This window comes from Bradyrhizobium sp. Kon58 (assembly GCF_055807455.1).
Genome location: NZ_JBVVOT010000023.1, coordinates 1 through 57671, shown reverse-complemented (window position 1 = coordinate 57671; position 57671 = coordinate 1). Strand labels below are relative to the sequence as shown.

General features: G+C 58.8%; 46 protein-coding genes and 2 pseudogenes (1 of these 48 running past the window's edge). 25 read left to right on the top strand and 23 right to left on the bottom strand.

Annotated features, from left to right (window positions below; genetic code table 11):
• Positions 1 to 455, top strand: partial view of an acyltransferase family protein gene (locus AC0L20_RS29005; RefSeq protein WP_007606793.1) — the end only. Its footprint begins 670 nt before the window's first position; 455 of the gene's 1125 nt are visible here — the last part of the coding sequence; its start codon lies beyond the left edge, outside the window; it ends in the stop codon at positions 453 to 455.
• 25 nt (positions 456 to 480) lie between these two features.
• Here AC0L20_RS29005 and AC0L20_RS29000 read toward each other — a convergent pair whose 3' ends face one another.
• Both AC0L20_RS29000 and AC0L20_RS28995 read right to left on the bottom strand, forming a co-directional pair.
• Entirely contained in the window at positions 481 to 1842 is a 1362-nt protein-coding gene (locus AC0L20_RS29000) for a polysaccharide pyruvyl transferase family protein (RefSeq protein WP_007606792.1), read from the bottom strand.
• A 19-nt stretch (positions 1843 to 1861) separates the two neighbouring features.
• The gene (locus tag AC0L20_RS28995) at positions 1862 to 3319 is read right to left on the bottom strand and encodes a lipopolysaccharide biosynthesis protein (RefSeq protein WP_007606791.1); all 1458 of its coding nucleotides are present in this window, start codon (positions 3317 to 3319) and stop codon (positions 1862 to 1864) included.
• A 219-nt stretch (positions 3320 to 3538) separates the two neighbouring features.
• Here AC0L20_RS28995 and AC0L20_RS28990 point away from each other — a divergent pair, with 219 nt between their 5' ends.
• Complete coding sequence (locus AC0L20_RS28990) at positions 3539 to 4684, top strand: glycosyltransferase family 4 protein (protein WP_473294078.1); 1146 nt, start codon at positions 3539 to 3541, stop codon at positions 4682 to 4684.
• 21 nt (positions 4685 to 4705) lie between these two features.
• Here the strand turns inward: AC0L20_RS28990 and AC0L20_RS28985 are convergent, their stop codons facing one another.
• Genes AC0L20_RS28985 through AC0L20_RS28970 form a run of 4 tightly spaced genes read right to left on the bottom strand, consistent with a single transcriptional unit; the run spans position 4706 to position 9457 of the window.
• Complete coding sequence (locus AC0L20_RS28985; protein WP_007606789.1) at positions 4706 to 5797, bottom strand: acyltransferase family protein; 1092 nt, start codon at positions 5795 to 5797, stop codon at positions 4706 to 4708.
• Positions 5794 to 6903: an acyltransferase family protein gene (locus AC0L20_RS28980; RefSeq protein WP_007606788.1), complete on the bottom strand. Its 1110-nt coding sequence runs from the start codon at positions 6901 to 6903 to the stop codon at positions 5794 to 5796. The genes AC0L20_RS28985 and AC0L20_RS28980 overlap by 4 nt, the downstream gene beginning before the upstream one ends.
• Before the next feature lie 6 nt (positions 6904 to 6909).
• Positions 6910 to 8247, bottom strand: coding sequence for a hypothetical protein (locus AC0L20_RS28975; RefSeq protein WP_007606786.1), 1338 nt, complete (start codon positions 8245 to 8247; stop codon positions 6910 to 6912).
• 7 nt (positions 8248 to 8254) lie between these two features.
• Positions 8255 to 9457, bottom strand: coding sequence for an acyltransferase family protein (locus AC0L20_RS28970; RefSeq protein WP_456769695.1), 1203 nt, complete (start codon positions 9455 to 9457; stop codon positions 8255 to 8257).
• A 448-nt stretch (positions 9458 to 9905) separates the two neighbouring features.
• On the opposite strand from AC0L20_RS28970, the gene AC0L20_RS28965 reads away from it, so the two are divergent.
• From AC0L20_RS28965 to AC0L20_RS28950, 4 genes are all read left to right on the top strand, one after another.
• Entirely contained in the window at positions 9906 to 10643 is a 738-nt protein-coding gene (locus tag AC0L20_RS28965; RefSeq protein ID WP_231171083.1) for a hypothetical protein, read from the top strand.
• Positions 10644 to 10675: 32 nt separating this feature from the next.
• Positions 10676 to 12907, top strand: coding sequence for a Wzz/FepE/Etk N-terminal domain-containing protein (locus tag AC0L20_RS28960; RefSeq protein ID WP_473294077.1), 2232 nt, complete (start codon positions 10676 to 10678; stop codon positions 12905 to 12907).
• A 302-nt stretch (positions 12908 to 13209) separates the two neighbouring features.
• A protein-coding gene (locus AC0L20_RS28955) for an IS630 family transposase (protein ID WP_088930964.1) occupies positions 13210 to 14158 on the top strand; the annotation gives its coding sequence in 2 pieces (ribosomal slippage) (positions 13210 to 13545 and positions 13547 to 14158; 948 coding nt in all).
• A 289-nt stretch (positions 14159 to 14447) separates the two neighbouring features.
• Positions 14448 to 14735, top strand: a complete 288-nt coding sequence (locus AC0L20_RS28950) for a hypothetical protein (RefSeq protein WP_007606777.1) — start codon at positions 14448 to 14450, stop codon at positions 14733 to 14735.
• Positions 14736 to 14772: 37 nt separating this feature from the next.
• Here the strand turns inward: AC0L20_RS28950 and AC0L20_RS28945 are convergent, their stop codons facing one another.
• Positions 14773 to 16203, bottom strand: a complete 1431-nt coding sequence (locus tag AC0L20_RS28945) for an undecaprenyl-phosphate glucose phosphotransferase (protein ID WP_007606776.1) — start codon at positions 16201 to 16203, stop codon at positions 14773 to 14775.
• Positions 16204 to 16242: 39 nt separating this feature from the next.
• On the opposite strand from AC0L20_RS28945, the gene AC0L20_RS28940 reads away from it, so the two are divergent.
• The 3 genes from AC0L20_RS28940 to AC0L20_RS28930 all read left to right on the top strand — a co-directional run bounded on the left by AC0L20_RS28940 (position 16243) and on the right by AC0L20_RS28930 (position 17550).
• On the top strand, positions 16243 to 16431 hold the full coding sequence (locus tag AC0L20_RS28940; protein WP_157234064.1) for a hypothetical protein: 189 nt from the start codon (positions 16243 to 16245) through the stop codon (positions 16429 to 16431).
• Positions 16432 to 16544: 113 nt separating this feature from the next.
• Positions 16545 to 16697 carry a hypothetical protein gene (locus tag AC0L20_RS28935; RefSeq protein WP_473294076.1) on the top strand — a complete coding sequence of 51 codons (153 nt, stop codon included), beginning with the start codon at positions 16545 to 16547 and terminating at the stop codon, positions 16695 to 16697.
• A gap of 115 nt (positions 16698 to 16812) precedes the next feature.
• Positions 16813 to 17550 carry a metallophosphoesterase family protein gene (locus AC0L20_RS28930; RefSeq protein ID WP_473294075.1) on the top strand — a complete coding sequence of 246 codons (738 nt, stop codon included), beginning with the start codon at positions 16813 to 16815 and terminating at the stop codon, positions 17548 to 17550.
• Between the two features lie 39 nt (positions 17551 to 17589).
• Here AC0L20_RS28930 and AC0L20_RS28925 read toward each other — a convergent pair whose 3' ends face one another.
• The 5 genes from AC0L20_RS28925 to AC0L20_RS28905 form a co-directional block, all read right to left on the bottom strand.
• On the bottom strand, positions 17590 to 17880 hold the full coding sequence (locus AC0L20_RS28925) for a hypothetical protein (RefSeq protein WP_007606774.1): 291 nt from the start codon (positions 17878 to 17880) through the stop codon (positions 17590 to 17592).
• An 856-nt stretch (positions 17881 to 18736) separates the two neighbouring features.
• Positions 18737 to 19063 (bottom strand): hypothetical protein, encoded by a 327-nt coding sequence (locus AC0L20_RS28920; protein ID WP_007606772.1) that lies wholly within the window; start codon positions 19061 to 19063, stop codon positions 18737 to 18739.
• Between the two features lie 350 nt (positions 19064 to 19413).
• Complete coding sequence (locus tag AC0L20_RS28915; protein WP_007606770.1) at positions 19414 to 20364, bottom strand: GDP-L-fucose synthase family protein; 951 nt, start codon at positions 20362 to 20364, stop codon at positions 19414 to 19416.
• Positions 20345 to 21415, bottom strand: coding sequence for a GDP-mannose 4,6-dehydratase (gene gmd, locus AC0L20_RS28910; RefSeq protein WP_007606768.1), 1071 nt, complete (start codon positions 21413 to 21415; stop codon positions 20345 to 20347). The genes AC0L20_RS28915 and gmd overlap by 20 nt, the downstream gene beginning before the upstream one ends.
• Positions 21416 to 22644: 1229 nt before the next feature.
• Positions 22645 to 24027 carry a glycosyltransferase gene (locus tag AC0L20_RS28905; RefSeq protein WP_456765712.1) on the bottom strand — a complete coding sequence of 461 codons (1383 nt, stop codon included), beginning with the start codon at positions 24025 to 24027 and terminating at the stop codon, positions 22645 to 22647.
• A gap of 194 nt (positions 24028 to 24221) precedes the next feature.
• Here AC0L20_RS28905 and AC0L20_RS28900 point away from each other — a divergent pair, with 194 nt between their 5' ends.
• Genes AC0L20_RS28900 through AC0L20_RS28890 form a run of 3 tightly spaced genes read left to right on the top strand, consistent with a single transcriptional unit; the run spans position 24222 to position 29994 of the window.
• Entirely contained in the window at positions 24222 to 25112 is an 891-nt protein-coding gene (locus AC0L20_RS28900; RefSeq protein ID WP_007606762.1) for a hypothetical protein, read from the top strand.
• A gap of 56 nt (positions 25113 to 25168) precedes the next feature.
• The gene (locus AC0L20_RS28895) at positions 25169 to 27637 is read left to right on the top strand and encodes a glycosyltransferase (protein ID WP_473294074.1); all 2469 of its coding nucleotides are present in this window, start codon (positions 25169 to 25171) and stop codon (positions 27635 to 27637) included.
• Positions 27634 to 29994 carry a glycosyltransferase family 2 protein gene (locus tag AC0L20_RS28890; protein WP_473294073.1) on the top strand — a complete coding sequence of 787 codons (2361 nt, stop codon included), beginning with the start codon at positions 27634 to 27636 and terminating at the stop codon, positions 29992 to 29994. The genes AC0L20_RS28895 and AC0L20_RS28890 overlap by 4 nt, the downstream gene beginning before the upstream one ends.
• Before the next feature lie 13 nt (positions 29995 to 30007).
• On the opposite strand, the gene AC0L20_RS28885 is transcribed toward AC0L20_RS28890, so the two are convergent.
• Complete coding sequence (locus AC0L20_RS28885) at positions 30008 to 31126, bottom strand: UDP-N-acetylglucosamine pyrophosphorylase (RefSeq protein WP_456765715.1); 1119 nt, start codon at positions 31124 to 31126, stop codon at positions 30008 to 30010.
• 197 nt (positions 31127 to 31323) lie between these two features.
• Between AC0L20_RS28885 and AC0L20_RS28880 the strand changes: the two genes are divergently transcribed.
• Entirely contained in the window at positions 31324 to 32052 is a 729-nt protein-coding gene (locus tag AC0L20_RS28880; RefSeq protein WP_456765716.1) for a hypothetical protein, read from the top strand.
• 84 nt (positions 32053 to 32136) lie between these two features.
• On the opposite strand, the gene AC0L20_RS28875 is transcribed toward AC0L20_RS28880, so the two are convergent.
• Positions 32137 to 33288 carry a hypothetical protein gene (locus AC0L20_RS28875; RefSeq protein ID WP_456765717.1) on the bottom strand — a complete coding sequence of 384 codons (1152 nt, stop codon included), beginning with the start codon at positions 33286 to 33288 and terminating at the stop codon, positions 32137 to 32139.
• Between the two features lie 471 nt (positions 33289 to 33759).
• Here AC0L20_RS28875 and AC0L20_RS28870 point away from each other — a divergent pair, with 471 nt between their 5' ends.
• Positions 33760 to 34083, top strand: a complete 324-nt coding sequence (locus AC0L20_RS28870) for a hypothetical protein (protein WP_456765718.1) — start codon at positions 33760 to 33762, stop codon at positions 34081 to 34083.
• A gap of 333 nt (positions 34084 to 34416) precedes the next feature.
• Here AC0L20_RS28870 and AC0L20_RS28865 read toward each other — a convergent pair whose 3' ends face one another.
• Together AC0L20_RS28865 and AC0L20_RS28860 are read right to left on the bottom strand one after the other, a co-directional pair.
• Complete coding sequence (locus tag AC0L20_RS28865) at positions 34417 to 34734, bottom strand: H-NS histone family protein (protein ID WP_456765719.1); 318 nt, start codon at positions 34732 to 34734, stop codon at positions 34417 to 34419.
• A 696-nt stretch (positions 34735 to 35430) separates the two neighbouring features.
• Complete coding sequence (locus tag AC0L20_RS28860; RefSeq protein WP_456765720.1) at positions 35431 to 35664, bottom strand: DUF6894 family protein; 234 nt, start codon at positions 35662 to 35664, stop codon at positions 35431 to 35433.
• Between the two features lie 2633 nt (positions 35665 to 38297).
• Here AC0L20_RS28860 and AC0L20_RS28855 point away from each other — a divergent pair.
• Positions 38298 to 38564 (top strand): hypothetical protein, encoded by a 267-nt coding sequence (locus tag AC0L20_RS28855; RefSeq protein WP_456765721.1) that lies wholly within the window; start codon positions 38298 to 38300, stop codon positions 38562 to 38564.
• Positions 38565 to 39916: 1352 nt separating this feature from the next.
• On the opposite strand, the gene AC0L20_RS28850 is transcribed toward AC0L20_RS28855, so the two are convergent.
• From AC0L20_RS28850 to AC0L20_RS28840, 3 genes are all read right to left on the bottom strand, one after another.
• On the bottom strand, positions 39917 to 40246 hold the full coding sequence (locus AC0L20_RS28850; protein WP_456765722.1) for an H-NS histone family protein: 330 nt from the start codon (positions 40244 to 40246) through the stop codon (positions 39917 to 39919).
• A 1663-nt stretch (positions 40247 to 41909) separates the two neighbouring features.
• Entirely contained in the window at positions 41910 to 42068 is a 159-nt protein-coding gene (locus tag AC0L20_RS28845) for a hypothetical protein (protein WP_456765723.1), read from the bottom strand.
• 894 nt (positions 42069 to 42962) lie between these two features.
• The gene (locus AC0L20_RS28840; RefSeq protein ID WP_456765724.1) at positions 42963 to 43121 is read right to left on the bottom strand and encodes a hypothetical protein; all 159 of its coding nucleotides are present in this window, start codon (positions 43119 to 43121) and stop codon (positions 42963 to 42965) included.
• A gap of 231 nt (positions 43122 to 43352) precedes the next feature.
• Between AC0L20_RS28840 and AC0L20_RS28835 the strand changes: the two genes are divergently transcribed.
• The 5 genes and pseudogenes from AC0L20_RS28835 to AC0L20_RS28815 all read left to right on the top strand — a co-directional run bounded on the left by AC0L20_RS28835 (position 43353) and on the right by AC0L20_RS28815 (position 47179).
• The gene (locus AC0L20_RS28835) at positions 43353 to 43490 is read left to right on the top strand and encodes a hypothetical protein (protein ID WP_456765725.1); all 138 of its coding nucleotides are present in this window, start codon (positions 43353 to 43355) and stop codon (positions 43488 to 43490) included.
• Between the two features lie 141 nt (positions 43491 to 43631).
• A complete protein-coding gene (locus AC0L20_RS28830) occupies positions 43632 to 44039 on the top strand; it encodes a hypothetical protein (RefSeq protein WP_456765726.1) in 408 nt (135 codons plus the stop codon).
• A gap of 1114 nt (positions 44040 to 45153) precedes the next feature.
• Positions 45154 to 45387 carry a hypothetical protein gene (locus tag AC0L20_RS28825; RefSeq protein ID WP_473294072.1) on the top strand — a complete coding sequence of 78 codons (234 nt, stop codon included), beginning with the start codon at positions 45154 to 45156 and terminating at the stop codon, positions 45385 to 45387.
• Positions 45388 to 45819: 432 nt separating this feature from the next.
• Positions 45820 to 46563: pseudogene (locus tag AC0L20_RS28820) on the top strand (transposase family protein).
• Between the two features lie 139 nt (positions 46564 to 46702).
• The gene (locus AC0L20_RS28815) at positions 46703 to 47179 is read left to right on the top strand and encodes a hypothetical protein (protein ID WP_456765728.1); all 477 of its coding nucleotides are present in this window, start codon (positions 46703 to 46705) and stop codon (positions 47177 to 47179) included.
• Positions 47180 to 48195: 1016 nt separating this feature from the next.
• On the opposite strand, the gene AC0L20_RS28810 is transcribed toward AC0L20_RS28815, so the two are convergent.
• Genes AC0L20_RS28810 through AC0L20_RS28800 form a run of 3 tightly spaced genes read right to left on the bottom strand, consistent with a single transcriptional unit; the run spans position 48196 to position 49960 of the window.
• Positions 48196 to 48489 carry a hypothetical protein gene (locus AC0L20_RS28810; RefSeq protein ID WP_456765729.1) on the bottom strand — a complete coding sequence of 98 codons (294 nt, stop codon included), beginning with the start codon at positions 48487 to 48489 and terminating at the stop codon, positions 48196 to 48198.
• Complete coding sequence (gene tnpC / locus AC0L20_RS28805; protein ID WP_473294071.1) at positions 48489 to 49766, bottom strand: IS66 family transposase; 1278 nt, start codon at positions 49764 to 49766, stop codon at positions 48489 to 48491. Before tnpC ends, AC0L20_RS28810 begins: the two co-directional genes overlap by 1 nt.
• A complete protein-coding gene (locus tag AC0L20_RS28800) occupies positions 49763 to 49960 on the bottom strand; it encodes an IS66 family transposase (RefSeq protein ID WP_473294070.1) in 198 nt (65 codons plus the stop codon). The genes tnpC and AC0L20_RS28800 overlap by 4 nt, the downstream gene beginning before the upstream one ends.
• A gap of 592 nt (positions 49961 to 50552) precedes the next feature.
• Between AC0L20_RS28800 and AC0L20_RS28795 the strand changes: the two genes are divergently transcribed.
• From AC0L20_RS28795 to AC0L20_RS28775, 5 genes are all read left to right on the top strand, one after another.
• A complete protein-coding gene (locus tag AC0L20_RS28795) occupies positions 50553 to 51338 on the top strand; it encodes an FkbM family methyltransferase (protein WP_456765730.1) in 786 nt (261 codons plus the stop codon).
• A gap of 1048 nt (positions 51339 to 52386) precedes the next feature.
• The gene (locus tag AC0L20_RS28790; protein WP_456765731.1) at positions 52387 to 54495 is read left to right on the top strand and encodes a hypothetical protein; all 2109 of its coding nucleotides are present in this window, start codon (positions 52387 to 52389) and stop codon (positions 54493 to 54495) included.
• Between the two features lie 31 nt (positions 54496 to 54526).
• Positions 54527 to 55549, top strand: coding sequence for a TAXI family TRAP transporter solute-binding subunit (locus AC0L20_RS28785; RefSeq protein ID WP_456765732.1), 1023 nt, complete (start codon positions 54527 to 54529; stop codon positions 55547 to 55549).
• Complete coding sequence (locus AC0L20_RS28780) at positions 55546 to 56079, top strand: hypothetical protein (RefSeq protein ID WP_456765733.1); 534 nt, start codon at positions 55546 to 55548, stop codon at positions 56077 to 56079. Before AC0L20_RS28785 ends, AC0L20_RS28780 begins: the two co-directional genes overlap by 4 nt.
• A gap of 22 nt (positions 56080 to 56101) precedes the next feature.
• Complete coding sequence (locus tag AC0L20_RS28775) at positions 56102 to 56596, top strand: DsrE family protein (RefSeq protein WP_456765734.1); 495 nt, start codon at positions 56102 to 56104, stop codon at positions 56594 to 56596.
• A gap of 571 nt (positions 56597 to 57167) precedes the next feature.
• Here AC0L20_RS28775 and AC0L20_RS28770 read toward each other — a convergent pair.
• Positions 57168 to 57485 (bottom strand): annotated as a pseudogene (locus AC0L20_RS28770) (transposase domain-containing protein); the annotation flags it as partial.
• Positions 57486 to 57671 lie beyond the last annotated feature (186 nt).

The following is a 57671-nucleotide window of genomic DNA, read 5'->3' as shown; positions in this document are numbered from 1 at the left end:
GGATGATCTTCGCCGGCATCGGCACGTTCGGCCTCTCCGTGCTCGTCCTCAACGTCTTCGCCAAGCCGGATCTGGCCATTGTCCTGTTCTCCTGCGCGATCCTGCTCACTGCGGTCGGCGAAAGCGCCTTCAGGCAGTTTCCGGGTGCCCGCCTGCTTGGACGGCTCGGCAACACCTCATATGCGATCTACATGCTGCATGATGCGGTTCTCATTGCCGTGTTCAAGCCGTTGTGGACCTGGCTCGGACTGCGGCCTGATCAGTTCGCCCTGTTCGCCCTGGCGTGCTGTGTGGTCCTGACCGTCATCGCTGACCGCACCTACGCCTATTTCGAAAATCCGGCGCGGCGCTTCATCAACCGCTGGGCCGACATCGGGGCCGCATCCCCGCGCAAGGCGGCCGCAACCGACACCTCCGTCCGCTTTGACAACACCACCGAACGGGCGGTCAACTGACCGCCTGCCGATGACATGAGGCCGTTCAAGCGACCTTCCCGTCGGCCTCCGGCACAGCCCGCATCGCGCTCTCGCCCAGCAGCGGTGCGATGTTGGCGCGGGACAGTTCCATGACTTCGGGGAGCATCTGCCGCACCTTCCCGCCGGCGGCTTCGTGTGCGCCCAGGAAGTGCAGCACGAACTTCTCAAAGCTGTCGTCGACCAGGAACTGGGTCGGCGACAGCAACAGCGATTCGCTGACGCCAAAGTGTGCGAACAGGCCCTGGAACTTGTCCTGATAGGTGATCGCTGCGACAGGCGTGCCCTGCCCAAGCGCCGCAATCGCCAGATGCATGCGCCCGGTGATCACGCCGTCGACCCGACCAACCACGGCCTTGATCTCGCCCGCCGACAGCGCCTGATCGACATGGTGCACGTGATCGCCGAGCGTGGGCTTGAGGCGGTCGGCCAGCGGCCGCAGGCAATTGTCGTCGGCGATCTCGGGGCGGTAATCATGTGCGAGCAACAGCCAGCTTGCATTGTGCTCCCGAGCAAGCCGCTCAATGGCGACCGCCGCGAGCTCTATCATGTGCCGCAGCTTGGCCGGCTCCGGCTTCCTGAACAACATCGGATGGATGTTGAAGACGAAGACCTTGCGACCTTGCTCGCGTTGTCGCGCGATCGTCGCCGCGATCTGCTTCACTGCGGCCGTCTCCGCCCGCGGCGTCAGCATGAACGCCGCGTCGGCGACCAGATGGGCGCGTTTCCGGGCGAAATCGTCGAAACGCTGAAGGGATATCGCATCGCGCAGGTTCAGGACCACGCCCGGATCTAGCAGCCGGAACACCTCGCGCAGCGCCTTGGCCGGGCGGGAATTGAAACTGAATCCGAGCACGCTGACCTTGGCGCCGAATGCCGCCATCAGGTCCGCGACGAGCAGCATGCGCGCGGCATCGACCGGAGAATAGTAGCCGTCGAGCACATCGGCGCCGAGAACCAGCCCGAAATCCGGCCTCGTGAGCGACAGCTCCTGGGCGACCGTCTCGTACGAAAAGGGCTGCCGCCAGAGTTCGAGCGGCTTGAAACCCATCGCGCGCACGTCCGCGCTGGCCGCTGCGGTTGCGGTGACGATGTAGACCTCGAGATCCGGATAGGTCCGCCTCAACTCCCCCGTGGCCGCTTCGATCATGGCCTCATCGCCGCGCGACTGACGAACGCTCCAGGGATCGGAAGGGAGCACGACGAGCCGGCGCGGGTCGTTGCGCGGCGCGGCGTTGACGCCGACGTCCCTCCGGGCGTTCTGCCATCTGCGCAGCTCGAGCAAATCGAGCGCCAACGGCGTATTCTTGGCGCTGTTGAGCCAGCCTCGGAGTTGCCTGCGTACGGGCACCGGGATCAATTGCTTCACGACAGTCTCCTCGTCTTCATCAAGCGGTCGCACCGCGCTTCACGACGAAATCAATCAGGGAAAGGAGCTGCTTCCGCCAGAACAGCAGAAGGCCCGTCAGATAGGCCGCGCCAAAACAGGACGACAGCAGCCCGATCCGCAAATAGGGGTTCATGCCCAGCGTCGCCTCCCGGCACAGCACGACCGCGCCGTAGGCCAGAACGATGGCGCAAAGGCAGCCCGCGATGGGACGTAGAAACTGGCTCCAGTTCAAGCCAAGCAGCCGAAGCGCCAGCGCAAACGTGACGGGGGTCACCACGAGCTGCGAGAACGCGAAGATCGTGGCCAGTTGACCAATGTCGCGCGACGGAAGCAGGAACATGGCCGGCACGACCGTGCAGAATTTCAGGATGTTGAGCCCAAAGACATAGTTCGGCTTCCCCAGCGCGCCGAAATAGGCGCTGTTGACGAACTGCACCGTCTGGACCGCGCCGATCAGCATCAGCGGCCGCATCACGGCTTCGCTGCCGCCCCATTTCGCGCCAAACAGCAGCAGGGAGAACTCCGGCGCGATCGCCGCGAGCAGCACGAAGACGGGAGATCCGATCAGCGCGCCGAGACTGACGCTGCGCAGATAAGCGCCTGCGATGCGATCCCGCTCGTGCGCGATCCTGGACAAGGCGCTCAGCGCGACGTCCATGACCGCCTGGGTGAGAAGTTGCATCAGGATCAGGTAGACTCTCGCCCCGACCGTGTAGATGCCGAGCGCCGCGACGCCATAGAGCGACAGGATGATCATGTCGATGGTCCGCACGATGGCGAAATCCAGCAGCCGGTTCAGCATGACGTGGATGCTGTAGCCGGAGAGCTCGCGGAGGCTCTTCAGATCGTAGCCGCGCATCGGCAACCATCGCGGCTGGCTCCAGAGCCACAAGCCGCTGATCGCGCTCTGAACGACCACCTGGATCACGAGGCTGAGGGCGCCAAACCCGGCATAGGCACAGGCGATCCCAACGACGCCGGAGACGGCTGTCGCCACCATGGTCCTGACCGCGAGCACGCGAAAGTCCATCTGGCGCTTGTAGAGCGCCTCCTGGAACAGGGTCGCGGTACCGATCGGAAGCGAGAGACTGGCGGCCGTCAGCAGCGGCGCGAGCCCCTTCACGTCGAACCAACGCTCGATATGTGTCGCGAGGAGTGCAATCAGAACGGCCAGCAGCACCGAGGCTGCAAACGAGCAGAAGAACGGCAGCGTCACATCGGCGGGCTCGAGCGTCCGCCGCTGGATCAACGCATCGCCGAAGCCGAATTCAGCGATGGAGCTCAAAAGCAGCAGGACGAAGGCGACCAGCGCCGCGAGGCCGAAATCCGCGGGATCGAGCAGTCGAGCCAACACCAGGAACAGCACGAACGACAATGCGCGGCCGCCCCAATTCTGCGCGAGCGACCAAAACAGCGCCACGACGACCTGATGTTGCCTGCCTCGAGTGACGTTCATCAACAATTCGACCCAATTTCGATCCAGACGACGCGAAACGATGATGACGCGCCACCGCTTGTCGCCGCTCACAACGGCGACTGATTGCTCGCGACATTACGACGGAGTGATGGCAATCAGATGAGCGCCATCACGATTCCGATTTAGAGTGGAAGTGAGTTCAAATCGTGGACTACACTCCAATCGCTCTCTGCGATGTGATGCAAAATGGATGCCTTGATGAATTCGCCCGCCCCGCGTTCTATCCCCAATTCCAGACGCCTGCGTGTGGCGATCTACGCACCGCATTTTGCAGAATATTCCTACCGGCTCGCTGCGGGATTGGCTCACCATTGCGACGTCAGGCTCGTGCTCAACCGCAAGGATGCCAACCAGCAATGGGAACTGGCCGATATCGCGGTTGCGGCTCCCTTCGAAACCCGGATTCGCGATTTGAGCCTGCGCCGCGGCGGCGTGCTCGGGATCCCGGCCTCTTTCTTCGACATAATTTCGTTTCGTCCGGACGTCGTTCATTGTCACGAAGTTCCGGAGATCTACACGTCCCGGCTGATCCAGTTCCTTCGCCCACTCGGCATTCCCCTGGTGCTGACGGTTCACGATGCTATCCCGCATTCGGAGGGCGGCTCCGGCACCTCGCCACGCGAGGACGGCTGGCGCGGACGCATGCGCGCCGCAGCCTCGATCGTCACGACACATGGCGAGAGTTGCATTGCCGGTTTTCGTCGCGCCTCGCCCGACTTCAAGGGCGCAACGGTCTCCAGCATGCACGGCGTGCTCATGGTTCCACCGGCCCGAGGTACGGTCGCGGCGCCCGAAGCCGCACGCATCCTGTTCTTTGGACGGATGTGGGCCTACAAGGGCCTCGACGTCTTCATCGACGCCATCGACATACTGGCCAAGCGCGGCGTGGCGCATGAGGCGATCGTCGCCGGCCGCGGCCCGGAAATGACCCGGCTCGGGGCGCGGATGGAAGCGATGCCGACGGTCAAGACCATCAACGCCTACATTTCGCCCGCGGACACCGGACAGCTGTTTCAGTCGGCGACCGTGGTCGCCCTGCCCTACAAGGATGCAACGCAGAGCGGCGTGCTTGCCTCCGCTTACGGCAATGCTCGTCCCGTCGTTGCCAGCGCCACCGGCGGCATTCCCGACGTCGTCACCGACGGAGTCAACGGGCTGCTGGTTCCACCGGGCGACGCCACTGCATTGGCCGATGCACTCGAACGCGTGCTGACCTCGAAGCCGCTGGCCGCAACATTGACCGACGGCGCACGGCAAACCGCGGCGGGTATTTTGAACTGGGACCACATCGCCGAACAGCTGCTGGGGTCCTATCACAAGCTCGCCGGCCGTACCGTGAGCTGACCGCGACGGGCACGCGGCGGCTCAAACCGATTGCCCGACCTTCAACGGCCGAAAGACCATGCCGCGGATCACGCCGTCCAGCAGGCGCCTCAGCCTGACCTCGATCAGCTCATAACTGACCGCGCTTGCGACCAGCGACATCACGAGCCCGAGCACGATGAAGGCGGCCCACAGCAGCCAGCGATCGACGCCGGCTGCGACCAGCTTCAGGCCGATCACCTGCAACGGGAAGAGCACGAACGGGTGCACGAGATAGAGGCTGTAGCTAATCTTGCCGACATATTGCAGGGCCGGGACGCTCAGAGCCTTGCCGAGGCCCGACTCCGGGGCAAGCACCATGCCGAACAGCAGGAAGCCGGGAAGCAACGCCACGAAGGGGTGAAACAGCACCAGGCTTGCATACATGGCCGCTCCGCAAGCCAGGCCCACGGCCAAGCCGAGACGTCCCGGAATACGAATCCGAAAGCCGGTGGCGCTGTAGAGCATACCGACGCAGAAGAACGCTGTGATCGGCCAATGCAGCAGGCAAGCGATGCCCAGCAGGATCAGGGGGGCTGCCAGCATCTTGCCTCCGACGCGCAGCATCGAGAACGTCACTGCAAACCAGATGTAGAACGCCCACTCATAGGTCAGTGTCCAGGCATTCTGCTGGGCGATGGGCATACCAAGCGCGTCCTGCACGAAAAACAGATTGGCCGCGAAGATCCCGAGATAGCTCGTCAGGTCGATTCCACGGAAGAACTTGTAGCCGACGATCGGACCTATCGCGAACAGCGCAAGATGCAGGACGACGAACACCGGCATGATGCGCAGGACGCGATCGAAGAAGAAGCGCGACAGCGAGCCGTGCCGCACCAGACTCGCCGGGATCAGGAAGCCGCTGATCATGAAGAACAGCTCGACGCCATGCCCGCCGACATTGATCACCGATTGCAGCCAGAGCCAGAGTGGCGGGAGGAAGCCGGGATCCGGGATGTCGTACATGCCTCCCTTCGGCATGTCGTAGAAATGATCCATCAGCACGCTCAGCGCCGCAATGCCGCGCAGCCCCTGGACCGACGGAACGAACGATCCGTCGTAGGCGGCGCCCGGCTGGTGCGGCGCGTTACTCATTCTGCAGCACCCTGGGTACTGAGCGCAGGCTCGAGAACGACCTTCTTTCTGCGTGCCGAGCGAAACCTTTGTCCGAACGCGATACTGGGCTTCTCGACGTATGTAAACGTCATCCAGCTGACCAGGATCGACAACGCCAGGATCAGGGTCAAGAAGATCGCCCATCCGAGCGGCCCGTCGCCGAACCAGACGAGGCGATGGATGAAGACGATCACGAACGGCGACATCAGGTAGACCGAATAACTGATCACGCCGACGAACGCCATCGGGCGCCACGCCATTCTCTCACCGAACACGGCAAAGCCGATGAAGACGAGCGCCGCGCAAACATAGGCCGCTGCGATCGAATAACTGTAGAAGAAATTCTCGTGGTAGACGCCTCCGAACCGCCGATCGGCGAGGGCGATGGCGAAGATCGCATACAGGAGCGTGCAGACCGCCACGTGGGACCATCGCAGCTTTCCGCCGATGACGGTGTCGCGGATGATCTTGCCCAGGAACATCGCCGACAGGTTCAGCCCGACCTCCATCACCGAGGAAACGGCCCTGTTCTCAACCAGGAGCGCAGCTGTGGTTCCGACCAGCGCGGCCGCAATGACGATCGTCACCGCCGTAAAGCGCCGGTTCAGCAGCCCCATCGCAAACAGAATGGTGCATCCGACATAGAACAGCAGCTCGATCGCCAGCGTCCAATAGAACACCCAGAGGTTCGGGACGTTCACGAAGGTCTGCAACATCGTCACGTTCGCGGCGATCTGCCCGAACGGATAGATTTTCGAATCCAGCAGCTGCATCGTCACGAGCCCGACTATGAGCGAGGTCCAGTAAGCCGGGTAGAGCCGGAAGAAGCGGCTGATGGCAAAATCCCGCACAGGCGTGGCGCTGTCCGGGAAGCTGAACGGAATGACGAAGCCGCTGACGAAGAAGAACAACACCACGCCAAACCGGCCAAAGTTCATGTAGTAGCCGAACACATCGTGGATGGGCCAGTAATAGGCACCCGTCGGGTGCTTCTGGACGATCACCTCGAACACATGCTGGACCAGGACCGACAACACGGCAATGCCGCGCAGCGTGTCGATGAATGCGAGTCGCCTATGCATCATTCGTTCTCACCTGCTTCCGCTTGCCGCCGGCATATCCGGACGGAAGCCTTCCAATGACGGCATCGGCGGCCGCACTACGATTGGTATGGCATCGCCGGCCCGCGTGGAGGCAGCGCGGCGCGAAAACACCTCGCTGAAGCTCAATGCGATGATCAGGAGGCCGGATGCCGGGCCGTAGTTCAACACCGTGATCGTGAACAAATTGACGACGAAGATCAGCGTCAGCTTGTACACGTCGGTCGCGCCGAAGGTCGCCCTGAACACCATCACCATGAACGCGACGAACGGCAGACCGAACATCAGGTAGGTCCCGATATAGAAATTGTCGACGGGCACCCAAAACGCCGCGAGCGGCGAGAACAGCTGCTGCGGATAGTTGAAGCAGCCTGCACCGCAGCCGGTCACCAGGCCGATCGGCATGAGCTGCGTCATGTAGATGAACGGCTTTTGCCAGCTGTTATTGATGCGATCGAGGATGCTGAAAAGGGTCGAATGCGGCACCGCGGCGGTCCCGGAAGCAACCACGATCATGAAGAACGGCACGAAGATCGAGGCATACGACCACAGCGCGATGGTCCGGATCGCGGGAAAGCGCGACCTCTCCGGTAGCATCCGCACGAACACGAGCAGAAGCAGATAGAGTACGAGGACGATCATGGTCGTCTTGCTCGTGGTCAGCTTGATGGTATAGATCGCAATGGAACCGAATAGGAGGCACCAGGTGGTGCTCATGCGAATAGACGTGATCGCGAACGACACCAGGATGAAGAAGGCGGCCATGGTGTTGTCGGCCGCAAAACCCATCAGGCGCTGGTCGTCCCCGCCATAGGCCCACCACAGCCGGCCCGCCTCCCGAACCGCGCCGAAGGACTCGTATTTATACCCGACCCAGGGCATGAGATAGAATTTGGTCAGCAACACTCCGATGACGGAAAGATAGAACGTCAAGGCGATGACCGACAGCAGTTTCTTGTACGAGCCGAGGCTCGAATCGCAAAAGCAGAATCCGACGAACACCGGCAGCATCATCTTAAACGATGAGATTGCTGCGTTGACCGTACCCAGCATGAAATAGCCGAGCACGAGCGACAGCATGATCTGCACCAAGACCAGGAGCGCCAGGGTACTGCGATTGCGCAAGATGCAATGGACGAAGAACTGGATGAGGCACAGAAGCGCAATGGCGTCGGGCACATACCAGAGCGCGTTCATGTGATAGATGCTGGTGTAATAGCGAATCACGCCGCCGAAGGCGTCGCGGACCAGATAGGCCCCGAGCGCGACTGCCTCGATGTTGAGGCTGATCAACGTGATTTTCGGCCGATGCAGCGCGAGGATCGTCATATCGGGCTCAGTTCGTCAGCCGCGCCGATTGCGCGGGAGATCGCGCGAAATCCCGACGGCTTCCGAGCGCATTTCGCATGAGCTTGCCGCCGGGGATTTCGACGTAGAGATAAGTGAAGTGCGAGACCGCCAGCACGGCGGCCAGCGAGACCACGAGGTTCAACGTCGCCGGCAGGCCCGCCCAGACCGAATCCAGCGCGGCTATACGCCCTGCCCCGACGGCCCGCACGAAATATTCGGCAAGCAGCACCACGAGCGCGTGCACCATGTAGATCGAGTAGGACCGTTTTCCGAGCCAGACCAGCGGCTTGACCACCAGCATCCGCGGCACCAGCAGCGCGTCCGGAAAGGCCAGCAAGCTGCCGAGGAAGATCGCGAACGTCACCGGCGCAAGGAACGTTGCCGCAGGATTGGTCTCCGACAGGGACACCAGCACGATGCTGGCGATCATGGCGGCGAATTGCAGCGCGCCCTGCACGGCAGGACCCGGCTTGGCCGGCAGGCGGTCGACGAACCTCACCGTCAGCACACCCAGGAAGAAGCTCACGAAGCAGCGCAGGATGCCGAAATCGGTCTGAAGCCCGAGGCTCCTCTTGTCCAGTACGAAGATGATGACGACCAGACTGCAGATCGCAAGCGCCCCGCAGAGAACGTAGAACCAGAGCAGGGACCGCATGCGCTGGGCAAGCAGCACGATCAGGCCAAACACCAGATAAGTATAGAATTCGACGCTGATGCTCCAGCTTGGCGCATTCCAGCTGAGATAGTCGATGAACCCCATCGAGTGCAGCAGCAGGACGTTGAGACCGAAGGAATAGGCATTGTTCACTTCGAACGCCGCCGGCGCGGCCACCACGACGCCGGCCATGACCAAACCGATCCGCAGAAGTCGAAACAGAAGATTTGCGATCAGCATGACGATGTGCAGCGGATAGACCCGCGCCAGGCGCCGCACCATGAACTCGCGCAGCGAGAAGCGCCCGAAATCGCCCTCGACGTAGCTGAGCGACATGACGATCCCGCTGAGAACGAAGAACAGATCGACCAGTAGCCACGAGCTTCTGAAGAACGAGCAGTTGATCCACGCATTGTGCGGGAACGCCGCGAGGAAGGTCGGCATCAGCAGGAGATGGTGAATCACCACCGACGTCGCGGCGATCCCCCGAATGCTGTCGAGCGGCAGGACATGCGCCTTCTCACGATGAACCATCTCCGTCACATCAACATTCCCAGCTATTGCACCGCAGCAGTGTGTATCAGGTCTTGCGCGTGTTCAATCTCTGCGATCGCGGGCTCGCATTCGACGCATGAGGGTCGACGATAATTTCAAGGCTCGCAGATCATTCGGACATGCGATCGCCAAGTTCACGCCACTTTTTACGTGAGATCGACCTGCGCCGGCGCGCAAGTCACTTCGGACGTGATGATTGCGAGTATTTACGTGCAAAGTGTGCGCGAAATTCGACGCTGCTGCGATCAACGCGACCACAAAGAGTTTTGATCCTTTCGCATGCACGCTGCCCCGCATATCGCCTGATAATTTTTCGCAGCCGGGAACAATGACTCGCGTAACGACTTGTGTCGGTTTTGCGACGCATGCCCGAGGCACTTCGACATGCAACGCCTCAAATCAGTCTGCAACATTCCTAGGCGGAGGCATGCCGATCTCGCAGGCATTGCATATCTCCATTTTGCAACCGATCGGGAAAAGGCAATGCACGCGTTGTCTTAGAGCACATGCACTCAGCTTTTGCGTCGCACAAAAATTGACACAGTTAGCTGTCAGGTTTCGCGTGTTCTCCTATTGCAACAGGGAGGAAGGGACACGGATGGGTTGCGGACTAACACGTTGTCTTGCGAGATCGCGATGGCTACCAATCATCTTGGCAGGTTCAGCCTTGATGGTCGGGAGTATCGATGCTTGCCGCGCCCAGTGCGTCGAATTTTCCGATCGTGCCTCACAGCTCGAACTCGACACATTCGTAAAATCGCCCTCCTCGCTCCTGGAGCGGCTGCGCAATGACAAGGAGAAGCTGAGATATCGGCTCTCCAACTATATCGCCACAAGCCCGTCGGTGTTGCCGTCCGTTCAGACGCTCATCTCCACTTCGGCTTCAACCGATCGCTCGTCCATCGGCGCCGCGCTGAGGATTGCCGAAGGGCGATGCACGTCGAAGAAGCCGGACGCCGCACGCAAGATCAGAGATTTCGTGCAGCGGATCGGCGATCTCAGCGTGCAGGCAGGCTATGCCGCCGCGGGAGACGACGCCTCCGGCGCCCAGGCGCAATCGCAAGACAAGGGCCCGGCGCAACCGCCTCGAGGCGGGGCGCTGCTCGAAGGCGAGTGGAAGACCAAGCTGGCCAACCCGTTCAAGCCCGTCCCCCTTCCGAATTGATCAGCGATCGTCAAAAGGCAGCGAATTAGCAAATGTATCAGCCTAGAGAACATTTCCAGTCGGGACACCGATTCGGCATCGAATTCGGCGGGGCCGTCCTCAGCTTCGAGCGCGTGACCGACGTCCTGCGCCGGCAATGGCCGATCATCGCAGCCTGTACTGGTGCTTCGCTGGCCCTGGTGATCGTCTATCTGGTCACGGCGCAACCCATGTACACGGCGAATGCCCGCATCATGATGGATACGCGCCAGGCCCAGGTGCTGGACAAGGACAGCAACGCCAACAGCGCCCTGATCGACACAGGCTACGTCGACAGCCAGGTCGAGGTGATCAATTCGGACGACCTGATCCTTTCGGTCGTCCGTCGCCTGAAGTTGACTGAGGATCCGGAGTTCAACGGCTCCAAACCGGGCCTTCTGTCCATTGTCCTGGGCAAGGTCATGTCGCTGTTCAGTTCCGGCGAACCGGGGTCGCAGGAGCAGCTCGAACATGCCGTGGTCGAGGCGGTCCAGAAGAACCTGAGAACCGAGCGCGTCCTGACGACCTATGTCTTGTCGCTAAACTATCGCTCCCGCAGCCCCGACAAGGCCGCCAAGATCGTCAACACCATTGCCAATGCCTATCTGGTCGGCGCGCTGGAAGCCAAATATCAGTCCACCAAGCGGGCAACCGAATGGCTTCAGCAGCGCAGCATCGAGCTGAGTGAGCAGGCAACCACCAGCGACCGTGCCGTGCAGACCTTCAAGGCCGAGCACAACATCGTCGGAACCAGCCGCGGCCTGATGTCCGAACAGCAATTGTCTGACCTCAATACGCAGCTGGTTCAGGCGCGCGCGGCGACGGCCGAAGCCAAGGCCAAACTCGACCGGATCAACACGATTTCGGACCAGGATGTCGCACAATCCACCGTGACCGACGCTCTCAACAATTCGGTCATCACCCGCCTGCGCGCGCAATACCTCGATCTCGCAGCTCAGTATGCCGATTGGTCCAAGCGTTATGGCAAGGCCCATCTTGCCGCCGTCAATGTGGCCAATAAGATGGAGGAAATCCGCAAGAACATGGCGGACGAACTGCATCGGATCGGAGACGCTTATCGTAGCGACTACGAGATCGCCAAGAGCCGGGAGGCTTCTCTCGACAATAGCGTGAAGGATCTCGTCGCCCAGGCCGGCCACACCGGCCAGGCCGAGGTCCAGTTGCGCGACCTCGAAAGCGCGGCCGACACCTATCGCAATCTCTACAACAATTTCCTCGAGAAGCTGCAAAGCGCGACGCAGAATCAGAGCTTTCCGCTCAGCGAGTCGCGACTCATCAGCACTGCCAACAAGCCGGATCGCAAGAGCTCGCCGCGTACGGTTCTGGCGCTGGTTGGCGGCCTGGTGGGCGGCCTCTGCCTCGGCTTCGGCGTCGCATTCGGGCGTGAAATGCTGAGCGATGTCTTGCGGACGCCCGGAGAGGTCGAGGATGAGCTCGGCGTGAAGTGCCTCGGCGTCCTGCCCGACATTCGTCCACCGACCAAGACCGGCGCGTTGTTGTCGACGTCCGCGAAGACCGGTCCACCCAACCTGTCCCGCTACGTCGTCGATCATCCATTCTCGCGGTTTGCCGAGACGTTGCGCAACATCAAGGTGTCGATCGACGTTGCGCGCCTGACCCGCGAGATCAAGGTGATCGGCATCGTATCGTCTCTCCCCAAGGAGGGAAAAACGACGGTGGCGGCCAACTTCGCCCAGTTGGTCGCGCTCACCGGACATCGCACGGTCCTGATCGACGGCGACCTGCACACGCGCTCACTCACGCGCGAGCTCGCGCCGAACGCCACGACCGGACTGGTCGAGGCGCTCAACGATCCGGCCAGCCTGGGCTACCACGTGCAGCGAAGCAAGGAGACGGGGCTTGATTTCCTGCCGTCCGTGGTGGCCTCCCGCATGGTCAATTCGGCCGACGTCATTGGATCGAAGGCGATGGCCGAGCTGCTCAAGGTGCTGAAAGAGCACTATGAGTACATCGTGATCGACCTGGCGCCGGTGATGCCGGTGGCGGATGCAAAGGCCGTCAGCTTCCTGATCGACGCCATGGTCTACGTGATCGAATGGGGGCAGACGACACGAAGCGCTCTTCAGGAATCGATTTCGGGATCGGAAGTCCTGCAGAAGAAATTGCTCGGCGCCGTGCTCAACCGCGCCAACCCGAAGATGCTCAAGCGCATCGAGGCTTACAAGGGCAAGCACCACAACAGTTACTACGTCGAGCATGCCTAAAGCATGGTTCGGAAAAGTGCACGGCGGCTATCCGAAAAGATCTTGCTTAGACCACGACCCAAAGCGCGATGACGATTCATCCTGATCGCATCGCCTTTTTAGGAGGCGCGACGTCGCGCCGAACTGGAACGACCTCGGGCCCGCGGCCATTTGGCAGCGGGCCTTTTTGCGTTTCGTGGAACTGTCGCTTGAAGGCGATCGAGGGCTCCTAGAGCGTTCCATTGCTTAATTGAATCGGAGGGGATTCCGGTTTTTGGCGGTTTGTGATTCAAGATGCTGACTGGATTGGAGGCCAGCATCGGATGACCCGACCTCTTTCCCTGGATCTTCGCGAGCGTGTGGTGGCGTCTGTTTTGGCGGGCGAGAGCTGCCGGTCTGTGGCGGAAAGGTTTGGTGTTGCGGTCTCGTCGGTTGTGAAGTGGTCACAGCGGCAGCGGGCGACCGGCTCGGTTGCGCCCGGCAAGATGGGCGGTCACCGCAAGCCTGTGCTTGATCCGCACCGCGCCTTCATTGTCGAGCGGATTACTCAGACGCCGCACCTGACGCTACATGCTTTGAAAGCGGAACTGGCAGCCTGCGGGGTCAAGGTCTCCCACAATGCGGTCTGGCTGTTCCTGCGCCGGGAAGGGCTTCGGTTCAAAAAAAACACTGTTCGCCCTCGAACAGGCTCGCGCCGACGTCTCTCGTAGGCGCCGGCGCTGGCGATCCTGGCAGGCCGGGCTCGACCCGGGCCGGCTCGTCTTTATCGATGAGACCTGGATCAAGACCAACATGGCCCCTTTGCGGGGCTGGGGGCCCAAAGGCGCCCGCCTGCGCGGCTTCGCGCCGCACGGTCACTGGCGCACCCTCACGTTCCTCGGCGCGCTCCGCCATGACCAACTCACGGCCCCTTGCGTCTTTGACGGGCCGATCAACGGCGAATGTTTCCGCGCCTATGTCGAGCACCTTCTCCTGCCAACCCTGCGCGATGGCGACATCGTCATTCTCGACAATCTCGGTAGCCACAAGTCGAAAGCTGTCAGGCAGATCATCAAGGCTGCTGGCGCCAGGCTCTGGTACCTGCCGCCATACTCACCCGACCTCAATCCGATCGAACAGGCTTTCGCCAAGATCAAACACTGGATGCGGCAGGCTCAGAAGCGCACCATCGAGGAGACTTGGCGCCACATCGGTCACCTCGTCCAAGACATCCAGCCGCGCGAATGCGCAAACTTTTTCGCTAACGCTGGTTATGGTTCAGTCAAAATGTGAAACGCTCTAGGCGCACGAGACCGACGATTGCGCCGAGCCCACCGCGACAGCTGAGGCCCCCGTATTCGTCCGGAATCCACAAACTACGGTTGTTGGCATAGCCAAAAGCAAGGATTGGCGAGACAACGATGGTTAGGACAATGCGCCAATTGGCAACCCTTCATCGGCAAGACGAGGCAATCCGGGTCCTCGATGCGTCAAAATGCCGAAACTTTTTAGCATCTTTCTTTCTGGGTTCCGTGAGGCTAGTCTTAGCCTATATTTTTAGTTCTTTGCCGGTGGGCTCGGAATGCTGATTGTCCTGACAATTCTGATGATTTGGGTTATGCTCAACATCCTGTTTGTGTTGATCGTTGTTCCCCCGCGCAAACCGCGCCCGCAGGCGATGGCGACGACGCTCTCGCCCGAGCCCATCGACCGGAGCCAGCGGGAAATCGAGCAGGACGAACCCTTCTCGGCCCGCTATGTCATCGTTTCCGTTGCGATGGGGGCTTTCTTCGTGCTGGTGCCGCCATTGCTCGCCTTGCGCGATGCGATCATGCGGCTCTTCAGCAGGTCGTCGAGAGACGGAACCTGATTCTTCGATCCGGTTCCGGCAGTGAAGGGCTGAGCGGCTAGTAGGCTTCCTGGAACATCACGGCGGACGCTGTCCGGACCATGATCTTCAGGTCGAGCCAGATGCTCCAGTTGCTGACGTACCAGACATCATACTCGACCCGTTTCTCCATCAGATCGATCGTCGGCGTTTCCCCCCTGAAGCCGTTCACCTGGGCCCAGCCCGTCAGGCCCGGCTTCATGTGGTGGCGGTAAACGTACTTGCTGATGAGCTCGTCGTAGTAATTGTCATGAGCAAGTGCGTGCGGACGCGGCCCGACCAGCGACATGTCCCCGCGCATCACGTTCCAGAGCTGCGGCAATTCGTCGATGCTCGTCATACGGAGGAAGCGCCCGATCTTGGTGACGCGGGCATCCTGCTTGGTCGCCTGGGCAATCGCCTCGCCGTTCTCGCAAACGGTCATGCTGCGGAACTTCCAGATCTCGAACGGCCTGCCATTGAAGCCGCGGCGCGACTGGCGAAATATGACCGCCCCCGGGGAATCAAGCTTGATCAGCACGGCAACGGTGAGCAGCAGCGGCGTCAGGATCACGAGCGCGAACAGAGCCACGCCGACATCGAGACAGCGCTTCTGCAACCGCTCGAGAATGGTGAGCGGCGGCCGCTGGATTTCGACCGCTACGGTTCCACTAACCGGCAGGAAGGGACGAGCCACCAGGTCGGCGATCGGATCGTCCGGCAGCAGGCGTATCGGCTGCGGGACTGCGCGCAGATAGGGCCCGAGCTTGCGGAGCATCGGCAATTCGTCCCAGTCGATCGCAAGCAGGTATTCATCGACGTCGGCCGAGCGCGACTGACGGATCACATCGCGAATCTGCCGCTCCCAATGGCCGTCATCCCGCTCGTCGCCAAGCACGAAATGGCGCATGACGTCGAAGCCGTTTCTCCGCAGGTCCTTGAAGCGGCTGGAGGTGAAATCGAGCGGCTTGAGGCTGAGCAGGATCACCTTGCGATCGACCAGCCGGCTTCTCGCAAAGCTCGTACCGAACACCGCCTGCCAGACGAAGCGAAGGCTGACCAAGCCAAGTCCGCCGATCACGGCGAACACGATGACGGTGCCGCGGGACAGATTGTCGGTCGATTTCAGCAAGAAGGCAGCAACGGCAAGGATCGTTAGTGACGTAAGCCAGATAAACACCGCCTTTCGAAGCTGCCAGACGATATTGAGCAGCCGGTGCGTGGCATAAACGTCCCTGAAATAGGCGACCGCAACGAACACCACGCCGACGAATAATCCCGCTCCCACCGGAGCGCCGTCGGTGGGCGAAGCGACGGCCGCGCCGTACAGCGAAGCCCCGGCGGCATAGCTCAACAGGATCAGCAGAAAGTCAGCAGCCATGACGACAATCTGAAATGGCCTCTGAAGAGCGCCACCTCGCGTCGACGACAGCGCGTGAGCGTTTTCAGAACCGTAAGTTGCAACAGCCATTCGAACCTCTACCTATCGAGAGAGTGTCTGACGCTCATCGTGATGCTGAAGACTCGTCACTTCCCCGCGCAGAACGTGTTGCGTGATCGCAGCGACATTGTGGCGCTGCACGCAAAACTTTTGCGGCGCACGAATGATGTTGCCGTGTTGAAATGCGAAGCGAAACTTGACGCGCTGAAAATGTCGTCACAGTGCCGACATATGAGCGAACGCGCTGCCCCATTTTGAATCAAGTCCCGCGTCCGTCGCGATGCTTTGCCGTCGCGCGAGCACCTCTTCGCTCATCTTTCAGGCGATGCAATCCTTCGGCGGAGCACGATGAGTCATTTGCGAGAATTTCGATGATTTTCTATCTGGGCGTGCGATGCGGATTGCGTTCCGGCATGCATTTTGCCGCGCTCTCGCCTTCAGCGATGCAATTCTTACGGGCCGACCGTTCGCACCGCGATCGTATGACAAGGTGGGCAAAAGCTGCCGCCCTTCTTTTGGCGTGATCGAGCCGGACAACAAGGGCGCTCTCCACCGACTTCACGTTGTTCGTGTTAGATGGGAGCTCTCCGGTGCCGGCGACTTGGGGAAATTTTTCGACCACCCGATCGATTGAGCGCCATGATATCTCTCTCCCGACCACGCCCGCCTGTTCCCAAACCGCAATTGCCGGAGGGAGTCCGCATCTACGCGATCTCGGACATTCACGGATGCGCGCATCTGCTCCAGCCCATGTTGCGCGTGATCGACGCCGACGTTGCGTGCAGCCGGCCGCGCTACGCGATCGAGGTCTTCATGGGCGATTACATCGATCGCGGCCCGGATACGCGCGCCACCCTCGACGTCCTGATCGAACGAAACCGCCGGGGCAACGCGGTTTTCCTCAAAGGGAATCACGAGGCATTTCTGGTGAGGGTCTTCGATGACCCTTCATTGTTCGAGGATTGGATCGCCGTCGGCGGCACCCAGACATTGGTGTCCTACGGGCTCGCGCCGCCGGACCTGACCCGCGACAAACCGGCCTCGATCCTGCGCGACCTGATTCGCGCAATGCCGCCTGAGCATCTGGAATTCCTCGACAATCTGCGGCTGAGCTTCAGTTGTGGAGACTTTTTCTTCGTTCATGCCGGAGTTCGACCAGGGGTTCCGTTGGCCGAGCAAACCGAGCGTGACTTACTCTGGATTCGTGAAGAATTCCTGAGAAGCGACGAGCAGTTCGACAAATACATTGTACACGGTCATACGCCGGTCCGCAGCGCCGAGTTCCTCGCTAATCGCGTCAATATAGATACGGGAGCCTATGCAACTGGCAATCTCACTTTGATGAGCATTCAGGGAAGCAGCATGCTCGCGGTATAAACGATTGGACGGGAGCCTTGCTGATCCCGCCTTTGCCAGCTAATTGAGCACGTGTGGATGCAAGTGCGCCCGGCTCTCAGCAATCCAAACGCTCCAGGCGCGTTCATGTTTGCCGTAAAGCTCCAGCCAGCGTTGCGCGCTCGCGGTGCGCCCGGGGCAATGCTCCTCCAACCGCCCCTGGTCAGGCACGGCACCGGCCTCGAATTCGACTTGCGGGTTGTCCAACCGCTCGAATTCGATGGTTTCCGAGGTCGTGAGGCCCACGAGCACGCGCTGCCCAGCTCCGTTGACGATGTATCGCCGCGGAGCGTCCTTCCTCGCCTCGGTCATGCCTTTGTACCCCCTTCCGATGCTCAGTCTTGCGAAGGTTTCGCGCAAACGAACGAGGCTAGAACGCCCGTCGGGCATGTCCGAAGGTCGAGATCCGTAGCGAGCGAACGGACCGATGCGAAGAGCGAGCGGATGAAATCTCGATGTCCCGCTGGTTTCGCCAGGCGCGAAGAGCATAGCCTAAAAAGGCGCCGGCGCAGAAAATCGACACGGAGATTGAGGCAGACGCCATTGCAGAACCCTTGAGACCATCCCTGGAGAGTGCGACGCCCATGAAGAGCAACCAGTGTGTCGACATCATGGTTCTCGATCTTGACCAGTGCTGAAAGATTGTTCGTACCTGAGCCGAGACGCATGGCGTTGTTCTCTGGATTTCAATTCAATCCGGAGTGCCATCCCCCAAGAAGCGACGCGCAGCTTCTCACAAAGCTATTCCGATGTCTCTACGGAGCATCGCGATCACGACAATCGTCGGTCCCTCCATTCGCTGCCGGGCGCGATCCAATGGGAGCAAAAGCAGAAAGCTCTGATCTTCAGTTATCTTTGTCGGCATTCGGCAAGACTGGTCAACTAGCGAAAGTTCAGATCCGCGCGGCACGCCACCCGCGTTCGACCGCTCTCCGACCTTAGCCGAACATGGCGCGGAAAGCGGGCTTGAGCAGGCAGGCGATGCAACTGATCAATCGATGGCGCGTTTCGCGGCATCGAATCTTCTGAATTTCGCTCGATGCGATCCTGCTCAAGAATGTCGCGGCGACGACGCTCGGCAGCGGCGACTTCATTGTGTCGCCGCGCCCGCTTGGGGCCCAGGGCGGAACTGGACCCGTTGCCCGCCACGTCCTTCTGGACTGGCGTATCAGCCCGCGAACCTGGACGTCGAGCGATGCGGATCGGCGCTTCCATTCAATCGGGAAGGCTTGGTTTCACGCCCCTCGCTCGGCTCCTCGCCCCTGAAAAATGGCGCCGCAACGAGTGACGTACAGACATAGCCAAGCTGGAGCAGACAGGCAGTCGCGATCATCGAGAGTGCCGCATCTGACACACTTTCACCAGCGCCCATCGCGATCAGAGCTACGATGACGCACCCAGCGGCAATGGCTGGAAATAACACAACGAACCGGAAACGGATTCCAAGAACCATACCGACGAGCATCGCGCTCAGATAAAAGGTCGTCACGTTCATTGCTCCGCCAAATCACATCTTTTCTAGCGGCGATATTCTAATAATGGCTTAAATTGGGCATCGAGTTTTTCTTAGATTCTGCTCCGTGATGGAGAGGGAGATCACGCCCGAGACCCACTGTTCGTACTCACGAAGCCGACGAATGGCAGCACCGGTCGTCGATCGTCAGCGCCGGATCGGAGGTCTGCACCATCGGCTTCGCCTGCCGAACGAACTGGACCGTCTGCAGCTAACCCGGGCGGATTGCCAGAGGTGATGAACCTGCCGTGCGAAAATGGACGCGTAGAGCCGCCAGCCGATCGTAGGTGAATGTCTGGGAGCCCTGCGCCCTGAGCTAGTGTCCAACGTGGCTACGACGGAGCGGTAGTCGCCAGATAAGCAAAATAAGCCAGCCGAATACCGTCCTCGAGTGAGGTCTGGGCGCACCAACCGAGCGCGGCAAGACGGCTGACATCCAGCAGCTTGCGAGGCGTGCCGTCCGGCCGGGTCGGATCGAACGTGATCTCGCCGCGATAGCCGACTATCGCTGCGACAGTACGGGCAAACTCGGCAATAGTAATGTCCTCTCCGCTGCCAACATTGATAAGCTCGCCGGACGAATAGGTTTTCATAAGATGCACGCAGGCGTCTGCCATATCGTCAACGAAGAGGAACTCGCGCCGGGGCGTCCCGGTTCCCCAAACATCGACCGTTGCCGCGCCTGACAGCTTGGCCTCGTGAAACCGGCGGATCAGTGCCGCAACGACATGGCTGTATTTCGCGTCGTAGTTGTCACCGGGGCCATACAGATTGGTCGGCATGACGCTGATGAAATCGCGACCGTACTGGCTACGATAGGCTTCCGCCATCTTGATGCCGGCGATTTTGGCGATGGCATAAGGCTCGTTGGTCGGTTCGAGCGGTCCGGTCAGAACCGCGTCCTCGCGCAAGGGCTGAGCCGCAAGTTTTGGATATATGCAAGAGGAGCCGAGGAACATCAGCTTCTCGGCGTCGTTCAAGTGGGCCGCCTGAATCACGTTGGTAGCAATCGCGATATTTTCGTAGATGAACTCGGCCCGCAAGGTATTGTTGGCTACAATGCCACCCACCTTGGCCGCGGCCAAGAACACGACCTGGGGCCGGTTCACGGCGAACCACTGGAACACCGCAGACTGATTGCACAGGTCGACCACGCTTCGATCGACCGTCACGAGCCTGACGTCCTCCCGCGCGAGCCGGCGCACGAGCGCGCTACCAACCATACCGCGATGGCCGGCAACGTAAACGCTTTTGCCTCTCAGCTCAAACGCTGGCTTTGCCACCTGAGGCCTCCCGCATCGCCTCCTTGAGGTCGCTTGCCATCATCTCCTGCACGAGCCGCGGGAACGTGTATTTCGGCTTCCAGCCGAGCCGCTCGCGCGCCTTGCTGGCATCGCCGACGAGTAAATCGACTTCGGTGGGCCGAAAATAGGTCGGATCGATGCGGACGACAGTCTTGCCGCTCTTGGTTTCGACGCCAACCTCGTCAATCCCCTTGCCGCGCCATTCGATATTTAGGCCGACTTCTGAAAAAGCGAGCTCGACCATGTGCCGGACCGAATGCATCTCGCCTGTGGCAAGGACGAAGTCGTCGGGCTTATCCGCCTGGAGAATCAGATGCATGCCCTCGACGTAATCCTTGGCATGGCCCCAGTCTCGCCTTGCCTCGAGATTGCCGAGATACAGGACGTCCTCGATTCCCACTTCGATACGCGCCACACCTCGGGTAATCTTTCGAGTAACGAACGTCTCACCACGCAGTGGACTCTCGTGATTGAACAGGATCCCATTGCTCGCAAACATGCCATAGGCCTCGCGGTAGTTGACCGTGATCCAGTAGCCGTAGAGCTTGGCAACGCCATAGGGCGAGCGCGGATAGAATGGGGTCGTCTCCCTCTGCGGAATCTCCTGAACGAGACCATACAGCTCAGATGTCGACGCCTGGTAGAAACGGGTCTCCTTCTCCATACCAAGAATGCGGATCGCTTCCAGGAGCCGCAATACGCCCACGCCGTCGGCATTCGCCGTGTACTCGGGGCTTTCAAAGGAAACGCCAACATGGCTCTGTGCGGCAAGATTATAAATTTCGGCCGGCCTGATCTGTTGCACCAGCCGGATCAGGTTGGTCGAGTCAGTCATGTCGCCGTAGTGCATCACAAACGGCACGTCGCCGACATGCGGATCCTGATAGAGATGATCAACGCGCGCGGTGTTGAAGGACGACGCCCGCCGTTTGATGCCATGCACAATATAGCCGAGCGACAACAGATGCTCGGCGAGATAAGCGCCATCCTGACCCGTGACGCCGGTAATTAGAGCAACAGGTTTAGCCATTTCCGAAAAACTGCTCTCCAAAGAACGGAGGGCCATGAGCGAGCCAGCGCTAGGCTCCGAGGTCGACAATACCGCGCAACGTTGAGCCCTTCTTGGACATAAAGGCCTCCTGGGTCAACCCCCGGTGCGAGCCAGCGGCTCGGTCTCCATCAGGTCAAAAGGAAGGCTCTTCGTCGAGCCTATCTCTTGTTTTTGCGTGACACAGTTAACACGCCCCGGGAGCGTCAACTCGCTCCAGGACTGCGCAAATCAAACAAGGACACTTCGGCGCGCGACCACGCACGCCAATCGGTGGGATAGCACGCACATTAGTATTTGACGGAGATCACCGCGGCGCGGCAGCACCAGCCGTCGGGGGGGCCGTAATAATGAACTGTCCCGGGATACCAGCCGCGCCCAAAAAAAGGAACCGACAGCGGGTTTCCGCCCCTTACACCAGCAACAAAACCACTTGGAGCGTACGGGTGGCGATGGCCTTTGGCGGCCTCCGCTGACGTAGACAAACTGGATAGGCAGGCCGCGACCAAGACAAGGCGTGTCAGCAACTGGACCGAACTCGACATCATTCATCCCTCTCAACATGCCCGTGGCGCCAGGTAGCGGAAGTTGTCCACCCTGGCGCGCTGCTCGCGCTCGCCGGACGCGCCCCCGGTCAATTATCCGAACCGAGCGGGCACTTTTTGGAGCTTACCGAACAAGCCTTACCCATGGCAACAGTGTCAGGGGCGCCGGCGAGGCGGACTATGCAAGATCGTCTGGTCCGATGGCCTTGAAAAGATCGCCAACCGGGCCGCGACACCGTGCCTGCTGAAGGCGATCAATAGATCAAGATGGCCACCCGCACAGCCGCTGAGCAAGCCCTTCTCGAGCGCCGAACCAGACGCCGATTGCCAACCTGACCGTTCTCCGCAAGGCCGGGGGCGCGGCGCGGGCCGTCGATCAATGCAGGAGACGGCGGGCTCGCGGTCAAAGCGGCGCGGATGGCTTCTGGCGGACGGGCCGGCAAGCGGGGCGCCTTGTCGCAGGCAGAGGGATGAGGCTCCAGGTGGCATGTGCGCGACATCGAAGCCTTTATGCTCGCCCCACAGATTCGCGACCATCGACCTCCTCGATCCGGTCGAGTTCGAGCCGAATGCTTCAGCGCAACCGGGTGACCACCAACAAGACAGCACCTCACGCGGCGGTTTGGGGGTGATGCAATCCAGCGCTGGCGCTAGACCGTCAAGCGATCAACGAGATTTGCGCCGCTGGTCTGTCCGGCTTGACTTTGGGACGTGACTGGTCCTGTCGGCGACATCTGCCTTCGTCGAATGGTTGACAGCCTCGTTCTGGCGTCTTCTCTTTTCGGTTGGCACTTCCTTGCCCGGCCAGACGCTTCTGGCTGCCGCGGTCGGCGCCGCATTTTCACTGAGCAGTTGCCGAACGCGCGGAATGCAGATCCGGTTCGCATCGAAATGATCGACGACGTATCGACGGGCCGCCTCGCGCATAGCAGTAAATTTCGATGGGCTCGCCAGCACCTCAACCGTCTTTGCCACCAATTCGTCAACCGCGAAGAACGGCACCAGAATGCCAGTCTCCCCCGGGCGGATAACCTCTCGCACGGGCGCGGTGTCGGACCCAATTACGACACAGCCGCTGCTCATCGCCTCAAGCACCGACCAAGACAACACAAATGGGTAGGTTAGATAGACGTGAGCGGATGAGACCTGCAGAGCGCTCAGAAAGACAGGATACGAGACCCGACCAAGGAAGTGGACGCGATTAGCATCGATTTGATCTTTGACTTCGTTCAGGAAGATCGATTTCCAGGTCGTGCCTGCAGGCGGCGACTGCCCATATGACAGCCCGTCACTTCCCACGATCAGGACTTGCGCATTTGGTCGCCGCGCCAGGATCTCCGGAAGCGCCCGCATGAACACGTGATAGCCACGGAGCGGTTCGAGGTTCCGCGCCACGAATGTAATGACTTCGTCCCCGCGAGTGAGTTCGCGCCCGCCGGGCAGCGTAAGGCGCGCCGCGGGATTGGGCTTTATTACGTCGGTGTCGACCCCCTCATGAGCGATATCGATCATGCTTTGATAGTGCTCGGGAAACGTCGAATGCTGCCATGAGGTAGGTGAGATACCGAGATCGGCTTCGGATAAAGCCAAAAGGGTCGCGGCATTCTTCAGGTGCAGCCCGACATAGCCGTCCAGACCCGGCTCAGGAAACTCCGAATCAAACCCGAGGTCGCGATCCTTGGCGCCATAGTAGAACTCGCAATAAACTGCCAATTTGGAGCGCGGAAACACGGTTCGCAGCGGCAACGTTTCGCCCCAACCAGGGTGCGCAAGAATTACATCTGGAGAAAACCCCGAAGCCGCGACGCTGGACAAGCTATAAAGTACTTGTTCCGCGCGTCGGCACTCGAGATCGAAGCGCCTCGCGAATGGGTGCGTCATCGAAACGTCTGCATCGGCAAGCGCGTATTTGGTAAGCTTAACTGAAGGTATCGCCCGAGAAGTCGACGCTCCAATTGCCACCAACTGATGACCGGGCTCGCGTGAAAGGGTGACTGCGAGATTCCGAAACTGGGCGGGGAAATTATTGTGGACAAACAATATTTTCATTGACTTTGCGTCCAAATGGGAAGCTCACCCGCAGTGCCATCGCCTAACAAAATCTCCAGCCGCCCTTCGGCTCAAACCTTGTGACTTTCACTATAACAAAGATTTCCGGCCGCGAGGTCTGAGGCCTGTGATAAGTTGGATACAGTTAAAGCGTTCGGACCTTGCCAAGCGCAATGGCCCAACAGGGGCGGTTTATGAGCGAAGCTGATCAGCGAAAGACGGTTGATCTCGACCGTGGGCTATTTTTTGTAAATTACCGGAGCGCCGAGGACCCTGCTGCTCCGCCGAAGGTGATCGTTGCGCCCGCACGAGGCGATGAAGGCCATTTCGAGTTCATCCTGCATCCCGACGCCTCGGAACCGACACTGTGGGGGCCAAATTCGGGCTTCGTCATTAGGGCTCGATCGCCCGGCCGCCTCCAAATCGAGGTGTTGCCGATGCGGCCAGGCGGTTCCCGCGCGGCAGTCGTGCGCATCGAGCCGATCCAACCCGGCCGCATACCGGCCGTTTCACACGGCCGGGTCGAAAGTGGCAGGACCGGCTCTGCCGTGAAGGGGGACGGACTGAAGGTGCTCGCTCATGTCGCAGGTGTTGGCGATACGACGGCGGGTCCGAACACTTGGATCGCAGGTCCAGCCTCCCCATCGCGGATCGAAGGCATTGCGTTGGACTGGGCCGACCGGCCCGACGGCGTCGAGATCCGCTACGCGGTTCAGTTTTTGAAGGGACAATCGGGCAGCGGAAAGATGGTCTCTCTTGGTGCATTCGCAGGGACGCGCGGTCGCGCGATGCCGCTTACGGGCGTGGTTCTCGAGATGGCAGGAAACAACGAATACGAGTTTGTTGCTGAAGCTCTCTTCCTGAACGCGCCAACCCTTCGGGCGATCGGCCAACGCGTGGTGCTATCGGGTCCGACCGGCCGTGAGCCGTTGATCGGCCTGCGGATCGCCATCGAGAGAGCGGACAGGGCGCTCGCAGCTTCCAACAAGGCCGCCACTCCCGCCAAGACCACCTCAAAACCTTCTGGTTCTGGTCGAGTCCGGGTGTTTCGCAGCAGGCCCCGTCAGACCACGTCGGTCGACTAAGATAACCGGCAACAGCGGCTACCGATAGTCGCCATCGCGAGGGCAGGACGGCTGGAATGGCATCGGAGCAAGATGATGGCGCGACCGCATATTTAGGTCTGCAACATCACTTTTTGCTCGAGCGGCGGGCTGCTCGTGCCCTTTCGGCTCAAGACTTCAACCTCGCGCTGGCTTATGCGGACCGGCGGTGTCGGATAGATCCTCCTCCGGCAGCGCATTGTTTTGTGCTGCGGGCCGAGGCGAACTGGCATCTTGGCCGGCAAAAGGCCGCCCTCAGCGATCTCGCACAAGCTCTCAGCATTGCCCCGACAGATATCAACGCAAATCGCCGGATGCTGCTCTGGAGCGAAGATGAGCGTCGCCGGGCCGCAGCGTCCAACCTGATCGCTCATGACGAAGCGCCCAACACGGTCCGAAGCGCCATTGCGGTACTTCAAGCGTCCGGCCAACGTCGATGGGCTGCCGTTTCTGTCTTTGATAGTCACGTGGCCGGCTGGGTTGCCTGGGGCGACGAAGCCGAAATCGAGGCAACGATATCCTTCGAAGACGGCACTCTCACCAGCGTTTTGGTCGCAGACCCGTTTCATCCACTGGCCAGCCGTCAGATAAAGGCAACCGGCTTCCGGCTCCGTCGGCCGCCTTCAGAGCGACCTCAGCAGCTGATCATGACCTCCGAGGGAGAGGCGTTCAAGATTCAGCGGCTTCCGCCGAACCTCGGCTGCACACAACGGCTCTCGCGGGGCGAGACAAGCAAGTCGGTTGCCGATGTGTCCGATGCTCTGCCCACGATCCTCGTGCCGGTGTATGGCGATCTCCAGGCAACCAGGAGCTGCCTACAAAGTCTCATTCAAGCGCGGACTGCCAGCCCCGGCACGAAGACAAAATCGCGCGACAGTGCCTATCGGATCCTGGTTGTAAACGACGCGACCCCGGATCCAGAGCTTCGAGATCACCTGCTCGAGCTTGCGGCCACGAACGAAATCGACCTGCTGATCAATCCGATTAACCTTGGCTTCGTCGGCGCGATCAACCGTGCGCTATCCGAAGTGAAAAATGGCGACGTCGTCCTCCTCAACGCGGATACGGTCGTCCCCCCGGGGTTCGTCGAACGTTTGGCTGCCGCCGCACACTCGGCACCGGACATCGGAACTGCTACTCCCTTTTCGAATAACGGCGACATCTTCTCTTTTCCCATACCGAACCAAGAAAATCCGATGCCAGGCTATGACGAACTCATTGCTCTGGATCGGATAGCCGCGGCAACCAACAAGAGCATAGTCGTCGATGTACCGAGCGGGATCGGCTTTTGCCTCTACGTCACCAGAGCCTGCCTGGACGCAGTGATTGGACTTTCTGAAAGCTATGAAAGGGGTTATCTCGAAGACGTCGACTTCTGCCTACGCGCCCGTGCGAGCGGTTTTCGGAGCGTATGCTCGGCTTCGGTCTTCGTTGGTCATCACGGATCACGGTCGTTTGGCGAGGAAAAGCGCAAGCTGGTCCGGCGCAATCTCGACATCCTTGACCAGCGCTTTCCCGGCTATCGAAGAGAATGCCTGGCATTTGAAGCCGTTGACCCCTTGCGCTTCGCACGCGCCACGATCGAGCGCGGCTTAGGCCGCCTCGATCGTGATTCCGTTCTCATCGCTACCGCCATGGGATCGAGCCTCGATATTGCACGGGCGCGCGCCGCCGAAATTGCGAATGCTGGCGAGCACGCTATCCTCATCATTCGAGACCTCGCTGGACTGCGCCTTTCCGCGTACGATGAAAGTGCCCCACAGTCGATTTTTATCGACCTCTCCTCCGACGCGGCTAAGGATCGTGCTGCCAAAATCATTGCCGATCTGCGGCCGACGCGGCTCGAAGTCCTCGACCCGGCCGTAGACGCGGAACTCACCAGACTTGCTCATAGCCAGGCCATCCGAATTGACACCTGGATCACGGCAGATATGGAGGGCATTTCGTCTCAACTGAGTACAAAGGCGCCGCTCCTTGCCCCCACGCCGGCGGCCGAAGCATTTGCACGCTCGCGCATGCCGCGACGCACGATCAACACCCGGTCCTGGAAAGTCGAGCCGCTGGTTCTTCCGAGCGGCCAGCCTCTTGGCAGAACTCTGGCCATCGTTCCCGTATCATCATCGCCTGTCATCTTTCGCGTCATCCGCGCGATCGCCGCGCGATTGCAGCATGAGGCAGTATCCATTGTTGTGGCCGGAGCAACCTTGAACGACCTCGAGCTCATGTCATTCCCTAATCTGTTTGTCACGGGAAACACGCACCTTGCAGAGCTCGCCGATGTCCTGCTGCCGCACGCTCCGTGCTGGCTCTTTACTGACTTTGGCGATCCTCTATTCGGCCATCCGACCATCGAAGCCGTCCGGCAAGCCAACAGGAAGGTTGCCTATTGCGATTGGTCAAATCGCCTGGTCGCTCCTAGACCCGGTGATCTTCCGATCTCGCCAGACATCGATGACGCGGCGCTCGCCGACGCTCTCGCAAGCTGGATAGGAGCGCCCCAAACATGATCCGAGCTTCCCGCGGCCAACCAGGTTCAACCCCGAAATCCGTGACTGGAACCCAAGTTAGTCGGCTTGCTCTGGCCGCTGACGGGACGCTCACGGGCTTCGTATTCGATCCAGAAGACCTCGGGCGCAACTTTACCGTTGACGTTCTGCTGGATGGCCTGGTGATTAAAACCTGTCATGCTACGAGCTTCGTTCCCGAGCTCGCAAACCGGGGCATGAGGAATGCGCGCTACGGATTTGAGCTGTTGCTCGATCCCGATCATCTATCAACGGCGCGTACCGTCGAAGCGCGGATCGCAAATCTAGGGACAGGGGTTGGCCTTCCGATTGACTTGAATTCGACGCGAAAGGGTACGTTCGATGATACGCGCACCAAAAGCTTCCTGCGCTGGCTAGGCGGCCTTCGTTTCCATGGATGGGTTGACTCGAGTCTCGAGACTGTCCTGGATGCCGTTGTGGATGGCGAGACGGTTTCGCAATTGCGCGCCACTCAGTGGACGCGCATCGACGAGAATGGCTCCTCCCACTCGGGCCGCAATGTTCGCGCGTTCGACTTCAACTTGCCACAGCGATTTGCAGATGGCTGCGTCCACCGGGTGAGCCTGCGTCAAGGTGATGGCGAATTGATGCCTTATGCAACGTTCGTCGCCTTCCCTGACGGACTTTCCGCAATCCTATCTTCCCTTGGAGATAACGGCGCAGAGCGTCTTCGCGGCACACTCTACGACCAGCTCATTCCTTCCTCGCTTCCCTTTGCGGACTATGAAGCCTGGCTTGAGCGTTTCCCATTGCCTAATCCGAGCCCTAGCCAGCTCGAACTTGCCGTTGTCGTTGCCGGTGAAAGAGACTCAGAACAAACACTCGCGACATTGCAAAGCCAGAGTCACGAGGCGTGGACTGCGGCCGTAATCGAGGGAACGCCCCCCGCGATAGATCCTGCCCTCGTCTCTGAATTTCTAACAGATACGAACCCAGTGGCGGACATCCTGGTGTTTGTCATGGCCGGCATTCAATTGGCGCCCAATGCTTTGGCACGGATTTCGGCAGCATTCGATGACCACCCCGATGCGTCGGCAGTCTATTGCGACCTCGACTTTCTCGCCGACGATGGTCGATTGTGGCCAATCGCCTTGCCAGCATTTGACTATGAACGAATGCTCGAACAGGGCTATTGCTCATACCTTTTCGCCGTTCGGCGCGACGCCGCTTTTGAACTGCTGCGTTCGAAGCCTGACAATCTTTATCGGCTTTTCAACTCGATGCTCGACCGGACGGGGCCGCAACGGGCCATCCTGCATTTATCAGGCTCGGCGGGGACCTTGCCGAAGCTGGACCGGCTTCACTGCACGCCTTACCTGCAATCCGCCACGCAACGGCACCTCATCGCGCGTGCCATCAGATCGGAAGTCATTCCATCCGAGGGAAGCTTGTTTCCCGCGGTGCGAGTGAGACGTGTGAGGCAACGCCAGAAGACAACGATACTGATACCGACTCGTGATCGAGCCGCCATGCTACGCACATGTCTCGACAGCATTGCGCCTGCTGTCGCGCGCAGCGGGGCAGATATTCTCGTGATCGACAATCATAGCACTGATCCGGATTCGTTGAACTATTTGGCCGATCTGCCCCGTCGGGGAATCGGAACCATTCGTGTCGAAGGCGTCTTCAATTTCGCCAAGCTCAACAATCGCGCGGCGGCTGCGGTTGACAGCGATGTATTATGCCTTCTCAACAACGATATCGAGGCGACGTCAGACGACTGGCTCGACGAACTGTTGTCTCGCCTTGCAGAGCCGGATGTGGGGGCGGCAGGCGCGCTCTTGACCTGGCCGGGCGGCGTCGTTCAGCATGGTGGCGTGGTTCTCGGGATGAACTTCGCGGCCACCCACGCCTTTACAGACAGGCTCGGCAGCGATCCGGGGTATCTCGATCTTCTGCGCATAGCCCACGAGTGCAGCGCCGTGACCGCAGCATGTCTGGTGACGCGTCGCGCAGACTATCTGCGGCTTGGCGGGCTGGATGAGTTAAATTTTGCCGTTGCATTCAATGACGTGGACTATTGTCTTCGATTGCGTGAGATTGGCAAACGCATCGTACTGACGCCGCACGCACGGCTCCTTCACCTTGAATCTGCAAGTCGAGGCAAGGACGACCGCCCCGACCGACGGGACAGGTTCGATCGCGAGCTTAATCAGCTACGTTCGCGATGGGGAAAGGCACTTTTGGAAGATCCGACCTATAACCCGCAATTGTCGCGTGACGGGGTGCCTTACGGCGCATTAGCGTGGCCGCCGGCAGATTGCAGTCCGAGAACGAACCAGCCGCCGAGCTCCCGGGCGATCCCGTCAGGCTTTTGAGACAGCATGGCGATTAACCAACTGAAGGCCTGTTGGCAATCACAACCGCGTCAACCGTGTCCTGTAGCCAGCGGCGCCCGGACGCAATCTCTTCAGGCGACAGATTTTTGACCCAGCTAATATGCGGGCCGGGGTCGCTGTTCAATTGAAGAGGACAATCGATTGCTGGAAATTTGATCGGTGGAAGCGGTTGGCCGAGAAACTGACCAAGTCGCACCCATCGCTCAGCAATGTTGCCGTCCAGCAACGCGATCGCGGCATCGAGCGTCAGACGCTGGGGTAGCGAAACATCATCGTCGGGCACACGTGCCTTGCGCATTCGTCGATACCATGCCTGCAGCGCGACCAGGTGACCGATATATTCGAGGTTTCTTTCAACGCGATCGGCGGCTTTTCTGGGTGCCGCGAATCCCCAAGGCGCGTCCACCTCGCGCTGCGATTCGGAACGAATACGTTTGGTCGCAACGTCCGAGCGAATAACCTGCCCGGCCGTAGTGAAAGATCCAAAGCCTATTCGAGTGGGTCCCACCATTCCGCTACTGCCCCCGATGAAGATCCGTTCTTCCCGGAGGAAAACACCGTCCGGAACTCCGCCAAACAGTGATGCGGTCGCTTTGTCGCCACTCTCGCCCCATGGCGTGAAATTGAAATGAATAAACCCGCTTCCAACTTCGGTGTGATTTGAGCGGGACCGTCCACCTGAAACCAGACAGTCGCAGCAATTGATAAGCGATCCAAGTGTGACGAAGCTCATCAGTACAGTCTGCTTCAGGCCCACCGCGTGGGCCGTGGAGGCCTCCTCCTCGAGCAGCGTCCCCTCGCGCACGTGGCCGTTTGCACCAATTCGCGCTTTGGTGAGCAAGACCGAGCCGGTTACATAGCCACTTGCGATCTCAGCACTCTCACCAATGACCGATTCGATCACCGTCGCCGGCCCCTCGCTCCCGATTTTCGCGCGCGGCCCAACAAGCGTTTTGCGCCCCGCCAGACGAGTGCCAGGAAACAGTATGGCTTCGGGAAACACGCGGTCGAGGTCGACATCGTCGTCTAGAAAAGTCTGGCGCGGATCGACGACGTTAACTCCCTTATCGCTGAGCTGCCGGAGGCGGGCATCTTGCAACGAAGGCGTCATGTGCTTTTCCTAGGCCTGTAAAAGGCTAATCGGCGGGAAGCGATGGGAATATGAGGCTCTTCTGAGGGGCACGCAGATCCGCAGGGGCTGGCAAGTATCGCTGGAACGACAACGGCAATATCGACGCTTGCCAATTATATTGTCAAAGAAACGACAACACGGTAGGATTACGGCGATTTAGCATATTTTTTCTTTGGTTGATGATGCGTATTGCTGGCTCTGTACTTCTGCTCATCGGGTTAATTCTTTGTGCTTCCATCGATTGGGCTGCGGTCGGGTTCGTGACGATGGGAGCCGGCCTGCTTGTCTTGCAAGCTGCTGAAAGGAAGCAAGAGGCAATAAAACTGCAGGACGTTCGATCGCCGATCGGACCGATTGTGCGACCTGTCGGCCGGACCGCCGACTGCGAGCAGTCGACGAGCTTCGATCGGGACCGCTGGCGACACTTGGCTGAAGGCGATCGCGACATCGCGCAGGCCGAGGCAATTTTAGCAAGATGCGGCGCAAAGTACGCACAACAGTTCGCCAGAACCTACCTGATATTCGAAAACAGGGCACTTCTATCGAGCATATTGAGCACGATAGTTGCGTCTTACAGGCTCGATTCCGGGCTTGATGGCGATGTTGGAGCTAAGACGATCGCCAATTTCTCCGTCGACATGCAGGATTCCGCGGCGATTTTCGATCAATCGCCGGCAGGCCTGACACCAGCGCCGCGACCAGATCGTTCGGAACCAGCGATCGAGGAGAAACGGACGAACGCCCCCGTGGTGCTTACAACACGCGAGCAAGACGGAGCGCCTGACGCTGTACGGATTGACCACGATGCTGACGAGCCGGAGGCACCTTCGCCGGCCGAAAACGATACCACGGAAAACCTCCGGCAACTCCTCGAATGGCTCGATCGACCTGCCGCGCAAAAATAGCGATCGTCCGTGCCAGCAGCCGGATGCGCGCGGTCGCAACGAAGTTGGAGCGCGAAGATTAGGCGTAGCAACGGACGATCACACCTAGGTGTCAGGACACTCGGTATAGAAAACGCCATTGGCCGCAGAAATACTTTCCAGGCATTGGCGCTTGTCCGTGATCGGGCCTGCAACTGAAAATTCAAAGGACTTCCCCTGTACAATGAGCGCGTAGCGCCCAGCAGGAAGTGATTTTCCTGACTCCCGGGATCGAATCTCGTACATCTGCGGATTCCCTTGCAAAGGAATCGTCTGATAAGGAACAGAGATGTTGCGGATGACCCAGGTGCCGCCTTTCTGCGCGACGACCGGCTTGCCCGACGAGTCAAAATTCGTTGCCTGCCTCACCTGCGCAATCACGCGCACCTCAACCGATTCGTGCGCGCCCTGCCCGTCCTTGTCGAATACTATGAAATGTGCGTTGCCATCTGGAAGCATCGTTTCGCTGGGCTTGGTAATCGCAGCCGAAATGGCAACGCGTGGATCCGGGGCATGCCCGGGCAACATCTGGAGCGCAAGGAGTTTGCCGCCCTGCTCCGCATATACCCCGTATGCCGCTGGGAGCGGCCTGCTCTCGTGGATTGCCTTTTCGACCGTTGGACCTTGAGAACTCTTGTTGTGGACCGAGAGTTCAGTCTTGGGCTGGATCGGCTCTGGCCTTTGAGGCGTCGGCAATGACGTCCGTCCTGCGAACGTGATCGCCCAAACAACAACGCCGGCGACGAAGCAGAACATTGCCAAGTGGCGTAAAGAGAGGGCCGGCAAAAGTTGCGATTGCCCCATCAACATGCGTCGAGAACCTCGCACATTCTCGACGGGTGATGATCCGCCAAATTCATATTCGTTGTCGGCTGCCAAGATGCTCGTCTTATCAGCGACGGTCGCGGCTATGCGGAAGGAGCGTTCAGGTATCGCAGCAGAGCGGATCTTGTCGTGAACGATCGGACCGCCCTTCGCATTCGCTTCAACGCCCGCAATCGCGACTTCTAGCGCCAGCGCCAGTCGTTGCTGCTCAGCCGGATCGCCGGCTTGCAATTGCTCAAGCTTCTGCCGCGCCAACTCATAGATAACCTGGCGCAGTTGCTCCGGATCTCCCTGCACGGCGTCAATTGTGCGAGCCAGAACGAGCGCAAATTCCACTTCTGGATGTGCGGTATTCGCGATGCCTGCCGCAGTTCTAGTTGGCTCCAACGTCATCAAATGGGCTTCTATCCAGCTCAGATTTGGTCAACCTAATGCGGCGAAGGCACAGAGGCAAAGCCAGCTAGGGGCACTGCGCCGCACGACCAGGAGTTTAGGCGTTTTCGGGGGCGCTAACCGCAAGGCGGCTGACCGCTGCGCCAGCCAGACAAGGGCGCTTGAGCATATAGTAACCGGGGCCGCCACAGGCGCCATGTTAGCCCGTGTGGCCGGGAAGGCCTGTTTGCCGGTGACCGCGCGGATCCCGGCAAACACTTCGGACCGATGAATTGACAGCCTCCCGGCTCACCATCGTGCGATGCAGTCCAGAAAGCGTTCCCGAATTCTGATCAAACCGAGCCTGGACCCACGACGTTCCGGGCGTCGAAGCGACTTCTCTCATTGGTTGCACATCGAGCATGCGCTCGCTACAATTCTAGAATTGCTCCCTTATTGCTCTATTCATCACATTGTCGGCGGGCCTGATTGATGGCCAAAGAAATTGCAGCGGACAAGCTTCTGGTCGAAAAGGCGCTCGTGAGTGCCAAGCACGCCTTGCTCGTGGTCCGTCACGCCAAACTGTCCGACCGACGCGCCGCCATCAAAATGGTCGAGCAGCTCCTGGCTGACGCTTCGGATTACAAGGAGAGCGCTGTCGTACCCGGCGGAGTCGATGCCTATCTTGCGGCTTGGGCCGCGATAGACGAACTTGTTCAATCGCTCCGGTCGACCGGGGCGGATAGCGCTCCTTTGTGGAGCAAATCTATCGCCGCGATCGAAACCTGGCGAGATGTGCTGACGAAGTCAAATTAAGGAAACGGACCGACATTCTCTGAACGGAAGGCACGTCATGGACAACTGCACGCGGATCTGCACTGTACGTTCAGGCATTTCCGTTATTTCTGGCAGTTGAGAGCTGTTAGACGACGACTGGCGGCAGACCTGTGCATGCGTCTCCGTGCAAATGTCTGTGGCTCGACTGTGCGACCGCCCGACAAAACCTTACCACGCGGCCAACTCCGGCCTGCCGGATCGGGATGCATTGAACACTCAACGGTCGGATGCTTGTTTCCGCCTGAACGTTCGATGCTGCCCGCCGCGAGTCGCATGGGCTTCGCAATATCGGCAAGCTTCTAGCCGAATGGATTACGGCCGCGAGATCAAGAACTGGTTCAGCTTCTTGCCTGCCCCAAGCTGGGCCGTCAGCCAGCGCGGCTGTTTCCCGCGCCCAGACCAGGTCTCCTTGGGATTTTTGGGATTTCTATATTTAGGCAGCACTTTCGGATATGGGCGACGGTGACCATCCCTCCCGCCCCTCTTAGTAGTTGCCATTTTTATCTTCTGAAGTCGCTCTTCGAGTTTGGCCTTTTCTACCTCGATCTTTCTGCTCAACTCGGAGGTGACCTCCTCGTGCAGAAGCCAGAGCTCATCCACGGACAACACTTTCAACTGGCCGTAATCCATAATCCCTCACGCGAATCCAAGCCTCTTCGTGACGCACATCAATGCGCCCAACGATTTAATTAAGCAAGATTGAAATCTCTAGAGATACACGTTCTGAGACGCGGACCATAAGAAAAAACGGTCCAAGCCGCCGATGGTTCCCGGGGTTTTCCTTGAGCCACATTTTGACTCATTTTGGAAGGCAACCGGGCTTTCGGACTGGCGGCGCCAACGGGTATTCAAATAGAGGCGCCGCGGCACTCACCTGCGCAGATCACAACAGCGTGCGCAATGGAGTTTGGGCATTTAAATGTGTTTGCATTGGCCCACGCCGCTGACCGCAATCGCCGCTTACGTGAGACAATCGACGCATTCGGACATATTTCTGGTGGATGGAGGCGCGCCGCGCAGTTGTTGGAGCGCCTGACTGGACAGGTTTTCCCTGCAATGTCTCGCGACCAAGGATCGCCATCTACGACGATCCAGAGCACGCGACGTCTCTGGCGGCGCGGACATATTGACCGTCATTCAGCCAAACAAGGGCCCGGCGTGGCGCCGCCAGAGCAAAAGCGAACTGCCACGTCGAGCCAAGCATTGACTTTGGGGAGCCGCACGGAGCGATCGATTTGGCCTTCGCCTTCAGACCGTCGACACCTCGGATTGACGAGGCATGAGCCCGCTGAAAAGTGATTAGAACATTCCGATGCAGAAGCACAGCTAGTGCTTCATGCGTCCGTTGCCGAATATGAAAGCAGCTTGGAAGACGGGCCCTTCTTCAGTGCGAACCTCGATAGCCATGTCACGCCGATCTGCGGCGAGATCATCTTTAATCATGCCGGCGAGCGATTGTGTGGCTTCGATTTCGGCTGCCTTTTCGTCAGCCAAGTCTTGCCCGATGTCGTCAGGATAGAGATCACATCCGTCCCGAATGTCGAAAAAATAGCGGGTCATTCCAATATGCCCGAACGGAAATGAATCGAGCTCAAGGGCTCTGCACAAAGCAATGCAAGCCTAAAGCGGCGAAACGACGAAAGCCACCCCAAAAGTCTGCGGCTTTCGCATCGCACATCCATGATGTTAAATAAATTAACTTGTAATTTAAAATCAGATATTTAACTGTAACGCATCGGCATCGCCGCCATGACGCCGAACGCACATGTCAGTATTTTCGGATCAATCCAAGAACCTTGGTAGCATTTCAAAACATCTGCAATGCACTGATTTTAAAAAACAGCGAAACCGGCCCAATCTCGGCGTTACCGGCTCGGGTAGTTGATGCGGGTTATCACCGCCTCACAAAGCGGCCTCAAGCTCCCATCGCCAGTCCCAGTGAACGTGGTCCTCGCTGATCCTTTCCACCTTTCAGGACTACACCGGATCACGTGGGATCGCTCCGTCCTTGGCATACCCGATGATCGGATGAGCCAACGCACCGTTTGGCCATGCGCTCGAAGCCCGCCCATCTGATCCGACGGAAGCGCAAGACCTCCCGCAAGCGCTCCAACTGGCCTGGGTCTCACGGCCCAATCTCCTGCTTGCTTTAGCGAAAGCGTACTCCACTCTCGCCAATTCAGCCGGTAACAAGGATCCATTGAAATTGGTTCCATTTATGCTAGACATCGAATGGCTTGGTTGCAACTACTTGACATGGCAAGGTTCGCCTCACGGAGATGCTTCGGAACCGCCCTATCGCTGGATCCTGGCTGTGAGCAGCAGGCTTGCGACCGGGGCGCGCACCGAATTCGCACCCCGCGATCAAGCCGGCACGCAGGCTCACTGCTGAAAGTCCAACGGACCATTCTCCGCACTGCGACAAGACAGCTGGAATACAGTGCCCATATCCATGGCTGAGCGAGGGAGCACAGCTTCGTGTTGCGCAATAGCTCAGTCGATGGTTACAGGTCTTTGATGGGAGTCGAGACCGCAGCGAACCTTTCTCGACAAGAAGTCCCGAGCACATAAGCGGCGCGGTTTCTTTGGCCTAAGCGCGGCCAGAATATGGTTGCAGCCCCTTGATCTGCGAACATCCAGGAGAGCTGCTGGCCTGCGATCCAGATGGTCTCGCGGCCACGGTCTCGTGTTCGCCGCCGGGCTGCCGGAGCGCTTGCAGTGCCCCTGCCACGACCATCGCAGCCTTTTGAGTTTCTGATCCTCTTCCTCGATCTTGCTTCGGATATGGATGCGTCCGATTTACCTTTTCGTCCAATCAGGCGCGAAGAACTCGCCCGAACGAAGGCCGGAAAGCTCGAAAGGTATGCTGCTATTTCTTGTCGCTGGGCGGTGTTCCGCCGTTTTCGATGCACTCGTTAAGTAGGCCCGCTGGTCGCGGACGTTGCCCTTGACGCTTCCCGCTGTCGGGTCCGATGGCACCCCCGGTGGGAGCGCCGCCACTACCGCCGCTTCACACTTCTTAGCCACTTCTGCTGAGACAGCCCCAGCCTTGTCGCAAGGAGAGCAAACGAAGAGAACGGCGGAACCGACAATCATGAATATGCGCGACATCATGGAAGAAGCTCTCCAATAGCAGCACGATCAACTACCGGACCTGGATGGGCGCTGCAACGTCAAGTCCCTTGGACCTGCTCGCCAACCCTTGCCAGTCCGATTTAGCAAGCGACGCGCGCCCTTCGCCAGCCACCGCTGAACAGTACGCGGGGGACGCGGCGGACCTTGATGCGTCGGAACCTCGATGTGGTTCGCGGAAACAAACGGGTGCCCAGCTCCCGCAGCCGGTTAACGCCGAGGGCCGCGGGACAAGAAGGGCGGGATTGCATGACGGTGCAGGAGGATGACCTTTCCCCAGCGACTGTGTCTATCGCGGGTGTCTGACCGCTATTGGGCGGGACGCCGCCACGTGAGACGGCGCCCCTTGCCGCGCGGTTGCCTTACCTCCGGGCAATCCCACGACTCCGGCAAACATCGGTCCAGACAATTGCGTTCGCAACTCAAACCGCTCGTTAGCCTTACCACGATGCATCGCGCCGTCTAGGCAAGAGCGCGCTCCGGGTTGATCTTGCAGCATTCAACAATGCACGAGCGGTGATGCAGCTTCGGCTTCGGGCGAGCAGGCCCCAATCCGCGACCGCGTTGACCCGACCCGACAATGAATCCCGAGCCCTCAACGCGGTCCATAGCCACGCTCACGTAGCGGCCACAAGAGACGTATGGACGAGCTTCCTACGACCATTCAAAGCTGACGGTCGAATGCGGTCATCATGTCGCGCTGTCGCAATTCTGGCGCCCGTAGCGGCGAAGAGATGGCGCGCTCCGCACCCGTGTCAGCCTGGGAGGACCACCCTGTTCCGATAGTCATGGAGCACCACGCGAGCAGATCCGCCGACCAAAGCTTCTCTCAAGCGCTGCCGAGTCCGACGGGGAGCCAGTCACCTCGAGCCATGGCACTGCTAATCGTAACCCCGACACGGGCATGTCGTCTGCGCAGTTCGTGCAAAACCGGAACTGCGCACTAGTTCACGATCGTTTGCCGGAACGTCGCTGAACGCTAAAATTCGAACTCATCTTGCAACCGCATGTCATCAAAATTTGGATAAAGACTAATGCAGTTCCAAATGGAGAGGACTGAAATGCACTACCCGTCCGATCACGGTTTGCCGTTGGTACAGTTGAAAGAACGACGGCGGGAAATGGTCGTCGCGCTCCAAAATCGGGTCGGCCCGATTCTGAATGAGGAGCTGAATCAGATCGCCGCAATCCAGCTGACCATTTCTGCCTTCGAGGACGTCATTGTCGATCTCGACTATGAGGCTGAAATGGGCTGGGAGGCGGCCGAGCGATCTGGACGTCCCTTTCCTGCGATCGGACGACGAGGGCTCGTTCACTCACCCGTCTAGTCTAGTCAATTTGCTCAGAGCGGCGGGAAGCAATGCCTCGCCCAAGGCTCATTGATTGGAACGGACGATCTAGAGCCTGTTCCAGGTCGTCTTCTAGCGCTTCAAAAAACATTCGTTAAGTTCGATCGCACGGCGGCCGCGATCTTGACGTCGAATGGGTGCGGCTGAACCCTATGGTTACCAAGGTCACGCTTTTTTCCCAGGGCCGCAGCACTTATCATTTGAAATGCCCCGGCTTTTGAACTAAAAATCAACTACTTAATTGACGAGTGATTATTCATTGAGGGCTGGTATGAGTAATGGTAGCCAGATTTCTGTTGGTGCCTTAGACCTTAGAATTCGAAACATCGTTCGGCAGATTAGGGAACTGAACGAACTACAGAAGCGGGTGGACGAGGCTGAAGTGAGAAGCCGGGTTCGGTACGTATCAGCATCGACCCGTCGCTCCCGTGTACGACGGAGCAGTCTGCGTTAGCCGGCTCTCTGGGTTCCCAGGCTCGCCTAGCCCCAACAATCGAAGCGCGCCCCATCCGGTCGAGTTTCCGGCGGGTCCAGGTCACTGCAATGACTGCGTCCTGAAAATCCAAAATCGCCCGCTCTCGCGGAGAATAAAACAGCTTGATAAAGTGTGTTGATGGATCGCCGGAGGTCACGGCGCACTTCGTGACCTTGGCAGCCGCAACGTTGCAAACATTTTTAGGGACGCGTCGCCGGTCGGTTCAGGCCCACACGCTCATCGCCATTGAGCGATGATCCAACCGTCAGCATCACGGCTATCGCCAGCTGACCGGGCCCGGCCTTGCCGGCGAACGCGGTGACCCGCCGCCAGCTACACCACGCTAGGGACACGATCAGCCTAGGTTCAAATCGCAGGTTTGCACGAAAATGCCAAGCGCCGTGGAAGTATATGCCGACCGTGGCCCCCTCCGGTCAGGTATGGCGGCACAAGCCACTTTCGTTGCGCAACAGTCCAGTTGGACCGCGTGAGGGCGTCGTCGTGAAGCGCTTAGCCTAGGCAACGCGAGTTGTTGATGTCACGCGAACGCCAATTGAAAGCCCGCAATGCCTCACCTAGTATCGCCGCGTTTTGGCGACCCTTTTTTCTTGTTTGGATTTAGGTGGGATCAGTGCGCAGTGTCAGTGAAATTATGGCGAGCAAGCTCGATCAGCGAATAGAGATCATTGCCAGGCAATTGCGGGAGTTAAACGAACTCCAGAAGCGGGTCGACGACGCAGAAGCAAGGAGCCGCGCCAAACATGGCGCTGCTTCGTCACGACGACCGCCTAGATGGCGCAAGTTGGTACGTCTTCATACTTAGACGCGTGATAGCCAGGCTTGGACCGGTCGGTCCTTACCCCATTCTCACTTGTGCGCGCAGACCGTCTCGCGATTGGATTTTGAAATCGTCCAAACGGCGGCCGGCTTGAAGTTGCGCGACCAGCCAGCGCGGCTGCCTCCCGCGCCCCGCCCAGGTCTCGGAGGGAAATTCAGGATTGCGATATTTCGGAAGCACCGGCGGGTAGGCTCGGCGCGCGGGTTCCGAAACTCCGAGCTTTCTGAGACGCTCCTCAAGACGCAGCTTTTCTTCGCGGACCCTGCGTTCCAGAACCTCTGTCATCTCTGCATACAGAGCCCATAGATCGTCCAGATCAAGGCGCTCCATTTCGGCAACAAATTTCATCGGATCACCCCAGCTTTTTCGCCAAGATCCTGTTAAACGCAGGATTATGGCGACATTTAATTCCTGGTTTGGCCCTTGTATGCTGATTGCAACCTATTTTTGCCCGCTTGGGCGAGCGCTCAGACGCGGAAAATGATTCCGCAGAGTTCGTCCGTTGACCGATTCAGCCCGTCTTCGCCGGAGCGTCTCTGGCAGGATGCGACCTGCGGACCCCGACGTGCCCACACACCGGCTTTAGTGATCACGTCTAGCGGAGCTCAGTCCGCGATTGATCTCCTCGATGACCATCCCTGGCATTTGGAGACCATCCTCCTCTGTTCCTTGCCGCGTCTAAGTTCCGTACCGCAGAACGAAGGATGACCAGATTCGCCGGCCTGCGGAGCGCGGCTCGCCGTCGAAGAGCCCATACCGATCGACATGGTCCCTGCGACCAGCAGTCGAATTCTAGGCAAAAGCCAAGCAACTACTCGACCGATCGTGCGAGGCTGCTCCTCAATATCGAGGGGGTTTGATTCGCACCCGCGCGAATTATTGCTCACGACCTCGTCTTTCGAAGGCCAAACAAAATTGGGTGCGCGGATGTCACCAACTGGTCTGCTTTGCACCAGAAGGAAACCGAAGAGGCCGCCCTGAGAGCTTCCTGCAGAGTTTAAGAACGCATAGCTTCGACAAAATGCGCGATCAAAACCGCAGCACCTATGGCGACGATAAAGGTAAATAGCCAGGTCACGACCGCGCCCGTCTCCGACGACGTTCGAACTGAACGCGCGTCTTCATGCACAGTCAAAAACCAAGCTTGGAGAATCGTCATTCAGTGCCCGTTGGGGATTCGTAGCAACAGATGCGCCCAAATCAGACCATCCCCGATCCCCGATCCGGCTGCCGCTCGCAGCGAACTAGCGTCGCTGCTGGGTTCCGCCCGAGATCGCGCTACCGTCCGGTCGAATGACCGTCGCCCGGCCGCTGCGGTCTCTTGAATAGTAGACGTTGGGCGTCGCCATCGGCGCGACGTGCCCAAGTGGATTCGAGAACGTTGGATTTGGTTGCGTTGGAACAGGCCGTCCCGAACGACCGATGGGTTGGGTCGTTTGAGCGAAGACAGGTGGATGAATAAGAAGCGCGAAGATTACAATGAAGGCGCGGAACATGATTGAGGCGCTCCTGTTTGCGCTTGAGAAGTGCGTCAGCTGACCGCAATCGGCCTTCTGAAGACGGCGCCGCTATTGCGCATTCCAGAAGTGATTGTGCCTCGCTGCAGACCCGCTCGGCAGACTGTCGTTGCCAACCAGTAAATCGACGCCTTCTCCAATATTTTGCGACCTGATCAAGTTCCTCGTCGGGTTACGCGACGACTTTGACCCGGACGCCTAGACCGGCCTGTTCTTCGTAGCTGACCAGGGCAGCGGGCCATCTCTGCAAGCTCGTCGTCAGTGCTTCAGCCATCGTATAGCTGGAGCGAAGCTTGCGCAATCGGTTAGAGACCGCTGCGCTTGGTTACGAGAGATAAGGCAGCTTGATCCGATGGACCAGCTTGCCGTCATACGCGAGCCACCGGATGCAATAATGCCTCCGAGCATGAGCTATCAAACCACGAGCAGGAATTTGAGCTTGGGGAACTGATAACGTTGCTGAGGAGGTTGACGAACGGGTCAACGGTTTGTCGTCACGAGAGATTGTTGGTGGACCTTTGCGTGTTGCGGCCCGCCAGCGTCTCGTCCGACAAAAACGAACTCGAGAGCAGCACCGCTTCCGACCTCCGCTTCAGAAGTTGCTCCAACTCCGCGAGCATCGCGAGCCTCTGCTCGACCTCTGCTATCGACAAAAGCTTGCTATCCTTACACAGGATCTGAGACGGCCTCTTCATCCCCACCCCCCCAAGAGAATGCGGCGGAGAATGCCAATATTCATCACGACCGTCTGTGATATAGATCACCAAACACTTTCATACGGCTATATCAGGCCGAACTGGCCTAAAGCCAAACACGCCCTGTCCCGTCTCGCTTTCAAGAATGCATCGGGCCCAACAGGTACGCTCGCCCCGTTCGGGCCGCATGTCATGTCGATCTCCGATCGGAGCAATCATACGGGAAAACCGGCGGGCGCATTCTACATCGAGCAGGCCTGAGGCCAGTCGACAGCGACGACCTCAACTTGGTCGTCGCTGGCGTCTACATGGTAGCCGGTTGGCATGCTGAGACGTCTTGTGCATGACAAAGCTATTGCCGTGCTTTCGCTGCTGGAGATATTCCGTAAGCCAAACACAGCGATCGTTAGGCCGTTGCTCCAACGTGCCTCTCCGGAAATTCAGAGCTCGCTGTCCGCGTTTGGATTTTCACGTGTGCCTCCGACGGCGCAGACCACCGCCAGTTTTATCTGGCCAGCCAGGTCAAAAGGGCTGTCGCAAAGGCCACGATCAGTCCACGCCAAGGTGACGATCGGCGCGCCGCACTGATCGATGACAGACGAGAGTTGAGAACTCGCGAAAATTACCAAACTCGACGGCGAATTCGAGAAAATTACGGATCCTTACTCGGCGCCTTTCCGTATTTGCGATCGTCAAGGCCCATGCACATGGAACTCACAGACTTCCAGTGCTCTGCGGCTTCTTCCACGAGCATCTACATTTGCGCGTTTAGCTAGGCTGGTGATTATGGACGATGATTTTCGCCGAGAACGCCTCAGGACCGTACGAGACCCTGCTGAGAAGGCGACCCCTTCAAGAAGCGGCTTCTTGAGCTGGCGCGTCACTACGAGCAGCGCCTTGCTGTCCATGCAAATGAAAACGCGCCAGGGCAATATTCACGATTGATGCGAGAATAGTCATCCAGCTTTCAGCATCGGAATCGATGTCATGACATTTGATCAGCGGTCCCACGACCGTATCCTTCGTCCTCCTGCACCAAGGCAGCGTTGATCCACCTGGAATTTTAAGATTTGCCCAAGGACGTGCCCTTGACAGAAGTTGCCGGCACGGCTCAATTCACGCCCCCTCAACAGCGGGCCGGCAGCTTTCCTCGAGCTCAAGCCCCACTCGTGAGCGGGCCGCTGAAACCTGGCGGGGAGATCGTCCGTAGCTGGCACCATGCGCAATGGAAAGAGCCGCAGCATGGAAACTTTTGAAAAGCTGCCGCTCGACGAACTGCTGCGCCTGCGGCGCGCTGTACGGGCCTTGATTGAGAAGGAACTCGAGCGAAGGATAGAAGACGCAGCGGCAAAGCAGAAAGCAAAACGTCGGCTGAACTAAGGGCGGCTTTGATGCGGTAGTTCCGGTTCTCGGTTCGAGGCTGACGCCCGGATCGCCACGATCTAACAGTGCTTGTGGGTAGCTTGCACTCCCGTCGCTATTGCGGTTTAATGAGCGGATTTCATCCAACCGGCTTTTTGAATGTGCATCCATCTTTCCGAGTTTGAGGCTGCGATTATCGCCGAGTTACCGCGACTGTGGCGACGACGCTTCGCCAGCGAACTGAAGCGACTTTGTCTGTTGTCGGCGCTCGTTGGCGGCTTGACCGGAGCCGCGGAAGCGCAAACCAGTCTGCAGTTGCGCCCGCATTCTGCATGGGATGGACTGGGGCCCGACCCCGACGCCGCTCAGTCGGTCTCTCGCTTCACGACTGAACGTCGCTCCGCGACACAGAAGTCGAAAGGTCCGCTCAATTCCGCCGGCGAACAGCCGCCCTCCGTGGCGTCGCCCGATCGTTCGCGGAGACCTGATTCTTTCGAGGAGTCCGTCGAACAGGATCAGGAAAATCGTCAACTCAAGCGGGCAACGGAAATCTGCAAACGCTGTTGACGCGAACTTCCCGGTTCATCGTGTAAAAGCCCGCGTTTGCCATCCGCATTATCCGCCAAGCTAATGTGGAGAAGTTTATGATGCAATAATCGATGTGCTTGCGTGCGTTGCGTGACATCAATGCCCAGACCTTGCACTCGGTGCGAGTGTAGGGACAATGCCGCCAATTGGTCAAAACATTTTGCATGAGAGGCGTTGAGTGAGCTGCAGAGTGCGCGTTAGTCCTTATAGAGCTTGTACAGCTCGATCGCTTCCTCCTTGAGACAGTCAGCAAAGCCAGACGCCGACGGGGGTCCGGCCCTTTGTCTTGATCCGCGCGACACATTGAACAGCGCGTAAGCAGAACTACTGCTCTTGCAGAGGACGCTGCGCAATCTGGTCGTTTACGCCGGGCCGGTCCCTGACACCCGACTTGCGGTGAGGTAGTTCTTGAAAGCGGCCGCAGCGCAGGCAACCCTGGCTATCTGCATCCTTAGCCGACGTTGCACTTACCTCGATCTGCGAAACTGCAACCGCCAGGCACATCGTCCTCATGGCGCCATACTCCCTGCAGAGCACATTGCCACCAAAGCTCTGCCGCTTGGCCGTTTCCGTATGGCCTCCCGAAGCATGCGGAATAGTTCCGGCGGGATGAGGGCACGGAGGCGATGCCCACTTGGCTACAAACGGCACCAACAGTGTCGACTGCCTCGGGAAGACCATCGGGACGACCTAACGCCGCGACACGGTCTGCTTGAGAGGGCAGAACATCAAGACGATCGGTCAGTCCATACTGCCCTTGGCTCCGCGAAGAGATCTGCCAACCGGCCTTATTGCGCAGTAAGGTCGAGGACACGACAATGTTTAATGCATGGGGAATGGTGGGCAGACGGGATGTCGACGAAAGGAAACCTCATCTCGTCGACGCTCTACCGTTGCCGGCGCGCGTGAGGTCCACAAACGTGCGGGTTGCACGGCCTCGAAGAAATCCGGATGCGGACGAAGAACTCAAGGGCGGCACACCAAACAACCACGCCTCAAGAAGCTGAATGACGCGAGGAACAATGTCCTTCAAAGTCGGTTAGTACTAAGCGCTATTCCGGGTGTTGACATGCGCGTCTGCAAGATAGTGTACATGGTGACGATCGCCACCCTTGTCGGTAGCTCTGTCATGGCTGCCGGCGGCGGAAGTCAGGCGGCTGGCGCAGTTAAGCAAGAGCGCTCAAATGTCGTCAACCATGTCTTCATCGTTCGCCAACCGTTTCCAATCCAAGGGGGTCCCGCACCTCCTGTGGCGCCTGTCGGCGTTGCGGATCCAAGTTCCAAGATCAATTCGCGAATAGACAGCAAGATTTACAGCAGATTTTGAAGCGAAGCCCACACCCGTTCTGTCCGACCGGGGTCACGAAATCAACGTGGGGGGACATGCGAGTTTTCGTTGCCTATCCCGCTTGCGATCCTCCTAAGCAGCACATGCGCGTGGAGCCAAGCTTTTTCGCCCGCTAAACAAGATCGTACAAATTGCCCGCGGCGTTGGGGATGCTCGGATTTCCCTGCAGAAAGCTGCCAAGGTTGTTCGCGACACGGCTCGGGCATTAGTCGGTGCGGGTCGGGTCACATGTCTTCGCATATCCATTTCGAGCACGAGCACGGAATTAAGCCCCCGGCGTCCAGCATCTGCTGCATCTGACTTAACAAGTTCCAGAACCGCATGGGCTCGTCGCCTTGATAAGCCTGCTAGGTGCCTGATCCCGGAGTGTGGGGGATTCAGCCAAGCTGCCCCCTCGTTCCGGCAGGAGTTATGGGACAGATACTTCACGGCAGCGCCACGACCACCCACGCCGTCCGAGCAGCAGTACAGCGATCGAAGCCCCGCTCAAAGACTTAGCCGCTCAGCACGGCCCTAATCAGAAGACAGTCGATAAATGGCGCAAGCGGAACTTTGTTCACGATGCGCGGATGGGTCCGAAGACCGTGCGCTCGACGGTGCTGACGGCGGAGGAAGAGGCGATGATCGTCGCGTTCCGAAGCATACACTGCTGCCTCTTGATGGCTGCCTCTACGCCTCGCAAACGACGATACCGTACCTGACGCGGTCATCCTTGCACCGTTGCTTGCAACGCTATGGGATCAGCCGCCTGCCCGAGGTCGCCGGTGACAAGCCCGCCAAGCAGCCGTTCAAGGCCTGTCCTATCGGTTACTTCCATATCGACCTCGCCGAGGTCCGCACTGAGGAGGGCAAACTCTACCTTTTCGTGGCTGTGGACCGCACCTCGAAATATGCCTTTGCTCGACTGATGCAGAAGGCGACTGCCGTCACAGGAACCGAACACTGACGGAGGCCACCGTCCGGCGATACCACTATAAGACCAAGCACCAACTCGTAGATCACCTCGGCGCATTCCTGGACGGCTACAACTTCGCCAAGCGCCTGAAGACGCTACGCGGCCTCACACCTACCGAAGCCATTTGCACAGCTTGGGCAAACGAGCCTGACCGCTTCCGAATCGATCCCATCCACTTGACCTCGGGACTGAACACCTAGATCACTGTTCGTACCAGAGCATCTATTTTCAACTACAGACGAAGCTGCTAAGCTTATCCAACGACGATTTTAAATAGAAGTCGTATTAACCAGACGGACGTTTCCGTCATTCCAATTGTTCTGCCGAGCTTGGCGTGTCGTGCAAGAGCTTGCCAGCGAGCGTCCCGCAAAAGAAATGGTATTGAGTTTAACCGTGTGCCGTCACCTTAATTTCATAGTGCGATTGCCGGGTTTACATGGAGACGCCATCATTGTTGACGCCAGTCGCCTCAACATTTTGGGTCGCAATTTCAATGACCGGTCCATTGGACGCCAGTGGATGCTGGCCGGCGAGCTACCCCTCCCTTGCGGCAGAGGGAAAACTTATTCTGGCATCGCAACGAGCTTTGAGGTTACGATTTCAATGGAAAGTCATTATCCGGGCTGGACGCCGACCGACGATGCGCGATTCAGGCATATGGTCGAGAATGGTGCGTCGGAAGATGATATTGCACTTGCTCTAAGGAGGACTCCTCAACAACTGCGACGACGAGGCTACGATCTTGGCCTGCCGCTAAAATGGTTCAAACAGTTCCGTGCGATTGGCCTGAGTGAACGAGTTGCCTTGAGACGATGAACTAGTCAGGCCAGCATAGTTCAAAATGTCAGCTTATGGAGGATGCTTATTACTTCGTTTGGGTGCTCGACCAATGCGGCAAATGCCTGCCCTCAGATTTGGGCCGGAGATCAATTTGATCGACCCGACTGGCAATTGAAGCATGTCGTGAACAGACGCCAGATCCGAGCGGCCGAGCGCGCGATGTCGCTCAACAGCCTCGCTGCTCGTTACCCACTATCTTGATAGCTGCACGCTCTATTCGCTTTCTAGGAAGCAGCTTGCGATCTTCGAATCCAAGTCTTGCGGGGCAATAGAACTAGTTGGATCAGAACGTCCGAGCCCGGCCGATACAAGTGTAGCACCTGACGGTTACTCGGACGATATCGAGGTATGGAGACGCAGCATTAACTTTGGTTGCGCCGTGAGCAACTGAAGACCCGGTGGTTCGAGATAGTCCTGGCACATTAGACATCGGCCCCTCGACCATAGAATAATCATCGATCAATCGTTCAAATTTGCGCGCTCTTGAATGCTGATTGTCGCACGAGGTTGTCGCGTCGCGCACGGAGATTGAGCGCCGGAAGCGGATATGCTGGCTGTTTTACATCGAACACGCCTGCCCTAGCCCTCCTCTCGAAAACGTCGGAGTTCATAGGAACTATGCGGCGCCGAAGGGCCGCGGCAACTGAATTGAGCTGTAGCTTCTTTGCTGGGCGTAAGACGGGGCACTTCTTGCATCGTTGCCACCTTGCGGCGGGGCTGTCTCTTCACTTCGGCTCTGAGTGCCAAAAGATGCCTCCGGGTTCCCGAACTAACTCCTGGACGCTCGATCAAGCTTAATTCGTAACATCGGTTGCGCCCTCATTCGCGCCAGCTAGTTTTACCTCCATCGGACATTGCCTCGTCTGGATCAACTACGGCGCAGTCCCCTGCGATATTTGGGATGAGGGCTCGTCCATTCGTACGCATCCGGCGTGGGCCGCCGGGCAGCCATGTGCTGTAGGCCGCAAGCGCGCTGATCGACCGGTTAGGGATTAGATTTCGTCGGACTGCTCGGTCTTCGGCTTCATGATCGCAGCGAGCGCTTGGCGGCGTTTTTCGATGATGCTGGGGTCGTCTTTGTGGATTGTGATCAGCTCCTTGAGGTTCTCGATCCCGTCATCGGTGAACGCCATCACCCCGTCTTCACCGACGCCGACGACCCATAGCTGGCCATCCACGGTGTCCATTTCTTCGGCGACCTCGAACAGCCAGTCCTCGTCTTCACCGAGCATCTCGGCGACATGGCTGAGAATGAACACGTGGTTGACTTTGTTGACGTGCCCCATTAAGCCGCCTTCGCCGCGAGGCCTTGCTGTTGCGCAATCTTCCAGTTCCAGGGCAGCAGCTCATCGAGCCTTTGGGCGGGGTGGATGGCGATGCGAGCGAGTACATCGGCGAGCCAGATCTGAGGATCGACGTCGTTCATCTTCGCAGAGACGATGAGGCTATACATGGCGGCGGCGCGACGCCCCCCCGCGGTCGGACCCGCAGAATAACCACGACTTTCTGCCAATGCGGTTCCGCGCAGCGCTCTTTCGGCGGCGTTATTCGAGAGGCAGACGCGGCCATCGTCGAGGAAGCGTGTGAAGGAGCTCCAACGCTTGAACATGTAGTTCATGGCCTTGGCCAGATCGTGACCGCGGGAGAGCTTGGCGCACTGCTCACACATATAGGTTTCCAAATCGGCAACCAACGGAGCGCTCTGCGCCTGGCGAACAGCCTTTCGGTAGTCGGCGCCTTGGCCATTGATAGTGCGCTCGATTGCGAACAGGGCGTCGATGCGACGCACGACCTCGATCGCAATCGGCGAGAGGACGATCTCCTTCTTGCCAGTAGCCTTACGTCGCGCGTTTTCCTCAATATCCGCCATGGCGACGAACGGGCGCCGGGCATGGACCCAACAGGCCGCTTCCCTGATAGGCCCAGGACTTCGCTGGGGCTCGTAGAGTTTGGTGTATCCGCCGAAGGCGTCGGCCTGCAGGATGCCGCTATAGTTGGTCAGATGCGCCTGCGGATGCTCGCCCCTTCGATCGCGCGAGTAATAGAACATTGCCGCCAGCGGATCTGAGCCGCCGAAGGGGCAGTCGTCCTTCACACAGACCCAGCATCGGGCGACTTCGCACTTGCCCAAGGCCAGCACGGGCACGGTGGTGTCGTCGCCGTGGAGGCATTCGGATGCCATGACGTGGGCTCCCAACAGGCGCAACAGCGGCTCCAATCCCGTGCAGCACGCTCCGACGGCGTCGGCTGCGGTCGACAGACTGATCGGCACCGCCTCCAGCGCGTAACGCTCGGTCTGCCGGTTCAGAGGCTGATGCTGGCCAAACTTCTCATGGAGGAGCATGGCCAGCAGGCTCGGCCCCGCCCATCCTCGCGGGATCACATGGAATGGCGCCGGTGTCTGGCTGATTTTCTCGCAGTCCCGGCAAGAGAACTTCTCGCGCACCGTCTCGATCACCTTCCACTGACGCGGCGACGATTCCAGCGTTCGGGTCACATCTTCGCCGAGCTTGCGCAAGCGACTGCCGCCGCAGCATTCGCACGCCGTCGGCGGATCGATCACCACCCGCTCGCGCGAAAGGTGCCTGGGAACGTGTTGCGCTCGGCGCGCCTGCGCGTAAATCCGGCAACCGTCGTCGTTTTGACGACTGCCTGCTCCGCCGCCAATTCGTCTTCCGTCGCGTTCGCTTCCAGTTCTTCGAAGGTGAGCGCCAGCTGGTCGATCAGCCGCGCCGAGCGCTCCGATTGGAGAAGCACCGCGCTAAATGACGGATTCTACTCGTTGCAGGATATGTGCAAATTCTGCCTGCACTTGCTGCTCATGCGCCTGATCTCTCGGCGCCGATAGAAAGGGCCACTTTGACAAGCATGCGATTGAGAAGCGACACGACGACGAGATTCTCGGAATGTTGCGAACGCAGTTCCGTGAGCCTGCGACGCATTTCAAATAGATCGAGCGTTGCCTCACTGGTGTTTTGCGACGTCTTCAAAAGTTTAAACTCAACGATAATCTTGCAACGGGGACGAAGCGGATGGTGGCAGCTTGCCCTGCTTTGGCAAGCTCGGACGAACGAGACAAAGGAGTGTACGGTCGACCCAGCGTAGCTCGTGAATGCCGGCAGCAACCGAAGCTGCAAATTAAGCTTGATAGCCGGCGCCTCGAGTTAATTCGGAAACTTAAATTCGCCGGCCCGCACATTTTATTGTCAGCCGGCTGCTGGAGGTATAACTGTTACCAAGCTGAGAGCCTGCGGCGGTAAGGCTCTTGTAAGGCAGAGGCGCTAAAATAGCCGGTCGGAAATATTCAGAAATAATACGTACGAGCCATTGTCGGACCCGGACTATACCGATGTCCATTATCCATCGTATCTGGACCAACCTCAAAGACGTTATGCGGTATGGTCCGCGCTTCCTTATGCGCCACGCCCCTCGGCTTACCGGCGCAGAGACGGCCAAAATCTACGTCTCTGGTCAACCGATTCACGTCAGAGTTGGAGACTCTGACATCGATACCGTCCGAGCTGTCTTCGGCTCTCACCAGTACCACATCTCTCATTCGATCCCGATTCTCGAGGACCGTGTCAACCGTCGATACGAAGAGATTCTTGCCTTCGGCAGAACTCCGGTCATCGTGGACGCGGGCGCGAATATTGGAGCAGCATCGCTCTGGTTCAAGAAGCAATTTCCGGCCAGCATCGTTGTCGCTGTGGAGCCAGACCCCGAGAACTTCCGGATTCTGACGAAGAACGCAGAACTGACCGATAAAATCATTCCCGTTCGAGCGGCAATCGGAGCCGAGCCTGGTTTTGTCCACGTCCTCGAAGGCGAACTGGGTTGGGCATCCCGCGTAGAGCGTTCATCGAGCGGCCTGCCTATCACGACGATGGGAAATGCCTTTGATTACGCCGCCAACGGGGTCCCTTTCATAGCGAAGATAGATATCGAAGGCTTCGAAAAGGATCTTTTCTCGAACAACACTGAATGGCTCGCAGACGTGTTCGTCGTACATATTGAGCCCCACGACTGGATGCTGCCGGGCGCCGGCTCAAGCTTCACGTTTCAAAGGGCCCTGGCTGCCTACGCTTTCGAAATTTTTATCGCTGGCGAGATACTGACCTACATAAAGCTTCTTTAGCACCGCACCGGGCGACCTTCATGATTGCCGTTGTTGGGCGCGGCGGTTCGACACGCCCCTTCCCCAGATGACGAGGCCAGCATCACCCCGTTTTGCTAAGGCAAGGTCCGTCGAATGCCGACCGGGCCGCACCTCCCCAGCAGCCGGAGAGCGACCGGCTTCCCCAAAAAAATCCCCGCGTAAGCGGAGCAAGGCCCATCTGGCTTTTGTCCGGGAACAGCCGTGCCGCTCAACTCAGACCGGAGGTTTGACCCGATGAACGGTCCGGTTCGCGGTGTCCGTCAGCTCAAGCGGGCCGTACCCCTCGAATTCGAGCATTTGGCACTTCGCATCAACTCTTGCCTGGTGAAAGCGGCGAGCAAGACGAAGCTCCCCAATCGCCCATCGACCGGCTCCTCGCGTTTGAAGTCGTCAAGCTCTCCGGAGCCGCAACGTTATCGCCTTTCGCGACACTTCTCGAAGTGTTTCGCCAGAAAGCGATAGAGGCGGCCCTCAAGCGGGTCAACGTTGCGCCGACCTCAAAGAGGACGCCGAACTTCACACGGCAAGAGCTCAAGGAGATGAACCGCTGTGGCCGCGCCAACACCGCAACCGCAGCTTCGATGACCGCCCGGATGAAAGGACCAGACGAATCAAGTTACGCAAGCGAAACCACGCATCCGCACTTAGCGCCAAGTTCCCTCAGCTCGACAAGATCCGGTCGCTCCGATCGTCAGTTGAGGTCCTATCTATTCCTACATACCTGCCCTCAACGGACATGGCCTGCGACCCGCCAGCTACGCACGAATAACTTCTCAGTTTCCGAATAATAACAATTAAATCGATCGCAAATTTATCTAGTAAAAATCGTTATCTTACAATAATCTAACGAAAATTATGTTGAACGCAAGAATTAGATGTTCCGACTCCAGCAGCGAATGTTCGTCGTCGAGACGCTGCCCACACGACTTTTGTACTTTGTGTAAGGCGGCCCTGCAAATCGGCTGACAAAAGATTGAACCGCCTCCATTAGCCTTGCCTTCCAAGCGAGAAAGTTCGCGGAGTCTTGATGACGAATGTAGGCTTCAATTTTGCCGCGAAAGAGCAGTCGCAACACGCCTCTGCTCCAATCGAGCGACGCCTTCCGGACCTGCAAGATGAGATCGAGTTTGAGGACGATATTGCTGTGTCGAGGCCGATCAGAACTTTCATCCCCCGATTGGTGCTGATTGCATTTTCGGCAGTAGTCTGTGTGATGTTAGCTCTCGTCTTTGTCGACGACGGGACGGAAATAAAGAGCAAGCCTCAACCCATCGCCGCAAAGTCCGCGGCGGGTGGACGAACTGCGGTCCCAACCGACGATCTAGACGCCACACGTTTGATTGAAGCGCTCACAAACGAATTGGCCGCAACGCGTCGTGAGCTAAGTACTAAAGCTGCTCAGCTGCGCGAGGCCGGCGATGACGCGACAGAATCCAGGAAGACTGCCGAAACAACAGCCTTCGCTTTGCAGGAGGAGCGCAAGCAGACTGCCTCACTCACGAGTATGCTGGTAGCTGCGCGGCGCGATCTCGACGCCAGGGCGATCGTCTCCGGCAAGACCGGAGTTGAGGCCATTGAACTCAGAAAGACTGCCGAGGCCACAACCCTTGCTCTGCAGGAAGAGCGAAAGCGGACCGGTTCGCTCGTCAACGATTTGGCGGCTGCGCGCCGCAACCTGGAGATATCTGTCGTCCAATCTGCCAAGGCTGGAGAGGAAACAGTCGATCTGAGAAAGACCGCCGAGACCGCATCCATGGCCCTGCAGGAAGAACGCAAGCGTACTGCATCGCTCACAGGCGATCTAGCAGCCGCACGCCGTGACCTGGAGGCCAAGTCTATCCAATCCAGCAAGATCGGAGAGGAAACGGCGGACTGGAGAAAGACCGCTGAGGCCACAAGCGCCGCGCTGCAGGACGAGCGCAAGCGAACAGCTTCGCTCATGAACGATCTGGCTGTGGCGCGGCGCGATCTGGATGCCAAGACGGTCGAAATCGGCAAGGCGGGTGCAGAGACGGCGGAAGCCAGAAAGGCCGCCGAGGCTACGACTGAAGCTCTCCAGGAAGAGCGCAAGCGGACCGTTTCGCTCGTGGGCGAGTTGGCGGCGGCACGCCGCGACCTGGATGCCAGGGGCCCGCATTCCGACAAAGCCGGGGAAGACACCGCGGACCTGCGAAAGACCGCTGACGCTGCGAACGTGGCCTTGCAAGATGAACGTAAGCGGTCTGCCTCGCTCAAAGGCGATTTGGAGGCCGCACGCCGCGACCTGGATACCAAGGTCGCTCAGTCCAAGGGAGCAGAAGAGGAACTGAGAAAGTCCGCTGAGACTCCGAACGCGGCCCTCCAGGATGAGCGCAAGCGAACTGCCTCGCTCACAACCGAATTGGCATCCGCACGCCGCGACATCGACGCCAAGGCCATTCAATTCAACAAGGCCAAGGAAGAGGCAGCCGAACTGAAAAAAGCTGCTGACACTACGAGCGTTGCCCTGCAGGAAGAACACAAACGAGCGACGATACTCGCAGACGACCTGACGACTGCACGCCGCGACTTGGACATTCAAGCGGCTCGATCCGGCAAGATCGAATTGGAAACGGCGGACTTGAGAAAAGCCGCTGACGCAACGAGCGCCGCCCTGCAAGAAGAGCGCAAGAAGACGGCTGCGGTCACGGCTGAACTCGCGAGCGTGCGCAATGCCTCGGCCAGGGTCACTCAACTAGAACAACCCAGAGCTCCTGCTGCCGAAGCGAACAAGACGATTGATGTTACCGCGCAGTCCAAAGAGAGCACAACAGCGGCTGCGGACGCAGACGCCACCAGAAAGCCCATAACGCCCCACTTACCGCAGCCAGCGCCTCTCGATCAGAACCCTGAAATCGCTCATTTGGTCGAACGAGCCGACTCTTTCCTCGCCCGAGGCGACATCAATAGCGCGCGCGGGTTCCTCCAGCGCGCCGTTGAATTGGGAAGCGCCAAAGCCAGCTTTGTCCTGGCGCAGACCTATGACCCTCGCGTCCTGTCGCGCTGGAACGTCTACGGAACGCGAGCCGACATTGCGAGGGCGCGTGAACATTATGCACGGGCTCTCTCCGGTGGAATTTCAGAGGCCAAGACTGCTCTTGATTCATTACGTCAGTGACATTTCTTAATGGTATATGTGTGAGGCTACGATGCGTCTTTGGGTAAAGCTACTTCTTGTTCGGATGACGACTGCGCTGACTTTGGTCTTTGCTACCGAATTGGTCCATGCTCAGGCCCCTTCACCGCCCCAAGTAAAGCAAGCGACATCGGCGCAGAAGGCACAAAAGGACAGCATGAACGCGTGGACCCTTGGCTTGGCCGCAGGCCAACTCGAGGGGGCCCCGATACGCTTCGCTACTGAGATCGCACGAGTCGTCGACGACGGTCATAACATGATCGTTCTGCCCATCGTCACGCGAGGCCCGGTGGAAAACCTCAATGACCTCCTCTATCTGCGCGGCGTCGACCTCGCGATTGTCAATCTCGATGCGCTTGAAGAATACAAGGCGCAGGTACCCGACATCCAGAATCGCGTGAACTACGTGCTCAGCCTATTCCCGTCGGAACTGCACATCTTCGTTCGGCCGGAAATCAAGAGTCTGCAGGATCTTGCCGGCAAGAAAGTCAACTTTAACACCAAAGGGACGGCCGCCGCTTACACCGGCCCATTGATTTTCAGCCGTCTTGGCATCGATGTGGAGAAGACATTCATTCCGCATCAGGTCGCTCTGGAGCAGATGCGCCAGGGAGATGTTGCGGGCGTGGTCTTCATAACGTCCAAACCGGTAGACGCCTTTGCACGAGGACGCTGGGAACCCGGCTACAAGTTTCTTCCGGTCGTCTACGACACCAAATTCGAAGACTATTATCTTCCGTCAACACTCGAGCCCAGCGACTATCCAGCCCTGATCAAAGAGGGCGAACGAGTGTCGACGATCGCAGTCCCGACTGTAATGCTTTCATTCAAGTGGCCAAAGAATTCAAACCGCTACGATCGCGTCGCCCGCTTCGTTGACTACCTTTTCTCGCGAATGGAAAAGCTGCAGGGCATTGGCTTCGATCCGAAGTGGAAGTCGATAAATATCGGAGCAAACGTCCCGGGCCTCGCAAGATCACCTGCCGCAAAAGCCTGGCTGGATCGTCAGCCGCGTGCAAAGCAGGTGTCGCAATGAACCACGCCGGGCTTCCTTTGCTGCTGACATCCTTGTGGTTAGGAAGCGGAGGTGCGTCGGGCCAGCCCCCGCAATCGCCGCCCGTAGCGGGAAACTGGATCATCAGCGAAACGACATCGCCAGTCGACTATTCGCCCATCGTCATCGCAAGCACAAGGTCAAAGCACAATGCAGACGCCCCTCGAATGGAGCTCTTCATCTATTGCCGCGGCGGCAACACCTTTCTTGTTGTCGGTGGTCAGAGTGTCTCCCCGCGTGCCGACACCTACGAACTTTCGTATTCCGTAAACGGTAGCAGTCCCACTCATGCCGGAGTGGGATCATCGCTCTTCGGCGGTATTGCCATGCCCGGTGAGATCGTGAGCTTGCTGCAAGCGCTTCCTGGCGAAGGCGAGATACGGATTCGACTCACGACGCGATCGGGCGACACTCGCGAGGGAACTTTTCAGTTGGACGGGCTGAAAGGCGCAAGAAGCAAGTTGGCCAAAGCATGCAACTGGCCGCCCATCAACGCTAAGCTGCACAATTGATTATTCAGAGAGGACATTTCCCATGTTTACTTTTGCAACCGCAATTCAAGCCGTAGCCGCGATTGCTTTACTGGTGACGGCGCCCGCCCTGGCAAAGAGCACCAGCGTCAAGCCGTCAGCGACCTCAAAGCAAAGCACGTCTGCCAAGACGCAGCATCGGCTCATTTTGCAGGTCAACAGCAACGATCCAGCGATGATGAACCTGGCGCTCAACAATGCAGCCAATGTCGTCCAATATTACAAGGAGCTTGGCCAGTCGGTTTCGATCGAATTTGTTACGTTTGGACCGGGCTTGCACATGTTGCGGGACGACACTTCTCCCGTGAAAGCGCGAATCGAAACGCTGGCGTTGAGTACACCTGAGATTTCGTTCAGGGCGTGTGGCAACACCAAGCAGAATATGAGCAAGGCGGAGAACAAGGACATCCCGCTCATCCCCCAGGCGCAACTTGTGAGCTCCGGCGTCACTCGCATCATGGAGCTGCAGGAGCAGGGCTGGTCGTATGTAAAGCCGTAAACCGACAAGAAATCGCAGCGATTCCGACCACCCGGATCGAGGCTGCGACCGGCCAGATCCGCCTCCCAGCCTTGCGCCCATGCATCCGGGGATTGGATCTCCTCGCACCTGCTAGTCTGCGCAGCAAAGGAAATCGGCTCGCCGGACAAGATGAGTACGCGTTGACTTAGGCTCCCCGCCGCTACGCACTTTCTACCCTGGTTGGGACTGCAGGCGAGACGATTTAGACGCCTCGAACGCCGTCATGGGCTCTCCTGGACCGACCGGGCCACGGACCGCCGCTGGCGCTATAAGGCCGCCAGAGCGGTCCTAAGCCAAACCTGCCGTCTTGGATCCCGAAAGTCGAGGATCTGAGCGAGCAAGTCAGCTACGGCCCTTAGAAGGGGACGACGCCCCGCTGGCTTGGACCAAAACCAGCGTTCCCCTCAAGAATTCGCTGATGGAGCTAGACGCACGAAAAATGGACGCAGGGTGCACTACGTCAGAACTACGGCACGTATACGCCGAAGACCGCCTGATTGACGCGTGCGCGCGGGCACGGCGAGCTATATGTGATGGCGTTGGGTGAAGGTCAGGCGGCTTGCTGATCGTCAGATTTGCCGGCTTGGTGCAGGAGCTTCCATTCCCAGGGCAGCAGTTCGTGCAGCCGCGATGCGGGAAGACCGGCGATACGGGCGAGGACGTCGGCAAGCCAGGCTCTTGGATCGACGTCATTGAGACGACACGTCGTGATCATCGTCAGCATGATGGCGGCACGGTCGGCACCACGCTGGCTACCAGCGAAGGTCCAGTTGCGCCGTTCCAAGGCGATGCCTCTCAAGGCGCGTTCAGCGCAATTGTTAGTCAAGCAGATCCTCCCGTCGTCGCGGAAGCGGGCGAAACCCTGCCAGTGTCATTCGGCCTGCAATATTGCCCCCCTAAGCCGGGGGATCGGCGTCCAAAATTGACCCCCTACAGGTTGGTCTGTTGCGCTGCCTGCTTCGTCATGAAGCAGGTGGTTGGGGATGCTGATCGTGGAGACGATTGCCCGGATAAGGCGCGAGCACTTCATCAAGGGCAAGACGATCAAGGAGAT

What these genes read in the sequence shown, in the direction of transcription:
- AC0L20_RS28995 (WP_007606791.1), bottom strand. Translation starts at nt 3,319, where the DNA reads ATGAACGTCACTCGAGGCAGGCAACATCAGGTCGTCGTGGCGCTGTTT.
- AC0L20_RS28990 (WP_473294078.1), top strand. Translation starts at nt 3,539, where the DNA reads ATGAATTCGCCCGCCCCGCGTTCTATCCCCAATTCCAGACGCCTGCGT.
- AC0L20_RS28985 (WP_007606789.1), bottom strand. Translation starts at nt 5,797, where the DNA reads ATGAGTAACGCGCCGCACCAGCCGGGCGCCGCCTACGACGGATCGTTC.
- AC0L20_RS28980 (WP_007606788.1), bottom strand. Translation starts at nt 6,903, where the DNA reads ATGATGCATAGGCGACTCGCATTCATCGACACGCTGCGCGGCATTGCC.
- AC0L20_RS28975 (WP_007606786.1), bottom strand. Translation starts at nt 8,247, where the DNA reads ATGACGATCCTCGCGCTGCATCGGCCGAAAATCACGTTGATCAGCCTC.
- AC0L20_RS28970 (WP_456769695.1), bottom strand. Translation starts at nt 9,457, where the DNA reads ATGGTTCATCGTGAGAAGGCGCATGTCCTGCCGCTCGACAGCATTCGG.
- AC0L20_RS28965 (WP_231171083.1), top strand. Translation starts at nt 9,906, where the DNA reads ATGCCGATCTCGCAGGCATTGCATATCTCCATTTTGCAACCGATCGGG.
- AC0L20_RS28960 (WP_473294077.1), top strand. Translation starts at nt 10,676, where the DNA reads ATGTATCAGCCTAGAGAACATTTCCAGTCGGGACACCGATTCGGCATC.
- AC0L20_RS28950 (WP_007606777.1), top strand. Translation starts at nt 14,448, where the DNA reads ATGCTGATTGTCCTGACAATTCTGATGATTTGGGTTATGCTCAACATC.
- AC0L20_RS28945 (WP_007606776.1), bottom strand. Translation starts at nt 16,203, where the DNA reads ATGGCTGTTGCAACTTACGGTTCTGAAAACGCTCACGCGCTGTCGTCG.
- AC0L20_RS28935 (WP_473294076.1), top strand. Translation starts at nt 16,545, where the DNA reads ATGATTTTCTATCTGGGCGTGCGATGCGGATTGCGTTCCGGCATGCAT.
- AC0L20_RS28930 (WP_473294075.1), top strand. Translation starts at nt 16,813, where the DNA reads ATGATATCTCTCTCCCGACCACGCCCGCCTGTTCCCAAACCGCAATTG.
- AC0L20_RS28925 (WP_007606774.1), bottom strand. Translation starts at nt 17,880, where the DNA reads ATGACCGAGGCGAGGAAGGACGCTCCGCGGCGATACATCGTCAACGGA.
- AC0L20_RS28920 (WP_007606772.1), bottom strand. Translation starts at nt 19,063, where the DNA reads ATGAACGTGACGACCTTTTATCTGAGCGCGATGCTCGTCGGTATGGTT.
- gmd (WP_007606768.1), bottom strand. Translation starts at nt 21,415, where the DNA reads ATGGCTAAACCTGTTGCTCTAATTACCGGCGTCACGGGTCAGGATGGC.
- AC0L20_RS28905 (WP_456765712.1), bottom strand. Translation starts at nt 24,027, where the DNA reads ATGAAAATATTGTTTGTCCACAATAATTTCCCCGCCCAGTTTCGGAAT.
- AC0L20_RS28900 (WP_007606762.1), top strand. Translation starts at nt 24,222, where the DNA reads ATGAGCGAAGCTGATCAGCGAAAGACGGTTGATCTCGACCGTGGGCTA.
- AC0L20_RS28895 (WP_473294074.1), top strand. Translation starts at nt 25,169, where the DNA reads ATGGCATCGGAGCAAGATGATGGCGCGACCGCATATTTAGGTCTGCAA.
- AC0L20_RS28890 (WP_473294073.1), top strand. Translation starts at nt 27,634, where the DNA reads ATGATCCGAGCTTCCCGCGGCCAACCAGGTTCAACCCCGAAATCCGTG.
- AC0L20_RS28885 (WP_456765715.1), bottom strand. Translation starts at nt 31,126, where the DNA reads ATGACGCCTTCGTTGCAAGATGCCCGCCTCCGGCAGCTCAGCGATAAG.
- AC0L20_RS28875 (WP_456765717.1), bottom strand. Translation starts at nt 33,288, where the DNA reads ATGACGTTGGAGCCAACTAGAACTGCGGCAGGCATCGCGAATACCGCA.
- AC0L20_RS28870 (WP_456765718.1), top strand. Translation starts at nt 33,760, where the DNA reads ATGGCCAAAGAAATTGCAGCGGACAAGCTTCTGGTCGAAAAGGCGCTC.
- AC0L20_RS28865 (WP_456765719.1), bottom strand. Translation starts at nt 34,734, where the DNA reads ATGGATTACGGCCAGTTGAAAGTGTTGTCCGTGGATGAGCTCTGGCTT.
- AC0L20_RS28860 (WP_456765720.1), bottom strand. Translation starts at nt 35,664, where the DNA reads ATGACCCGCTATTTTTTCGACATTCGGGACGGATGTGATCTCTATCCT.
- AC0L20_RS28855 (WP_456765721.1), top strand. Translation starts at nt 38,298, where the DNA reads ATGCACTACCCGTCCGATCACGGTTTGCCGTTGGTACAGTTGAAAGAA.
- AC0L20_RS28850 (WP_456765722.1), bottom strand. Translation starts at nt 40,246, where the DNA reads ATGAAATTTGTTGCCGAAATGGAGCGCCTTGATCTGGACGATCTATGG.
- AC0L20_RS28835 (WP_456765725.1), top strand. Translation starts at nt 43,353, where the DNA reads ATGGAAACTTTTGAAAAGCTGCCGCTCGACGAACTGCTGCGCCTGCGG.
- AC0L20_RS28830 (WP_456765726.1), top strand. Translation starts at nt 43,632, where the DNA reads ATGTGCATCCATCTTTCCGAGTTTGAGGCTGCGATTATCGCCGAGTTA.
- AC0L20_RS28825 (WP_473294072.1), top strand. Translation starts at nt 45,154, where the DNA reads ATGGTGACGATCGCCACCCTTGTCGGTAGCTCTGTCATGGCTGCCGGC.
- AC0L20_RS28810 (WP_456765729.1), bottom strand. Translation starts at nt 48,489, where the DNA reads ATGGGGCACGTCAACAAAGTCAACCACGTGTTCATTCTCAGCCATGTC.
- AC0L20_RS28795 (WP_456765730.1), top strand. Translation starts at nt 50,553, where the DNA reads ATGTCCATTATCCATCGTATCTGGACCAACCTCAAAGACGTTATGCGG.
- AC0L20_RS28790 (WP_456765731.1), top strand. Translation starts at nt 52,387, where the DNA reads ATGACGAATGTAGGCTTCAATTTTGCCGCGAAAGAGCAGTCGCAACAC.
- AC0L20_RS28785 (WP_456765732.1), top strand. Translation starts at nt 54,527, where the DNA reads ATGCGTCTTTGGGTAAAGCTACTTCTTGTTCGGATGACGACTGCGCTG.
- AC0L20_RS28780 (WP_456765733.1), top strand. Translation starts at nt 55,546, where the DNA reads ATGAACCACGCCGGGCTTCCTTTGCTGCTGACATCCTTGTGGTTAGGA.
- AC0L20_RS28775 (WP_456765734.1), top strand. Translation starts at nt 56,102, where the DNA reads ATGTTTACTTTTGCAACCGCAATTCAAGCCGTAGCCGCGATTGCTTTA.